Genomic DNA, 57,671 nt, shown 5'->3' on the forward strand with positions numbered 1-57,671 from the left:
CCTCTGCAAATAACCATTTTCATGGTTCGTGGCCAGCGCGAAGCTCATGGGCGATTCCTCTGAAAATCGCCACAGATTTCACAGATTGACCCCAATGATGCTCTCGGTGACAATCGGTGCAATCTGTGGCCGACTCCTCACTCCTCTGAAAATAACCATTTTCATGCTTCGTGGTGTGCGCGGAGCACATAAGCGATTCCTGCGGCCAATCTGTGGCTATTTTCGGAGGAATCCTATGCCGGGTGTAGAGGAAAAGGCCACGTGTTTGTCAAGGCGTCGCTGTGTGGGCGCCCGCTGGCCTAGGATGTGTTGAACCGAGCGAGCTCGGAGCAGCGGCGGCAGCCGCCGCCCGCCAGATGGTGGCCAGACGTGCGACGTGTGGGGGGCGTCATCCCCAATCGTTCGCGTCTGAAGGGGCGCCACCCGTTTCCCATCGGCTCGTTCTGTCCACTCGCTGGCCACCAACGGGCTGCTCTGGCGCGTCTGCAACGCGTCACGCTGGCTCGGTCTGCTGCTGCGGAGGTTACACGTCCGGCAAGATTGTCAGCGGCCGATGGCGCGGCCTCTGGATGCTGACCCACCATCATGATGATGTCATACAAATGCGCACAGAAAGTCGGAGACTGCCGCTTAGGAACTTCTGCTCCTGCTCTCCATCGGGCTTCATCGAACAATGGCCTTTCTTCGGAGGATTGGTATTACCTTGAGCAGTTTCAGGCGGGCCACTATCTTGATTCAGGGAGGACGATGAGTATGGATGCCATACTTGAAACTGTTGAACCGGAGACCGCCTAGAGGATTGTGGAGCAGGCCAAATTGCACGGGCTTTCTGTGAATGAGTACCCGAAAAGCCCGCTCGCAAACGAGACCGATTTCATTTCACGGCCATCTTGTACGACTTGACGTATACGACTTGATTTCACCGTTCAAGGTAATGGTCCATGCCAAGGGGCAAGCACAGCTTTGATTGTCGCCGTGATTTGAGCGCTTTGACGGACCAAATCAGTTTCGCACTTGACGACCTCGTTGTAGAATGAGAAGCCGTCCGAAAAATGGAGTTCGGAGCTGGCGACCTACTTCGAGCGGTTTGTGAATGAGTTTACCCTGGGGCGCGCGCTTCCAACGTGCATCAGCCTGTGGGATGCAGGGCCCTCAGGCTAAATGCAATTGAAAATCGCTCTAGTGAAAAGGTGCTCAAGGCATTCATGTCTGGCGCGCGAGGTCGGGTAATGGAGCAGTATGCACAACAGATGTCTGGGGTCTGAATGTCTGAAATTTATTTTGATGTAGAGACACTGCGGCTTTCACACGAAGTGCCGGGCGGATGGTCGAACATACGGGGTTTCGGCTTGGCCGTGGGTGTGACGTGGGATGAGCGCAACCAGTTTCGCGTATGGTATGAACAAGACGCCGTCCGATTGATCGAAGAGCTGGGGCGCTTTGACCGCATCATCACATTCAACGGCGAACGATTTGATTTTCAGGTGCTCTCGGCCTACGGCGACGTAAGCATGCTCTACGGGAAATCGCTCGACCTGTTGAGGGATTTGAAACAGAAATTAGGATTTCGCTTGAGGCTGGAATCGTTGGCACAAGCGACGCTGAATTGCAGCAAAAGCGGGGCCGGCGAAATGGCCGTCAGATGGTGGCGCGCTGGCCAGATAGACAGAGTCGTTGCCTACTGTCAGCAGGACGTGCAACTGCTCGTGGACGTCGTTCAATTTGCCCGCGCCAACGGCTATGTGAGAGTCCCGCCGCGATATATTGTGCGAGTTAATTGGTGAGTTGCGTCCCTTGCGGATGTAGTACAGGCCTGACGCCTGTGCCACATTTGCATTCTTCATGGCGTGCCATAGCCTAGGGAGGATTCTCCCAAAAATAGCCACAGAGGCCGCATGAGGGGACAAGGGGAGAGACGGCAAAGAAGGAGAAGGCTCTCAGTGGACTCTGTGACCTCGATGGCTTTTTTTTCATCCTTCATGGCGTGCTGTTGTGCATGGACGATTCCCCAGTGAGGCGATAGGACGCTCGTTCATCACATTTTCCTAACTCGTGTAAATTGCCTTCGGCTCTTGCTGCTCTGTCTGCTTGGCAATAAACTTGACCCTCATCCCACTTCATACAGAAGGAGACCTCAGCCATGATTGAATATCGTATTGAAACCGATTCGCTCGGTGAAGTCCGCGTGCCTGCCAATGTCTATTACGGCGCGCAGACACATCGCGCGAAAGAAAATTTCCCCATCAGTGAGTTGCGTTTTCAACGTCCATTTATCCGCGCCCTTGGATTGATCAAACGAGCCGCTGCCGAAGTCAATATGGAGCTGGGATTGCTGGATGAGAAGTTAGGCGCGGCGATCGTCCAGGCAGCGCAAGAAGTCGCTGACGGCAAGCACGACGACCAGTTCGTCGTGGATGTGTTTCAAACTGGTTCGGGCACGTCAACCAACATGAACGCCAACGAGGTCATCGCCAATCGCGCCATTGAAATCCTCGGCGGTGAGATGGGCACGAAGAAACCTGTTCATCCGAACGATCACGTCAACAAAGGCCAATCGAGCAATGATGTAATCCCTACTACGATCCACATTGCGGCGCTCGAATCCATTAAAAAAGAGTTGCTACCAGCGCTGGCGCATCTGCATGCGGCGCTCGATGCCAAAGCAAAGGAGTTCGATGATATTGTGAAAATCGGTCGAACGCATTTGCAAGACGCGGTGCCGGTTCGACTGGGACAGGAATTTAGCGGCTACGCCTCAATGGTGGCGCATGATATTCGCCGTGTGGAGAACATCTGCGAGCACCTGAGCGAGCTGGCGCTGGGCGGCACCGCCGTGGGAACCGGCTTGAACATGTTGCCAGAGTTTCCTGGTCGCGTCATCCAGCGCATATCGGCGTGGACCGGCATCCAGTTCAAGCAAGCTCCGAACCTGTTTGAAGCGCTTGGCTCCAAAGATGCAGCAGTTGAAGCTAGCAGCGCATTGAAGACCGTGGCATGCAGTTTGATGAAAATTGCTAATGACATTCGCTGGCTCGCGTCGGGTCCGCGGTGCGCGATTGGCGAAATCAATTTGCCGTCGTTGCAGCCGGGCAGCTCCATCATGCCGGGCAAAGTCAATCCGGTCATCCCCGAAGCTGTGCGCATGATCGCCGCGCAAGTCATCGGAAACGACCTGACAGTGAGCATCTGCGGGCAGGGCGGCGATTTTGAATTGAACGTGATGATGCCCGTGTTGGCTTACAATCTGCTTCAGTCTATTCAGTTGCTCGCCAACGGCTCGCGCGTCTTGGCGGATAAGTGTGTCAGCGGCATCACGGCCAATCGTGAGCGATGCGAAAGCCTCATTGAAGGGAGTCTGGCGATGGTCACGGCGCTGGCACCGAAGATCGGTTATGATGCCGCAGCAGCGATTGCCAAAGAGGCATATACCACCGGTCGCACCGTGCGCGAGATTGCCAGAGAGAGGAAGGTGCTGCCCGAAGCCGAATTGGAGCGCGTGCTGGATCCGCGTCGGCAGACGGAGCCGGGGATTCCAGATTAGCGAAATCCCGGATTGGCGAAATCCTATTGCCGCAGGACAGCCGAGATGACACATGAAACCGTGAAACGCAAACGGCCGGGCAACACTTACCTGTGGAGATGTCGCCGGGGTCGAGGAAGCAGCAACTGGAGAGTGAAACGGAATTCCATGACCCAGGCAACGGAAGTGAAAGCATGAATGCGATGCTGAACGGGCTACTTTTACTGGCATTGGGTATCTGGCTTGGCAGCATAATCTTTTTTTCATTTGTGGTGGCGCCCGTGTTGTTCCGCGTGCTCTCGCCGAGCGATGCGGGAAAAGTCGTTCGCGCCGTCTTTCCTGTGTATTACCTCATCGGGATGGTGTGTGGTGTCGTAGCCGTGCTAACGCTTTGGGGCTTGACGAGCGGGCCAGGATGGGCGCCAGCCACGCTGTGGCAAGTCGGTTTGTTGCTGGTGATGGTGCTCATCAATCTGTATGCTCGACAAAGTTTGATGCCGCGCATCAACGCAGCGCGTGATGCCGGTCAGATGCAGCAACAGCAGTTCGATCGCTTGCACCGGCAGTCGGTGATCCTGAACGGTGTTGTGCTCGTGTTGGGACTGATTGTGATGGCGTTGATCGGTGGCACAGCGACCCTGATTTGATGAGGAGGTTGATCATGAATCGTCGTCATTTCTTTCGCGCAATGGCTGCGCCGGCCCTGTGGCCGCTGGCCAGCAGAGTTCAGGCTAACACCCGCGATCCGAAGAAAGCGCCTCCTGAAGATAACTGGCCGGCGCCGGATGATCCACAGTATTGGCGCTGGATTCGTCAGCAATTTCTTATTCCGGCAGACGAAGCATTCTTCAATACGGGCACGTTGGGCGCTTGTCCGCGTCAAGTGCTCGATGCCGTGATCGAAGACATGCGATTGGTTGAGCAGACGCTGGCGCATTGGGATTATCGTCCAGAGAATCCGGATTGGTTCAGCGGCTATCGCCCGTTTGTGGAGTTGCGTGAAAAGTTGGCGCGACTCATTCATGCCAACGCACAGGAAATCGCGCTCACGCAGAACGCCACGATGGGCATGAATTTTCTGGCGCACGGATTGGCGTTGCAGCCGGGCGACGAAGTGCTCAGCACCGATCAAGAGCATCCCGGCGGACGCTGCGGCTGGGAGCTGCGTGCGCAACGACATGGGATCATCTATCGTCAATTGGAAATTCCCGTTCCGACGCCTGATCCGGAGACGGTGATCCGCATCTTTGCCGAAGCGATCACGCCGCGCACCCGCGTGATCACACTGCCTCACATCAGCTCGATGCTGGGCATCGTCATGCCGGTGGCAGAGATTTGCAAGCTGGCGCGTCCGCGCGGCATCTTCACCATTGTGGACGGCGCGCAGGCTGTCGGTCAGTTACATGTGAATGTGAAAGAGATTGGCTGTGATGCCTACTATTCGAGTCCGCATAAGTGGTTGTTGGCGCCGCCGGGCAATGGGTTCCTTTACATTCGCCAAGACAAGCTCAACGATGTCTGGACCACGCTGTGCTCCGGTGAGTGGAATAATTATCGCGATGGCGCATACCGGTTGATGCAGTACGGGACCGGCAATCGGTCATTGCTCAAAGGGCTGGAAGCGGCGATTGATTTTCACCAACGGATCGGCCCTGACCGTGTCCAGCAGCGCATCATCGGGTTGGCCAATCGGCTGCGCGACGGGTTGCGCAGCATCAAGGGCGTCAGCATCCTCTCTCCCATCCATCCGAAGTTGGCAGGCGCGATGGTGACCTATCGTGTGGAGGGACTCACCGGACCACAGTTGATGGATGAGTTGTGGAAGCGAAAAATCCGCGTGCGCTCGATGGGCGTGGAGAATGGCGTGCGACAGTCGGTCCACATCTATAACAGCCCGGAAGAGATTGATGCGACGTTGAAGATTGTGCGCGAATTGGTCAAAGCATAGCTTGCCATGATCACCGTATTAGCGGCCACAGGCTTCACCGGTCAACTCGTCGCTCGGGAAGTGAAGCGGCTCGGCCTGCCGCTGCGTCTGGCAGGGCGAAGCGCAGAGAAACTCAGTAGATTCGCGGCCGAGCTTGGTCACGGTGTTGAGACAGTTGTCGCTGATGTGAAGCAGCCGGAAACCTTGTTACCGATATTTGAAGGAACAGGCGTCCTGATAAACTGCGCCGGGCCGTTCACTGAACTTGGCGAGCCAGTGGTGGCGGCGGCTGTCCACCACGGCGTGCACTATCTGGATACAACCGGTGAGCAGGCCTTCATCAAGCTGGTCTTTGAGCGGTATAGCGAGCTTGCCAAGCAAAAAGGTATCGTAGTGGCCCCGGCCACTGCGTTTGAATATGCGTTGTCCGATGCGGCTGCTGCGTTGGCTGCTCGAGAACTGGAGCCGTGCGATGAGATTTCCATCGTGTATGCTGTATCTGGATTCGGCGCGAGCCGGGGAACCAAGAAATCGGTCTTACGGGTGTTGACCGATCAAGGCTATCTCTATCAAAACGGAGAATTGGTGCCCACGGCGCCAGGCCGTGAACAACGCACCGTGCATTTGCCAAGCGGCCGAAAGCTGACCGCCGTGTCGTTTCCCGGTGGAGAAGCGATTCTCGTGCCCCGACATGTCCGCACGCAGGCCGTCATTCCGATGATGGCGCTGGAAGCCACAACAACCGCTCTGCTGGGCATCGGGCTGCCGTTGCTTCGCGCGGCGATGAAGACACCAATGCAACGTTGGCTGCTCGGCCGTATCGAAGCGGGCGCCGTTGGACCGACTGACGAAGAACGGAAGAACAGCCGCTTCACAGTGGTGTGCGAAGCCAGTCGTGGTGAAGACCGGCACGCCGTGATTGTTCAAGGACGAGACCCCTACGGCCTGACGGCGACAATCGCCGTCGCTGCGGCTTCACACCTGCTCAGGCACGGAGCCGCAGAGACTGGCGCGCTCTCGCCAGCTATGATTGCTGGACCGGAACTGATCGTTGAGAGCACGCGCGCAGCCGGCGTGACCTGGCTTGGATGAAATCTCAGCTTGCTGGTCGAGTTGCTTGACAGACCTCAACTTCGTCTGTTAAGGTAACAAGGCCCGGTGGCGAGAATGTAAGTAAACGATGGTGAGGGAAATTATCAAGCAGAAGTCCTCGTTACCTATGTCTTCAAACACCGGCGTGCTCGGTTTGAGTCAGTCCTGATGAGGTCTTATTTGATGATGGCGCGCTGGCTTGTTGATGGATGCACGAATGTACGAGAATCGGTATTTTCATTCCTTGAAACGGGCAATCCCGCAAATCTTCAGTTTAGGAGGAGAAATGAAACAACGACTCACAACAGTGTTGATTGGTCTTTTGATGATGGCGATGCTTGTTGGCACGAACCTATCTTCCGCTCAAGGGACGCGGGCCGAAAGGGAGCCAAACAACAACAAACGTCAGGCTGAAGCCTTATCACAAGCCGTTGGGACAGAAACGATCACCGGTCGGGTCAGGATTGGTGACACCAGTTCGTTTGTTGAACAATTGGAGGTGGACTTTCAGTTGAATGATCCGCAAGAAGATTGGTTCTACTTTGATGTTGGTGGCAGCAAGCCGAATGTGGTTGAGTTGGGATACCAAGTTGGATGGACGCCGGCTCAGCCCGACGTGGATAGTTGGGTTCTCGGTGATGCTGTGGACTTGCTGTATACCGATGAACTCTGCGGTCATGATGCTGCTGCCTCATTAGACAACCCGGAGATCATGGACAATCGGTTGTTCTATCGTTATTCAAATCGTGCGGAAGAAGCCAATGGTGAGAATCCACGCTTGCCGGAGATGTCGCGATATTATGTCACGGTGTCCAACTATGACCCGACGCCGGCGCCGGAAGCTAACTATAGATTGGAAGTAACGGTTCCGGCGCGAGGCACAACGCGCAGTGTGCGCCACACGGCCAGCGGCTTTGGTCCGTGGTTTATCGTGCGGGCTGACAGCTTCCGAACGCCGCGCAACACACTGGAAGCCCTGACACGCATTACCCCACCGGAATACCCAGCCCGGTTGGATAGCATGACGTTTTTGCAGTTCAATGTCGCCAATGGTCCGATGGTTAATGACACGTTCCAAATTGTTGCTTACTTGGATCCCGACGGCGATGGCAATTTGGCCAATGCTCGACGAGTTGTGAACCGCCAAGCGCGCATCACGTCGTTGCCAACACAGATGAACCGGGGTAATTTCCTGACCTACGATATGAGGGCAGACAATGTCGTTGCAACCAGCGGCGACATTTACGTCGGCGTTCAAACAGACCGTCGGAGGAACCGCGTCCACATTCCATTCGACGGTGACCGTTTAGGGTTCTATCGCAGCCCGATCTCCCTCGATGGTGGTGACTATGCCTTTCTGCAGATCAATAGTGACCTGGTCGGTGGTCCACTGATTTCCAATGTCGGTATTGATGCGCAGTTGACAATCAACCCAACAGGTAAGGTATCCACCCCAAGTCCGGTAGTGGTACGACCGGCAAAGGTTAAGTTGATGGGCGAACTGAGAGACGTTTCACTCAGGCCGATTCCTGAGAATCTCAAATAGCACGCTCACTCGGCCGTTATTGGTTGTTGATTGTTTTGAAAGCCATTTGCTCCTGAGAAGTGAGGAGCAAGTGGCTTTTACTCAGCCGAGCCCACGAAACACATGAAAGGCACGAAAAGCAAGGCTTGGGAAAAATGAGAGACGCACTCCCTACTGGCTCCTCTCTAATTTCTTATTCCGTCTTTTCCTTGTCCCATTGCTCGTGTGTTTCGTGGGCTAAGCGGTTGCTTTCTTGTTACTTGGCGAATTTCACCGAGCAGCCGTATGGCTTGGTCTGCGGCATGCTGATTGGTTTGCCGGCCAGCAACTCGTCGAGTGCTTTGGCGACGTAGTTGACTTTGTTTTCGCCCTTGTTTCCTCGCGGGTCATCGTCAATCGCCCCTTGGTAGACGACTTTCCCCGACTTGTCAATGATGAACATGTGCGGGGTCGTCTTGGCTCCATAGAGCCGACCGACCGTCCCTTCGTGATCATCCAGGATCTGGTAGGGAAGCTGATAGTCCGCGATCCATTTCTGGTTGGTTTCCTTATTCATGTAGTGTGTCGTGTTGATAGCCAACCAGATGACGCCTTTGTCTTTGTACTTCTGGGCGAGGCTTTTCATCGTCCCGGCCTTGTAGTGGCGTTGAACGTAGGGACAATCCGGATTGATCCATTCGAGCACGACGATCTTCTTTCCGGAGAAGTCGGACAGACTCACCTTCTTCCCGGTTTGATCTTCCAAGCTAAAGGCCGGAGCGGCTGCGCCCACCGAAGCCGTCAGATTGCCGTCCTCGGCTCGCGTGAAATAGAGCCACGCTGCTCCTGCTACCACCAAAACTGCAATGCTCAAAGCTGTTACCTGTTTCATATTGCCTCTGCAAAGGAATTTTCAAAATTTTACCCTCGCAGCCGCACCGGCACGATGACGCCTTTTCGTACACCATCGGTATCGGTGTAGACTACGAGTGATTCTAAGACAGTTGATGACAGTCGTTGACCCGGCAAGATCGCCACTTTGAATGAAACTTGTGTTTGCGTGGCCTGTGTTTGGCAGGTCACGTCTTCAATGACGAGCGCCTCATCTGCTGTGGGATACCACTCCACGTGAAGGGGGGCTGACTTCCATTGAATTGAGAGAAGGAAAGACCCGGCTGTGCCGTTGGGCGGGATAGAGCCTGACGTTCTCACCATCAGCGGACTATCAGCGCCCGTGCTCTCTTGCGGAAGCCGCCTCTGCCAGCTTGCGAACAACTCGGCATTGGCCGGGGCCGCTGCTTTGCTGACCGGCAGCGTGAGACTTAGATTGGCCTTACCAGGGATGCAGACCTGCTCACAAGAGAGCCACTCGACTTTGGCTTGAATCCGAATGGTTGATCCAAGTGATACCGTCTTTGGCGCGAGCACCTTGGCTATGAACAGAACCGAATCAGAATAGCCGTAGCCAACGATGTTTCCTGGTTGATCGAACCTCGTCGGGATAGGCCATTGCAGTGGGCCGAGGACGAAACCTTGGGGAACTTTGAACTCAACCAACGTTGGCAAACCGGAATCGCCCGGATTCTTCCAATACACGTGCCAACCAGGCTTCATCCGGAGCAGCACACCCACTGTGAACGATTTTCCCGGTTGGATCGCCGCCACGTCGGCTAGCAATTCAGCCTGCACCGCGCCTTTGTCGGTTGAACCGCTACACGGAAGCGCCAAGAGGCAGAGCACAACGAATGTAATCCACAGTTTCATCGGATTTGAGGTCGGGATTCTAGTGATCAAAAGCGATTTGCGTCAAGAGAACGCGGCTGACTTCTAGCTTCTGGCTCCTGCCTCACACATGGACCTTCTCCAGACTATTGGTATCAGATGAAACTCCCGTTAAAACGTTAGGACAGCATCGGCATCAGACACGGCGGTTTCCAGAAATTCTTTGATCTCGCAAATTGCGTCAATTTCCGGGATGAGGTCCTGTTGGTGCAACCCGCAGATGAACATGGAGGAAGCACAGGCGAAGAACTGCACGTCGTCGCCGTGCTGTTTGGCGTCGCGAAGAAATGTGTGCAGCGTGTGGAAGTCGGCGGCCTGTAATCGAGCCAAAACGGCTTCTCCCAGGCCCTGATAGGCTTGTGAGAAATTGGTTTCGTTGATGTGGCTGTTGGTGACTTTCAGTAGCGCCTCATCACGAAAGAAGACGCGGACAGAGCGGTCGGGCACGGCTGTCAGCGCGCGGATCAATGTGGCCACCTGAACGAAGTTATTGAAGCTGCCTCGCGAGACGATGACGGCGACTTTTTTCAACTCGATCCTCCCTGTGTATGAAGTTGGCTCATCTGTTATCGGCCTTCGATCAGGCGGTTCAGCCGCTGATCGTTGCCGATGGCTCAGGCCTTGAAAATAGCAGATTGGTCGAGCAGACGCCAAGCGAAAGAATTAGTGAAACGCCTTGAATCATGACGGCAAGGTCTGGTATAAAAAGGCTTTCGATTAAGGAGGTTGTTCACGAGTGAGTTTGCTGGGTGCACTCCGGCGGAAACGACAACAGAATGAGCATGTGTTCAGTGTCGAGATTAGCCCGCCGATGAACTATCCGGGACTGGTCAAGACCAGCGAACTGTTGGAGGCGCTCAAGGCGCTAGACCTGGACGCACTGGCTATCACCAACAGCACCGGAGGCAGCTTCAGATTGAATCCGCTGGCCGTTGTGGAAGTCGTTCAGGCTTCCATGCGCGTCCCCATCATTGTGCATATCACGGCGCGGGATGAAGGCTCGTACCGAACGGTTTACACCCATGTGGACCAGATGGCGTTGCACGGCGTGGCGCATGTGTTGATCATTCGCGGTGATCCCAGTCCGGTCAATTCGCGCCAGACCGACGCCTACAAATTCACCACGGTGGAATTGGTCAAGCTGATGTATGACTACAGCCGCCAACAAAACTACGCGCTGGAAATCCTGGTGGCTGGACATCCGGAATGGCAGAGCACATTGACCAAGCACATGCGCTACCAAAAGCAGAAAATTGACAATGGCGCGCAGGGAATCATTGCCAACATCGTCACCGACGCCGACAGTTATTGCCGCTATGTGGATGCCGCGCTGGCTCATCAGGTGAATGTGCCCATCTTTCCATCGGTCATTCCATTAACCAGCCTGACGCGGTGTGAGTTTTTGCGCAAGACGTTACACGTGCCGGTTCCCTCGTCTGTTACTGAGCGATTAAGTCGCTTCACTGAGAAGGAGGACCTGCGCCGCGCCGGTGTAGAAATTTCTGGCCAGATTGCCCAAGAGCTGTTGCGACGCGGCGCGCCGGGCATCAATTTCAACGTCATTTTTCCTCAAGACGTGCAATCGGTCAAAGAATTGTTGCAGCAGGTGCGCGGCTACGCGAGCATCTGGGAGAAATATCAAATTGATGACCCGGAGGAAATTGAGTATTTCGGCGGCCTGCGAGAAGGCTATTTTAAGTGACGATGGCGTATCAGCAGTATGGATGTTGTGATATACTGGTGGCCCTTAACGCGCGAGGGGAGTGCATGATGGCCTCACGGCAAGGAGCAAACGTGGTGAAGCAGCGCACAGGATCACCTTTGAAATGATGGCGCGAGTGACGTCAATCGCAAGAGATTCAGAGCGGGATTGAGCTTATGTCGCAGCAAGACGAACGATCCTATTTGCCGGCGCCGGTTCATGACGAGCGTGAGCCGGTGACCAGATTTTACGCGGCTGATTGGTATCGCCATGCCACGACCGCGCAGCGCGATGTTCATCTGCTGGATTACTGGCGCATTCTGAAAAAGCGAAAGTGGATTGGACTAGGCGCGTTGCTGGTGGTGGTCACAGTGACGGCGATTCGCATGTATCAAGCGCAAGCGATTTATGTGGCCTCTGGCAAGGTGATCATCAATCAGCAGATGCCGATCCGTCTGGCCAACGATCAAGAAGGCACGATTGTGGCGGCTAATGACGCCCAGTATTTGGAAACGCAATTGAATGTGCTGCGGAGCAAGGCATTGGCGCGACGCGTGATTGATGAGCTGGCGCTGGCCCGGCGACCTGAATTTGCCGACCTGGCCGGCGTCGCTGATCCGACGCTGCGAGACAAGCTGATGCTGGATCGGTTCCTTGGCGGCCTGGATGTGAGCCTGCTGCGCAACACGCGAATTGTTCAGGTGAACTATGCTTCGCCTGACCCGCAACAAGCCGCGCTGGTGGTCAATACGCTGATGGAGCAGTTGATCAAATACACGATTGACGCGCGACTGGAATCAACCCGGCAGGCGCGGGCGTGGCTCAATGAGCGGCTCACCAAGCTCCAGCAAGACTTAGAGGAGCAGCGGGAAAAGCTGGTGCAATACGGCAAAGAGAATCAAATCGTCGAGGTCGGTGAGAATCAAACGATTGCCATTGAACGCTTGATGGATTTGAACCGTCGGTTGGTGGAAGCCGAAGCGGACCGCATTCAAGCAGAGGCGCTCTATAACCTGAGTAAGAAAGCCTCTGCTGATACGCTGCCGGTGGTGATGGCCGACCCGATGGTGCAAGTGCTCCGGCAACGCATCGCCGAGGATCAGCGACGATTGATCGAATTGGAAAAGCGGTTCACCAACGAATGGCCTGAAGTCAAAACCTTGAAGAGCCAGATCGAGGAATCGGAGCGTCAGTTGCAGGAAGCCAAGCAGCGCATCCTGGCCAAAGTGGAGGCCGACTATAAGACGGCGCTGGCTCGTGAGCAGAAATTGCGCGAGGAATTAGCCCGTCAGCGCGAAGAAACCGTGCGACAAAATGAGCAGGCCGCGCGGTTGTCTATTCAAAAGCAGCAGGTTGAGGCCAGCGCGCAAGTGTATGGTGGGTTGCTGCAAAAGCTGAACGATGTTGATCTGCTATCCACGCTGGAGACGACCAACATCCAGATTTTGGATCGCGCTCAGCCGCCGACCGTGCCGGCCCGTCCGCGCAAACTGTTTAATATCGGCGTGAGCGCACTGGTCGGATTGCTGGTGGGCATCCTCCTCTCGTTGTTTGTCGAGTATCTGGATAACACGGTGAAATCCACCGAAGATGTTGACCGATTGCTGGGGTTGCCGTCGCTTGGCGTGGTGCCGGCGTTGGAGAGTCTGGAAAGGAAGGGCCGCCTCTCGTTGCCTCGTTTGCATAGCAGCAGACAGTCTTCCGGTCCAATTTTGATTGTGGATGACCATCATCGGTTGAGTTTCGGCGAAGCCTTTCGCTCGCTGCGCACATCGGTGCTGCTGTCGAACGCAGAACGACCGCCGCGCACGATTCTGTTTACCAGCAGCAGTCCGGGCGAGGGCAAGACGACAACGGCGGTCAATATGGCATTGAGTCTGGCGCAAACCGGCGCTCGCGTCATTGTGGTGGATGGCGATTTGCGCAAGCCTGGGTTGCACAAAATGTTTCGCATGAAAAATCAACATGGCTTGTGCACCTACCTGACGCAGGCGGTTGATCTCGGCTCCGTCATCGAGCACAATCGGTTTGAAAATCTCTCGGTGATCCCTTCGGGGCCGATTCCGCCCAATCCGTCTGAGCTGCTCTCGTCCAGCAAGATGCGTGAAGCTATCACGCTGCTCAGTCAGCAGTATGATTTCGTCGTGATTGATTCGCCGCCGGTTTCCACGCCGGATGCGTTGATTCTCTCGACGATGGTGGATGGTGTCATCATGGTCATCCGCTGTGGACGAACGCCGCGCGATCTGGTGCACCGCGCGAAGCAGTCGCTTGATGACGTGAACGCGAAAATCTTTGGCGTGGTGCTCAATCGTGTGGATGTGAATCAGGACGGCTACTACCATTACTACCGCTACTACTACTACTACTCGGATCAGCAAGCTGAGGAAACACCGCCGGCGGTCACATAAAGACCGACGCAGCCGGGGGCGCGCGCGTATGATTGACATTCACTGTCACATCCTGCCAGGCATTGACGACGGAGCCAGGTCGTTCGATGAAGCAGTGGCGTTGGGTGAACTCCTGATCAAGGAAGGCGTCAGCACGGTGGTAGCGACGCCACACGTCTTTCATCTGCGCTACGCCACGCCAACGAGCGAACAGATGCTGAGCCGATTGACATGGTTGAATGAAGCGTTTGCTGGACGGCTGCGGGTGGTCTGCGGCGCTGAAGTATGCGCTGTGCCGGAAGCGCTCAGCGTGTTACGCCGTCCAGAGCTTTTGATCAACGGCGGGCCTTATATGCTGGTCGAGTTTCCCAGCGAGATCGTGCCGCATGGCGCAGAAAACTTGTTGTTTGAACTGATCGCATCAGGCGTGCGCCCGATCATCGCTCACCCTGAACGGAATCGTGTATTGGTGAATGATCCAGAGCGGTTGCGCACGTTTGTACACATGGGGTGCTATGCACAGTTGACTGCGCCCTACCTGCTTGCCAACAACAGCGCGCGGCGGCTGGCGTTGCGATGGATTGAGTCGGGCCTCATTCATTTCGTTGCGTCGGATTCACACCGCTCGGATTGGCGTGCGCCGCGCCTGGCTGCGCCATATCAGGTGGTGGAGAGAGAGTGCGGCGCGGCTGTCGCACACGCCCTGTTTGTCGCCAATCCGCAGGCCGTCATTCGGGGTGAGACGTTGCCGTTTGCGCCTGAGCTGCGCGTGTTCAACAAAACAAAATCAAGCTGGTGGCGATCGCTATGGGGAGGTTGAGAGGGAGCGTGTAGAGCAATCAGCGAGGAGCGTTTGTATGGCGAACGTGTGTGTTATTGGCGCCGGGCATGTTGGCTTGGTCTCGGCAGCCTGTTTTGCGAAGTTAGGTCATCAGGTCATCGCCGTGGATAAAAACGAAGAGCGGATTCGCCAACTGCATCAGGGGCGCAGTCCATTTTATGAGCCGGGGCTTGACGAGTTGCTTCATGAGGCCGTAGCCAAGCAGCGGCTCATGTTCTCGACCGATGTTGCTGACGGAGTCAACCGGAGCGAGATCATTTTTATTTGCGTGGGCACGCCGCCGATGGCGGATGGCGGAGCTGACTTGTCACAGGTGGAAGAGGTGGCTCGCATGGTCGCGCACACGATGACCGATTACAAGCTGATCGTGGAGAAGAGCACTGTGCCGGTCAAGACCTCTCAGTGGATCAAGCGGACGGTCGGCTTATTCAAGCGCAGTGGCGTTGAATTTGACGTGGCCAGCAACCCAGAATTCTTGCGCGAAGGCACGGCGATCAAGGATTTCATGGAGCCGGATCGCATCGTCATTGGCGTTGAGTCGGAGCGGGCCAAGGCGCTGATGCTCAAACTCTACGAAGGATTCAATTGCCCGGTACTGGTGACAGACATCAATACCGCCGAGATCATTAAGCATGCGTCCAATTCATTTCTGGCGATGAAAATTTCATTTATCAACATGATCGCCGATTTGTGTGAGCGCACGGGAGCGGATGTCCAGATGGTGGCCGAGGGGATGGGCTATGATCGGCGGATTGGTCGTTCGTTTCTCAATGCGGGCGCTGGCTATGGCGGGTCATGTTTTCCGAAGGATGTCAAAGCGTTCGCCAAAATCGCCGAAGATTTGGGATTGAACTTCGAGTTGTTAAAAGAAGTTGATCGCATCAACGAATCGCGCGTGGGCCGGCTCATGGAGCGCCTCAAAGAAGCGCTTTGGATGTGTCGCAACAAAACGATTGGCGTGCTCGGACTGGCGTTCAAGCCGGACACGGATGATATACGCGAATCGGTCAGCCTCAAAGTGATCCGGCAGCTCCTGGATCAAGGCGCGCGCTTGAAGTTGTATGATGCCAAAGCTGCTGAGAACATGAAGCGCGAATTTCCTCCTCAGCCGGACATCGTGCAATACGTTGATTCACCGTATGAGGCCGCTCGCGATGCCGAAGCGCTGCTGATCTTGACCGAGTGGGACGAATTCAAGCATCTGGATTTACCTCGTGTCAAAACGCTCATGCGCACGCCCATTATCGTGGATGGACGCAATGTGTTTGATCCGGCGCGGGTGCGCGAGCTGGGTTTTGAATATTACTGCATGGGGCGACAGAGTGTGCGAAATCATTTCTAACAAGCGTCAGTATTTCAGCCTTCAGGTATCAGGCTCATGGCTTGGCCTGTATCCGAGGTCGAGGCCTGATGTTTGAAATCTGATGTCTGAAGTCTGATGTGTGAAATCTGAGGTTTGGTCAGATGGCGACAGTATTGATTACGGGTGGAGCGGGATTTCTTGGATCGCATTTGTGCGATCGGTTTATCACAGCCGGCTGGGATGTGATTGCGATGGATAGCTTCTTGACAGGCACGCCGGATAATATCGAGCATCTGTTGGGGCATCCCAGTTTCCGCTTTATCAAGTACGATGTGACGCATTACGTCTATGTGGCGGGACCGGTTGACCTGGTGCTGCACTTTGCCTGTCCGGCCAGTCCGGCTGATTATTTGCGGTACAAAATTCACACGATGAAGGTAGATTCGTTGGGCACGCTGCACACGCTTGGACTTGCCAAAGCGAAAGGCGCGCGGTACGTGCTCGCCTCAACGTCCGAAGTCTACGGCGACCCGACGGTGCATCCGCAGCCGGAAAGCTACTGGGGCAACGTCAATCCCAACGGTCCCCGCTCCGTTTACGATGAGGCCAAGCGCTTCTCTGAAGCGTTGGCGATGGCCTATCATCACACACATGGGATTGATGTGCGGATTGCGCGTATCTTCAATGTCTACGGCGAGCGAATGCGCATGGAAGATGGGCGCGCCGTGCCGAACTTCATCGTGCAGGCGTTGCGTCAGGAGCCGATCACCGTCTACGGGGATGGCACGCAGACCCGCAGCTTTTGTTACGTCAGCGACCTGGTCGAAGGTGTCTACCGGTTAGCGACCTATCCGAATATCGCTGGAGAGGTGATCAACCTGGGCAATCCTGACGAGTACTCGCTGTTGCAGATGGCGCGGTATGTTAAGGAAATTGTCGGGGCTTCGTCGGAGATTGTCTTCAAGCCGTTGCCACAAGATGATCCCAAGCGGCGGCGGCCGGACATCACCAAAGCGCGCATGCTGCTCGGTTGGGAACCGCAAGTCCCATTAAAGGAAGGCATGCAGCGAACGGTCGCCTACTTCAGAAAGATGTTGGAGAAATACGGACAGGCATGAATACAGTTGCCGTTATTGGTTTGGGGTATGTTGGTCTTCCGTTGGCGCTGGCGTTCGCTGAAGAGAGGCTGCAGACCTACGGCTTAGACGTGGACGCTGAGCGGGTGGAGAGCTTGCGACGCGGTGTCTCCTACATTGGTGATGTGTCTGATGAGGAGCTACGGCGCGTGCGCTCCCACTTCACGCCGACGACCGATTCAACGATCCTCGGACAAGTGGACGCAGCGATCATTTGCGTGCCGACGCCGCTGCGTAAGACGAGGGACCCGGATATTTCGTACGTCATCACAGCCGCCGAGGAGGTGGCCAAGCATCTTCATCCGGGTATGCTCGTGGTGTTGGAAAGCACGACCTATCCGGGCACAACAGAAGAAGCGCTCAAGCCGTTGCTCGAAGCCACTGGGCTCAAAGTCGGAAAAGATTTCTTTCTGGCTTTTTCTCCTGAGCGAATTGATCCGGCCAATAAGCAGTTCACCGTGCGGAACACACCGAAGGTGGTCGGCGGCGTGACACCAGCTTGCACGGAGCGAGCCGTGAGTTTGTATCGGCGCGTTGTGAATCAGGTCGTGCCGGTGGCCTCGGCGACAACAGCCGAGCTGACCAAACTGCTGGAAAACACGTTCCGCGTCATCAATATCGGGTTGGTGAATGAAATGGCCATGTTGTGCCATCGCATGGGCGTTGATGTCTGGGAGGTAGTCGAAGCCGCTGCCACCAAGCCGTTTGGCTTCATGCCGTTTTATCCGGGGCCGGGCATTGGCGGCCACTGTATTCCGGTTGATCCGTTGTATCTGTCGTGGCGAGCCAAAGGGTACAATTTCACCACGCGCTTCATCGAGTTGGCCGATGAAGTCAATCGTCGCATGCCTGAATACGTGGTGACGTTGATCGCTGACGCCTTAAACAATGTTGGTAAGCCGATCCGCGGATCGAGGATTTTGTTGCTGGGGATGGCCTACAAGAAAGACGTCTCAGATGTGCGCGAGTCGCCGGCGTTGGAGGTGCTGGAGCTGCTCAGCCGCCGCGGCGCTCGGCTCAGTTACCATGATCCGTTTGTGCCCCAACTTGTTCAGCAGGGTCGGCCGTTGCGCTCTGTGGCCTTGACCGAGGCGGTGTTGGCCGAGAGCGATTGTGCTGTGGTGTTGACCGATCACAGCGCCTACGATTGGCCCTGGATCGTCAACCATTCAAACCTCGTCGTGGACACCCGCAATGCGACAAAGGCGCTGGGTGCTCACCCGAAAATTTATCGGTTATAAACGTTGATTGTTATGAGTGACGAATCATTTCGCCGGCAGGTCTTGTGGTATGCCATTCATACCAAGCCTCGGCAGGAAGATATAGCGCAATTGAGCTTGCAGTCGTTGGGGTTGACTACGTTTAATCCCAAGCTGAAGGAGAAGAAGCTGGTGCGCGGCGTTCAGCGGGAAGTGATCAAACCGCTGTTTTGCAGTTACATTTTCTGCAAGTTTCGCGTGCACGATTCCTTTCGCGCGGTCAAGTACGCGCGTGGCGTCCGTGATATTGTCGGCACAAAGGAAGAGCCGACGCCGGTGGACGACGAGATCATTGCGATTATTCGTCAGCGGATGGTGGACGGCTATGTGACCATTGAAGCGCCCAAATTGCAACCGGGCGACACCGTGGTGGTCGAGGAAGGGCCGCTCCAAGGCTTTGTCGGCATCTTTGAACGAGAGATGAACGACTCTGAACGCGTCGTCATTTTGTTGAACACGATCAAATTTCAAGCGCGCGTCGTGATGGAACGTAGCAAATTGAGAAAACTGTGAACAAGGTGGTACGTGGTCGGAGTGCTGGCAGACGCGAAAAAGGTGAAGATCAGCTTGGTCAAGCTCGATCTGACCTACAGTCGAGCCTGTGCCGTGCTGTCAAACTCGAACAAGGCGAAGATCAGCTTGTTCCGGTATAGTCCAAATCACGCAACGAGGAGCAACGCATGGCAACATATTTAGTCACCGGCGGCGCCGGCTTTATTGGTGGGCATCTGGTCGAAGAATTGGTTAGGCGCGGTGAGCAGGTTCGCGTGTTAGATAATCTCTGGGAAGGGAAGATGGAGAATCTGGCCGCGGTGGCCGACCGCATTGAATTTATGAAAGAGGACCTGCGCGACGAAGACGCAGTGCGCCGGGCTGTGCAGGGCGTGGATATTGTCTTTCATCAAGCGGCGTTGCATTCGGTTCCTCAGTCAGTTGAAGACCCGATTTCCAGCAACGAGGTCAATATCACCGGCACGTTGTTACTGCTCCGAGCTGCTCACCAGGCCGGCGTCAAGCGTGTGGTCTATGCTTCGTCCTCGTCCGTCTATGGCGACAGTGAAGAAGAAGTCCAGTCAGAAGCCCATCTGCCGACGCCCGTTTCGCCCTATGGCGTTACCAAGATTGCCAATGAGTATTATGCCCGCGTCTATACAAAAACCTATGGGTTGGAGACGGTGGGGCTGCGCTATTTCAACGTGTTCGGCCCGCGGCAAGACCCAGCGTCCGAGTATGCCGCTGTGATTCCTCGCTTCATCTTGCGAGCCTTGCAGGATGAGCCGCTGGAAATTCACGGCGATGGGTTACAGTCGCGGGATTTCACCTATGTCAGTAACGTGGTTGATATGAATTTGCTGGTTGCGACGGCTCCTGATGTGGCCGGCCAGTCGTTTAATGTCGGTTGCGGCCAGTCCTATCAAGTGCTCCAGATCAAGGGCTACTTGGAAAAAGTGCTGGGCAAGCCGCTGAAGTCTTATCATACGGCGCCGCGTCCGGGTGATGCGCGCTACACACGCGCCGATATGCGACGAGCAGAGCAACAGCTTGGATACCGGCCCAACGTCAGTTTTGAAGAAGGTCTTCGCCGAACGGTTGACTATTTTCGCCAACAGCTCGGTCTGTAGACGACAGCGCGCGCTGCTTTATGACGCTGCGTTCTTTATGACGACGAAGCAATATAGCACGCACTGGCAACCAGACGACGGCTGGCGCTGCTTCATTGCCCGTTTTCATTCTGATGGCGCAGCAATGGCAGCCGAACTAAGCATGGCATGAGCTGATTGCGCATGCCGATCACGACTTTTTGCGAAGGAGACTATTCATGCCGAAAGGATTTACCGTTTGGTTCACCGGGTTGCCGAGTTCCGGCAAAAGCACATTAGCCAGGATGCTCGAACCCGTCTTGCAACAACGAGGCTATCATGTCGAAGTGTTCGATGGCGATGAAGTTCGCCTGCGCCTCTCGAAAGGGCTTGGGTTTTCTAAAGAGGATCGCGACGAAAATATTCGGCGCATCGCCTACTGCGCGAATCTGGTCACACGCAGCGGCGGCGTGGCCATCACCTGCGCGATCTCACCGTATCGGGACATCCGTGAAGAAGCGCGTCGCGAAATCGGACGGTTCGTTGAGGTGTTCGTGTGCTGTCCGGTTGAAACCTGCATCGAACGCGACGTCAAAGGGCTTTACCGCAAGGCGCTGGCCGGCGAGATCAGCAATTTCACCGGCGTCTCCGATCCCTATGAAGAGCCACTGAACCCAGAGATTATTGTGGAAAGCCATCGCGAATCACAGCAACAGAGTTTGTCCAAGATTGTTCAGGGGCTGGAGTCATTGGGGTACATTCAGCCGGAAGGATTTGGCGGCCTGACCGAGGTGTTGATCCCGACGTATGTCTACCGGCAGATTGAGCAACGCCTGATCAACAACGGCTCGTCGGATGTCTCGCATTACGTCACCGAATTGTTGATGCAAAAATTGAATGAACCTGAAGGCCTGGTCATCAGCGGGCAGCAGCGTGAAGCGATCTTGAACCGACTGAGGGACCTGGGTTATCTGGATTGATACGACAAAGGAGAAAAAGCACTCATGATTCCAAAACCACACGGCGGCAAGTTAGTCAATCGCGTGTTGACAGGCGCCGGGCGCGAGCAGGCGCTTGCTCATGCGCCGCACCTGCCGCACCTGCCGATCAGCGATGAACTGGCGACCGACGTGCTCAACATCGCAACCGGCGTGTTCAGTCCGCTGGAAGGCTTCATGGGCGAAGAGGATTTCAACGGCGTCCTGCATTATAAACGGCTGAGCACGGGCGTGCCGTGGACAATTCCTATCGTGCTTGATCTAACGGCTGACGAAGTCAAGCGCCTGAGCAGCGAAGTGGCGCTCACCTGGCAAGGACAACCACTTGCTCTTTTCTATCCGGGCCGACCATTTCGCTACGACAAAGAGGTGTTAGCTCAACAGGTCTACGGGACGACCGATCGCCGGCATCCCGGCGTTGCGCGCACCGAAGAAATGAAAGAGTTTCTGGTCGGCGGCGCCATTGATCTGCTCCACGAGCCAGAAACGCCGTTCGCGCAATACAGCTTGAAGCCAATTGAAACGCGCGTGCTGTTTGAAGCCAAAGGCTGGCGAACGATCGTCGGTTTCCAGACGCGCAATGTGCCGCACCTGGGCCATGAATATGTGCAGAAGACTGCGATGACGTTCACCGACGGATTGTTCATCAATCCCGTCATCGGTCGCAAAAAACCGGGCGACTTCAAAGACGAAGTCATCTTGAAAACCTACGATGCGCTGATCAAGCATTACTACTTGAAAGAGCGAGCTGTCATGGCCATCCTGCGCACGGAGATGCGCTACGCCGGGCCGCGTGAGGCGATCTTCCATGCTATTTTGCGGAAGAACTTCGGCTGTACTTATTTCATCGTCGGACGCGATCATGCTGGCGTAGGAAATTTCTATCATCCGTATGCTGCGCAGGAAATTTTTGACGAGTTCCCTGATCTGGGCATTGTGCCGCTGTTCTTCACCGCATTTTATCATTGTCGGCGCTGCGGCAGCGTGGCCAACGAAAAGACCTGTCCGCATGGCCCGGAAGATCGGTTAGACTTCAGCGGGACGCAGTTTCGTGATCTGGTTACCAAGGGGACGATGCCGCCAAAGGAATTTGTTCGTCCGGAGGTCGCCAAGATCATCGTGGAGTTCCCAGACCCGTTTGTCACCTGAGGCGAACGTCACGGCGAATCACCGCCGCATGCCTCCTGCGTTTGAGGCCTGGGGCGGCTTCGCTCAATACGGGCCTAATACAAATTGGCTTGCGAAAGGCCACGTTTCACGAAGCATCCAGAGCAGTAGGACATGAACTTACTGAGCGGCCATCTCCGATTTTCAATCTTAAAAACCGTTCGATCTCCTGGTAATCGCGCAAGCACTGGTTGGACAGTTTCCGATTGCCGGGGAATCGTCCGTGTTCGATGGCACACCACAAAGGATGAAAAGTTCGTAGCAGCACCTTTGATGGGGCGATAGGCGGCGATGAATCACCTGACTACGAGTCTACTTTATAGGCAAGGGATGAATAAAGCCACCGAGGTCACAGAGACCACAGAGAGCCCTCTCCGTCTCTGCTCTCTGTGATCTTTGTGGTCTCTGTGGCCATTTTCCCGGAAGGACCGGGCTTTCGATGCATACCCGGTTGATCGGCTTTGGTGAGAATCGCCTGCCTCAAGCTGATCAGACTGGCGAGGCTTTCTCTCTATGGACGTCGAATCAATCCGCCATTTTTGCCTCTCGTTGCCCCATGCGACAGAAGACATTCAATGGGGAGATGATCTGTTGTTTCGTGTGGGCGGCAAGATATTCGCCATCATTGATCTGAATCCACAGACACCCACGCGGCTCTCGTTCAAGTGTACACCTGAGCAATATGCCGAGTTGATCGAACACGAAGGCATTATCCCGGCGCCCTATCTGGCTCGCTATCACTGGGTCGCGCTTGAGCACCTTGATATTTTGTCCTCGTCGGAACTCAAGCGATTCATTGAAAATTCCTATCGTTTGGTCTTTGATCGGCTTCCCCGCAAAGTCAAAGCACAACTTCAACCGATGCAGCCCGTGATGGATGTTGATGAGCCGGAGCGTCGCGGGCCGGCCCGCTGAATGCTGGTTCGATACATAGCGAACGCGTTGGGCTGAGACCATGCGTGCGTGCTGCGGTTGCAACTACAGATTCTTGGGGCTGTGCGGCCGCGAGGCCTGGGCAAAGACCATGCGTGCGTGCTGCGGTTGCAACCAAATCACGAGAAACTCCTCCGAGCGCAATTAACTTCACATTGATTGATGGGGTTTGCCCGCGGTTCATCATCACCTGTCACCCGCTGCTCGGTTACTTTCCTGGCGTGGCGTCGAACGGCAACAATCGCCAATTATGGTTTGGCTCGGCAGGAATAATACGATGATGCTTGACCCATTCAATGATGAGATGGCGAATCTCCTGACTCGATTTGTAGAGCACAGGCGCGTCCTTGTACATCCAGAAGCCGCCGCCGCCATTGACGCGATAGTTGTTGGTTGCCAGGCGAAACGTCTGCTCCGGCTCAACAGGTTTGCCCTGATAGGTTAAGTTGACAATGCGGTCGCCTACAGGACGCCGCAAGTCAATCTGATACTGAACGCCTTCAGCCATGTCAAAATTGAAGCCGGGAATCTGCCGATCAACAAGCTCCCATGGCTGAGCGCCATCGCGGTAGGGAAGGAAATACCGGGCTGAATGTTCCAGCGCCTCTTTTAACTGACGACCCGTGATGCGCAGAACGACCAGCGTGTTTTCGTAGATGTAGAGGCCTGCGATCTGCCGAACCGTGACCGGCCCGGCTGCAAACTGGATTGCAGGATTAAACATCGCCGCCATCGAAATATCGGCCTTGCCGACGTCCATCTGCACGCGATGAATTAAATCCATCAGCGCCGTATCTTTGAATCGTGCCTCGCGTCCGTCCAGGTTCACCCGCGTTTCGCCGATGGGTGTGTTCAACCAGGCTTGCGTCTCGTCGTGATAGGGTTTTGCCAGGGCAAGAATTTCAGGATCGGCGGCGACTCGTTCATCAATCGGAATCAAGTGACTACGCTTTGACAGAATCTTCCATCGTCCGTGCGCATCGCGTTCCAATTGCAGGTCGGCGCGCGCCACGTTTTCTCCCCACTGACCAGCGTTCGTCAGCAGTGTGTTGTTAATCACCGCTTCGGGCAATTTCCGATGCGTGTGCCCCATGAAGACGACATCAATGTCGGGCGTTGCTTGCACCATCTGGTAGACCTGATTGTCGCCTGCTGCGTCCTGCGGGAATACCTGTCCGGTGACCAGGTCACGATCAAGTCCCATGTGGACGAGGACGACCACCACGTCACACCGCTCCTGCCGACGCAACAGCGAGACCCATTTGCCGGCATCTTGAACGGGGCTGCGAAATTCCATGCCAGCGTAGTTCTCTGGATTTTCCCACGTCGGAATGGAGGGCGTCGTCAGGCCCAGGATGCCGACGCGCACGCCGCCAACTTCGCGGATCGTGTAAGGCGTGAACGGATTGCTCTGGTCCGATGTCCGATAGGTATTGGCTGAGAGCCAGGGAAAGTTGGCTTCTCGTCGCGCTTTGTCAATGACAGCGAGACCGAAATTGAACTCATGATTGCCAACGGCCATGGCATCGTATCCCATGTAACTCATCACCAACATCATCGGGTTGGGCGGCGTCGGATTGTGAACATGGTGGTAGTAAATCAACGGCGTGCCTTGAATCGTATCGCCACTGTCAACCAGTAACGTATTGGGCTGCTGACGGCGGACTTGCTTGACGATCGTGTAGACCTTGGCCAACCCGCGATGGGCCGGCCTGTCGGTGTAGTAATCAGTCGGGTAAATGTTACCGTGCAGATCGGTGGTGCTGAGGATCGTAATGGTAACGCGAGCAGCCAATGACCACGCCGTCGCGCCGAGGCCGCCGAGCGCCATCATCAAAATCAACATCCACACAGAACGTCGCCGCATCTTCATACTTGTTGCTCCTTGAGAATGTGGCACAGGCCTTCCCGCCTGTGCTCCAGTTTCATTCTTCGTGGCGTGCCATAGCCTATAGGCGATTTCTCGAATGAATCGGCATTCTAGCACGTTCAGACACGGCCATCGAGCCAGTTGGTTCACTTGACGGCGATGGGAACGGAGATTACCATCAGCGCCGATGTCACGGCGAAAGCTCCTGCTCATTGATGGCATGTCGAATGTCTTTCGCGCCTTTTATGCTATCCGCCGGTTGTCTCGTCAGGGGTTGCCGACGAATGCTGTCTTTGGCTTCACCACGATGCTGCGCAAGGTGCTCAATGAGGAGCAGCCAGATTATGTTGCTGTTGTCTTCGATTCGGCTGAGCCGACATTCCGCCATCAACTCTATGCCGATTATAAGGCCAATCGCGCTGCTATGCCCGATGAGCTGGCTGTGCAGATGCCCTATATCTTTCGCGTCTGTGAGGCGCTGCGTATTCCGATCATACGACAGCCTGGCTATGAAGCTGACGATCTGATCGGCACTATGGCGCGTCAGGCTGTCGAGCAGGGGTTAGATGTTGTCATTGTGTCCAACGACAAAGACCTGTGCCAGCTCGTCAATGATCATGTCATCGTCATCAAAGCCGATCAGCAGACGAAGACGGTGCTGGATGCTCGCGGCGTCGAAGAGCGGCTAGGCGTGCCGCCCTCTCAAGTGGTTGATGTGTTGGCCCTGTGGGGCGACTCCTCGGATAATGTCCCTGGCGCGCCGGGCATCGGCGAGAAAGGCAGCGTGCAGATCATCAAGCAATTCGGTTCGCTGGAGAAGGCATTGGCTGGATGGGAGCAGGTTGAGCGAAAATCCTATCGCGAATCGCTACGCGATCATCGAGACCTGATCCTTACGTCACGCGAGCTGGTCAGGATCAAGACGGATGTGCCCCTGGAGATAGACTGGGCGGCGCTCGAACGCCGTCCACCCGATCAAGCAAAAGCCTATGCATTATTCACCGAGCTGGATTTCACCTCGTTGCTCAAGGACCTGACCGACGAGCGCGTCGTGTCTGCTGCCGCGCCCGCGAAGGCCGAGGCGGGCGGCGCACCTGAACCGCCACTCCGCTACCATACAGTGACCGCACAGCCCGAAGTGCAACAGGCCTTTGAATCGCTCTGGTCGCATGATCGGTTCGCCTTCGTGGTGGATGTGACAGACGAAAAGTTACGCGGCATTGCTCTCTCATCACAGCCCTATGCAGCCGATTATATTGATCTGCGAGCTGGCCAGTACGCGCTCGACGGATTGCGCGCCGTCATGGAGAACGGATTATTGGCCAAAACTACATACGATTTGAAATCAGCGATCAAGTTGCTTCGCTCACATGGTATCACTATCGAGGGCGCCTGTGATGACGTGATGATCGCTGCCTGGCTTCTTGAGCCGAATCGGGGCAAGTATGAGCTGGCCGCGTTGGTTCACGATTATTTGCATCTGGATGTCTCAAGCGACGCTGGCTTCGACGCCTGTCGTCAAGCTGATACGATTTTGCGTTTGACGACTGAGCTGCGCGCTCGCTTGCAACAGCAACAACTGGAGTCAGTCTATCACGAGATTGAATTGCCGCTGATTGCGATCCTGGCTGAGATGGAGCTGGCCGGCGTCCGCATTGACTTGGATTTGCTGCGTGAGGTCTCAGTCGAGCTAGAGTCGAAACTGGCTCGTTTGTCAGAGAAAATCTACGAACAAGCTGGTCGCACCTTCAACATCAATTCACCGCAGCAACTGGGCGAGGTGTTGGAAGCGTTGAATATCCAGATCAAACGGAAAACGAAAAAGACCGGTCGTATTTCGACCAGCGCCGACGTATTGGCCGAAGTGGCGGCTGAGCATCCGATCGTGCAGTTGATACTGGACTATCGCGAGCTGGCCAAGCTCAAAGGGACTTACGTGGATGCCCTGCCCAAGTTGATTGATCCACGCACCGGTCGCGTTCATACGACATTTGATCAAACCGGCACATCAACGGGACGACTTTCATCTCGCAATCCAAATCTGCAAAACATCCCCGTGCGTTCCGCAATGGGCCGAGAAATTCGCAAGGCCTTTGTCGCCGCGCCGGGGCACGAACTTGTCGTGGCCGATTACTCACAGATTGATTTGCGCGTGCTGGCGCACATGAGCGGTGATGAGGCCATGACGCAGGCGTTTCGCCAGGGACGCGACATTCATGCGGAAGTCGCCCGCACCGTGTTTGGCGCCACGACCGAAGCCCAGGAGAAAGAACTGCGGCGCATGGCCAAGATCGTCAACTTCGCCATCGCGTATGGCATCGGCGCATTCGGGTTAGCGCAGCGGGTTGGCCTATCGCGGACGCAAGCCAGGCAGGTCATCGAAAATTACTACCGGATGTATCCGGGCGTGCGCCGCTATATGGATGAGACCACCGAGTTGGCCCGTCGGCAAGGCTTTGTCCGCAGCCTGTGTGGGCGCATTCGCCAGATTCCTCAGATCAGCGACCGAAATGCCAATGTGCGTCAGCGCGCCGAGCGCGAAGCCATCAACGCGCCCATTCAGGGCGGCAGCGCCGACATCTTCAAGCTCGGCATGATCCGTGTTCATCGCGCTCTCCAACGCGAGAAATTCAAAGCGCGCATGGTCCTTCAGGTGCATGATGAATTGTTATTGGAAGTTCCCGAACCTGAAGTGACGCCGGTGCTCGAACTGGTCAAACAAGAGATGGAACGGGCTTATCCGTTAAGTGTGCCACTCGTTGTTGACGTGGCGCACGGCCGTAATTGGTTAGAGGTCAAATGAACGGAGGCGCGTATGGCGCACGAGACCGGTCCCACCGTTGCTCAGAGCGAGCCGCTCACCAAAGGCGCAACCATCTTGGTGACCGGCGCGACCGGCTTTATTGGCCGCCGATTGTTAGCCGCGCTGCGTGAAAAGGATTATGAAGTGGCTATTTTGACGCGCGACCCTAAGCGCGCACGCTCACGATTTCCTCAAGCAAAGTGGGTGGATGATTGGAGCCTGAGAACAGGTTTGCATCCGGTGAGCATGGTGGAGCAGTGTCAGGCCATTGTGCATCTGGCCGGAGAGAACATTGTGGCTCGGTGGGATGAGGCCAAGAAACAGGCCATTCGCCAAAGCCGATTGGAGACAACCCAGACGCTGGTTTCAGCCATTGCGCAGGCGAAAACCAAGCCGGCCGTGTTCATATCGGCCTCCGCTGTGGGCATCTATGGTCATCGAGAGGAAGAAGAGCTGACCGAAGAATCGGCGCCAGGAGATGATTTTTGGGCTGAGGTCTGTCAGGCGTGGGAACAAGAAGCACGCGCCGCTGAGAACTATGGTGTGCGGGTAACGTGCTTGCGCATCGGCGTGGTGTTGGAGCGAGATGGCGGGCTGCTCGGTAGGATATTGCTTCCGTTCCGTTGCGGTCTGGGCGCCACGTTCGATGATGGCCAGCAATGGATGCCGTGGATTCATCGTGAGGACGTGGTTGGCCTGATCCTCCATGTGTTAGAGCGTCATGATGTCGCCGGCCCGATCAATGTCACGGCGCCCGTGCCGGTCCGCAATGGTGAATTTACCCGAATGCTCGGACAGGTGCTCGGTCGCCGCGCGCCATTGACGGTCTCTGCCGCTGTGCTCGAGCTTTTGTTTGGTGAATTTGCCGGCGTGCTCTTGGCCAGTCAATGCGTGTTGCCGGTGCGCGCTCAAGCTATTGGGTACGCATTTCAGTATGCTTCGTTGGAGCCAGCCTTACGCGCCTGCGTCAGTCGTTAACGCCAACCGTGATGAGATGTGCAGAAGGCTTAATCACCATGTCTGATGATTTTGCTGCGTGGTCGGTAGAAGCTCAACCGTGATGACATGACCCTCAGGCCAGTGGGCTTTTTCAGGGCGTTTGCTGACATAGCAGGAGCTTGATACGCCTCCTGTTGAACAGAATTGACATGCTATGGCGGCTGGCTATAATATGCCGCTCGTTTTAACGACACTGTCTAGGAGGCAAAAGAGCATGGCATATATCATCGCCGAGCCCTGCATCGGGACCAAAGACACAGCCTGCGTGGATGTCTGCCCTGTTGACTGCATTCATCCGACCAAAGATTCCCCCCAGTATGAAGAAGTTGATCAGTTGTATATTGATCCGGAGACCTGCATTGATTGCGCCGCTTGCCAGCCGGCCTGTCCGGTGGAGGCTATCTTCCCGCAAGATGAATTGCCGGATAAGTGGTCGAGCTACATCGAGAAGAACGCTGACTGGTTTGTCTTGGCCGCTGATGAATTTGAAGCCAAATGGAATGCGCCTGGCAAGAAAGGCTGATCGCCTGCGTGATTCGTGATTGGCCCATCTTTAGACTCACAAGCCGACGCGTGAGCCGACCCGCCGCTCCATTGAGGCTTTCGGATGTTAGGTCTTTTCCATCTGGTCCTGAGCATGTCATTTGAGCGTCACTCTATAAGGCCTCCTGCTTCAGTGTTCAGCCACCGGACGTGATTATCAAGCTATTCATCTGTGTCTTCACGCCGTTCAGCAAAGCGTTCAGAATAAACACTGATTCTGAGCGATGGAAACATCGCCGGGGTGTCAGCCGTTTTACTGGACGATGAAAAACGTCAGTGCTAGGATGTTGCTCTTATGAGTCTTGTTGAATCGGCCAGGGTGGCTGTTGATGCCATCTGGGCGCATAAGCTGCGCTCGTTTTTGACGCTGCTGGGTGTGATTATTGGCGTCGCGGCCGTCATCATTGTCGTGATGCTGGTCGAAGGGTTTAATGCCTATTTCAAAGATCAAGTAGCTAGTCTAGGCTCCAATGCCTTCATGGTCAGTCGGTTTGGATTTATCACCAGCGTTGAGGAATTCGTTCAAGCGACCAAACGCAACAAGGACATTACCTACGAAGACCTGCAAAGTATCTTATCCAATCCGCGCCGGCGTTTTGTGCTGGATGCTGCCGCTTCAAAATCCACGATTGGTCAGATTAAATACGGCTCTCAGACGCTGATGGATGTCAACATTCGTGGCGTCTCTCACAACATGGTAGACATTGACAACATCAACGTAGCTGAAGGGCGGTACATTTCGCGCGAAGAAGAGCAGCGGAGCCGGACGACGTGCTTCATTGGGGCTGATGTCGTCAAAGAGTTTTTTCCCGGCGTGGACCCATTGGGAAAAGAGATCAAGATTGAAGGATTGCCGTTTCGTGTGGTTGGCGTCGCAGAAGAAATCGGCACGATACTGGGCCAGCCGCAGGATAGCTTCGTCATTATTCCGGTGACGACCTTCGAGAAGCTCTACGGGCACGGCGGGACGATTTCCATTCGCGTGAGCGCCATCAGCCCCGATACGATCAACCAAGCTGTCGAAGAGGTTCGTGTTGTGTTGCGCAATCGCCGTCATCTGAAGTATCACGAACCGGATAATTTTGGCATTTTAACTTCGGAAGCGATCAATAATTTTTACGACAGCGTGTCGCGCTCGATACAGTTGGCGATCATCGGGGTTGCTTCGGTTGCGCTGCTTGTGGGTGGCATTGTGATTATGAACATCATGCTGGTCTCGGTTGCTGAGCGGACGCGGGAAATCGGCGTGCGCAAGTCGGTCGGAGCCCGGCGCAGCGACATCATCATGCAATTTTTATCTGAGTCCATTGCTCTCTCGCTGATGGGGGGCATTATTGGCATGGGGTTCGCTTACGTGATTGGTCGTCTGCTGGCGTGGCAATTGGATTTACCGATTGCGCTGCCATTGGCCTGGACCATTGCCGCATTAGTTGTCTCGGCTACTATTGGACTCTGTTCCGGGGTCTATCCGGCTTATCGCGCTGCCGGGCTGGATCCCGTTGAGTCATTGCGTTCTGAGTGAGCACGTATGCAAGCGTTTTGGGAAGATTTTCAAATGGCTTTGGCCATGGTGCGCAGCAATAAGTTGCGCGCGTTTTTGACCGTGCTCGGCGTGATGATCGGTGTGATCACCGTAATGTTGATGGTGGCGTTCATTGTTGGCATTCAGACGCAGGTTGAGCAATCGGTCGAAGCCTGGGGCACACATACAATCTTTGTGCACAAATTCAACCCCGGCCTGCGACTGACGCGAATGACCGCTGAGGAGCGACAACGGCCGCCGTTGACCTATGACGACGCACTCGCCATTGCTGATCAATGTTCGGCCGTGCGTATCGCCGTGCCACTGCTGCGACTGCCCCCACGCATGTCCACCGTCGTGCGTTATGGTAACCAGGAGCTATACTTGGTTGATGTGCAAGGCACGCTGCCCAGTTATGAGCGGGTGAGTAATATAGCCTTGCGTCAGGGCCGGTTCTTTACCGACTCGGAGAACCAACATCGGCAACAGGTCTGCATCATTGGTTCATTCATCGCTGATAAATTGTTTGCTGATGTTGATCCGCTGGGCAAGCAACTGCAGATCAACAATAAGGGATTCACGATTATCGGCGTCATGGAGAAACAGGATACGATGTTGTCCGGTGGAGAAGAGGGCGCCGGCGGGTTGAATAAGACCATTTATATTCCTTATCACACGCTGGCCAAGATGGCCCCGGAACAGGAGGAGAATTTCATCTTGGCCGAGGCGCACGCCGGACAGGTGGATAAAGCGATTGATCAAATTACCGAGCTACTGCGTCGGCGGCGCGGCGTGCCGGCTGACAAGCCGAACAACTTCGGTATCTCCACACCGGAATCCATTCAACAGGACGTCAACGAGATGACATTCGGCGTTTTCGTCCTCATGATTGCCATTGCCAGCGTGGCGCTCTTGGTGGGCGGTATTGGTGTGATGAATATCATGCTGGTGTCGGTGACCGAGCGAACCCGCGAAATTGGCATTCGCAAGGCGATTGGGGCGCGTCGCAGCAACATCACATGGCAATTTCTTACGGAAGCCATTGTATTGACGGGAATCGGCGGCCTGATTGGTATTGCCCTTGGGTGGGGGTTAAGTCTGTTGTTACAAGCACTGATGCCCACCTACGTTCCCCTGTGGGCGCCCCTGGCAGGCTTGATGGTGTCTGTCGGCGTCGGCCTCTTCTTCGGTTTATGGCCGGCGATCAAAGCGGCGCGCCTTGATCCTGTTGAAGCGCTCCGCTACGAGTAAAACCCCCTGCGGGGAAATCCGAAGCACGAAATCCGAAATCCGAAACAAATGCCAATGACCAAACTCCAAAAAATCTTGAGCACCAAATCCGAAGTCCCAAACCCGCGAGGCGGGAAATCCGAAGCACGAAATCCGAAATCCGAAACAAACAAATGCCAATGACCAAATCCTGAAAAATGCGAAGGACGAAGCCCCTGCGGGGAAATGCGAAGCACGAAATCCGAAATCCGAAACAAGCTCGAATCACCGAAAAAACCAATTCAAAACCCTATGATCTGGAGAGGCACACTGATGAGTTTGCTCCGATGAGACGAGAGTTTTGTCAAACGGCTTCCCAAGACATTGAGCACCATCGAGGATGTCAAACAGCTCGTTCGCGCATCTGATTCAGTTGGGGCGAACTATGTTGAAGCCAATGAGGCGTGAGCAGAAAGGATTTTGTCATGAGGATCAAAATATCTTGGAAGGATTCGCCCATGAGCTGACACACGCCACCAACGATGAAAATAGAATTCTTTCGTGAGGTTCGTGTGTTTCGTGGGCTATTTTCAGAGGAATCACCCATGAACTTACGTTCACCATGAAGCATGAAAATTTTTCGGGGAGAAAGCGCCGTCGCCGCTTCGCTCTGCCGGCGCACTCCAAGATAAAGTCAGGAATCACCTATGAACTTACGTTCACCACGAAGCATGAAAATTTTCGAGCGAATCGCCCATGAGCTCCGCGCTCGCCACGAAGCATGAAAATGGTTATTTTCAGAGGAGTTCTACATGCCGTCTGGACGACGCCCAGGAACGATGACCACAGGCAGGAATGCCTGTGCCACTTTTTCAGAGGAGGCAAAAGAATTACAACCATTTTGGGCACCATTGTGCAAAAGAGGGCGGGAGGTTAAGTTTTGAAGCCTTTCGCATTTTGAATTTTGGAATTTGAATTTGTTTCGGATTTCGTGCTTGGGATTTGGAATTTCCCTCGAAGAGGGTTTGGGATTTGGGATATTCTATGAACATTGCCATTTCAGCTCAAAACGTGCGGAAGTCGTTCGATTCGCTGGTCGCCGTCAACGACGTGAGTTTGGAGGTTCACGTTGGGGAGGTGTTCGGTCTGGTCGGTCCCAATGGGGCGGGCAAGACGACGTTGATCCGCATGATTATGGACATCATCCGACCTGATGCCGGCACGATTCACATTCTTGGACACCGTATCACCGATGAGGATAAAGCCCATATCGGCTATTTGCCGGAAGAGCGGGGATTATACGTCAAGCAGAAGGTCTTGCCTGTGTTGGAGTACTTTGCCTGCTTGAAGGGAGTGGATGGTCGGCAAGCGCGGATCAATGCGTTGCGCTGGTTGGAACGGCTGGATATGACGGCAGTGAAGGATAAGAAGATCAGCGAGCTCTCCAAAGGGAATCAACAGAAAATTCAGTTACTCTCGGCGCTAGTTGCGGACCCGGCTATTGTCATTCTGGATGAACCGTTTTCAGGGCTTGATCCGGTTAATGCGCGGTTGGTTAGCTCGATTATTCGTGAGCTCGCCATGGCAGGTAAAACAGTGCTGCTTTCGGCCCATCAAATGGGGTTTGTTGAAACGCTCTGTGAACGTGTCTTCATGATTCACAAAGGGCGTCGCGTGTTGTATGGTGAGCTGGACGAGATCAAACGGCGATACTCCGATCATGCCGTCTTGGTCAAGTCAACGGCTGATTATGATCAATGCCCATTGATTGAGCGGCATGTGCCGAGCAACGATGCAAGGAAAATATACCTGCGTGAGGGCGTCAGCGCGCGCGAGTTTCTGACGTGGTTGTTGCAGACCGGCGCCGAGGTTGAATCATTCGAGCAGGCGACAACACCGTTGGAGGACATTTTCATTCGGTTAGTTCAGGAAACCAAGTGATTGGAGCATCAGCCAAAGCGTCACCGAGGCGAGCACACGATGTGAGGTATGACGTTTGAGAGTCCCAGCTCGCGAATGGTGCAATCTAACTTTTCCTCCAGTGTTTGGAGGTGCGACGTATGACGTTTGAGAGTACCAGCTCACGATGTGATTGAGAGATTTGAGAGGCCAGCTATGAACAAGATATTCACCATTGCCCGACGCGAATTTCTCGTGACGATCACACGTCCGGGGTATATCGTCATGGTTATTGGCATGCCGTTGTTTTTTGTGGTGATCAGCGCGATCGGTTATTGGACAGGAACAGCCGCAGAGGCCAATTTGACCCGCGTTGATCATCCTATTGCCGTAGTTGATCGCGCCAATATCCTTGATCTGAGTTTGGCGGATACGTTGCCGCCTGAGCCGCCGCCGAGCAATCGGTTATTCGACAAGTATGTGCCGGACCCAACGGTTCAGTTCGTTGCTTACGAGAGCGTTGATCGGGCCTTGGACGATTTGAAACAGGAGCGTCTTTCGGCCTGTTATGTGATCGAAGCTGATTATTTAGCCAGCGGCCAGATCACCGCCTACGCGCTAGCCGGCGGCTTCTTGCAAGAGTCCGGCACACCGGGGCAGACGCAGCTTCATCGCTTGTTGCGAGCCAGCCTCGTTAAACCCCATTTGGCCGGTGATTCATTCGCCCGGGTGTTGTATCCGAGCCGACTCAATGAAATGAAGGTTAGCAAACAAGGCGAGATCAGACCGGCACGCGGTGCCTTTGAAGAGATGGCCGACCTGCTCGGCCCATTCGCTATGTTTATGCTGATGACGCTTGCGATTTTCTTCTCCTCCGGCTATTTGTTGCAAGGCATTGCTGAAGAGAAACAGAACCGCGTCATTGAAGTGCTTCTTTCATCGGCCAAGCCGACGCAGTTGTTAGCCGGTAAAATTCTTGGTCTGGGAGCCGCTGGCTTGCTACAAGTGACGTTTTATATCGCTCTGATTTTCGTGCCGGCCATGAGCTGGTTTGTCACGATGCAGATCAACACAGAAAAGCTGCTGCTTTCCGTGGTCTATTTCATCCTCGGTTACTTGTTGTTCGCCTGCTTACTGGCCGCCACCGGCGTGATCGGCAATACCGTTCAGGAGAGCAGTCAACTTTCGGCCATCTGGACGATGACGAGCATGATCCCGATGTTTTTGCTCGCGCCGATCAGCACTGAACCCAACGGCGTGTTAGCGCGCGTGTTTTCATTCTTCCCGCTGACCACGCCGGTGACCATGATGTTGCGTATCAGCGCCGGTGATGTGCCGGTTGTGGATATAGTAAGCTCAGTTGTGGTCCTTCTGGCCAGCATTTACTTGGCGGTCAAAGGCGCAGCCAAAGTATTCCGCGCCAGCTCGCTCATGTACGGCAAACGACCGAGCTTGCCTGAGATCATCCGCTGGCTGCGCGAAGCTTGACCGGCGCCATCTGGACCACGTCGCCGCATGCACGGCAGGCGACCGAGATCATCCGTTGGCTGCGTCAAACCTGAGAGGCATTAACTCTGAAACGCGGCGATCCCCACTTTTCCTAATACGTAGAGTCCCCAGCCAATAAAAACAGCCATTGCTGCTGTGCCCACTGATGTTTTCTTGGAAACCTTCGAGAAGCCAATAGACGCCAGAATCAAAAAGAAGATGGTGAAAATGTCTAAGCTGCCAGCGAGCGCATAAAGCGTTGGAGGCGTCTCTTCGACCGAGAGAAAGGCGGCCAGATTCGTGGCAAACGGATTTGTCGGATCAATCGTCTCAGGGGCCCGCACTAACAGGGTGATGATACCGACAATGCCGCTGCCGACCGATTGCGCCATCCACGACCAGGTGACCACGGAGAAAACTTTCTTGAAATTGGTCTCCGCCTGAAAGAGGAGCAGGATGACGTAGTAGAATCCGGCCACAATAGGCAGTAAGACCAACAACCCCAGGATGGCAGTGATATACCAGTATTGGTTGATCGTTTTGATCAGCTTCAGTTGCTCCTGCAATGCTTCTTCAGGAGGTGGAGCCGCGCCTTGCTTCTCAAACGCTTCGAGCATTTTCTCGCGGGTGATGCGTTCAAAGGCTTCGCTCGTCAGTACCTTGGTGTGCAATAGAAAGCCGACCCCAAGCGTGAACGCCAGTGTGATCAGCAGCGGAAACACCCACGTCGGCTTGCGGTTGACGTCCTCGAATGTTTCTCCCGGCGCAAGGAAGATGTTAGAGGCGCGAGAGACTTCACTCATTCGCGCAGTTTCTTCTTCAGACGTGTCGGCGTCGGCAGGGAACGGTGGTTCGACCATCGGTTGTTCGTTCATTAGTTCCTCATTTCTGTTTATTAGAGTTGCTTTGTGTCTGTGTTACAGTGCCGCTAGGATTATTCAACTCGTGACGGATCGTGTCAAGGCAATAACCATCAGCCTGTAGCGCGCCGGATATGCTGCCGTGAGCTTAATTGGCAGGTGCGACAGGCAAGCGCATCAACGTTTGAACAATCGCTCGATCTCTCGCGTGGTCATTTTGACGATGGCTGGGCGGCCGTGCGGGCAATTGGTTGGCACATCGGTTTTCAGCAATTCTTCAATCAGCCAGCGCATTTTCTCCTCGGTGAGCGGCGTGTTGATTTTGATGGCCGCGCGGCAACCAAGACTGGCTGCAATTCGATCGCGCAGATACTCAAGCGTGCCGCCGCGTCGTTCCTGCTCGGCCACTTCTAAAATTTCCCACACCAGCGCGCGGGCTTCGGTTAATGGCACGTCAACAGGTAAAGCGTTAATGGCGATGCTGCGGCCGGAAAGCTGGCTCAGGTGAAAGCCGCTTGCTTCCAGCTCATTGGCAATCGTCTCCAACGTCGCCGCTTGCGCCGGCGTCAGCTCCAGCACTTCAGGAATCAACAGCGGTTGGGCCTGGATCGTTCTGGACTCATACTCGCGCTTGAACTTTTCATAAAGGATGCGTTCGTGACAAGCGTGCTGGTCAATCAGCAAAAGCCCTTCATTGCTGACGGCGACGATGAAACTGTCACGCACCTGACCCAACGGGCGAACGCTGTAAGGCATGGCGTCAATGTGATCAGCCGGTTCCAGGGCTGGCGGTTGTAAGCACTGAGGACTAATGGTGAATGCTTGTTCAGCAGGCTGTAAGCGCTCGGCCGGCGCCGGCAAACCATCCGATGATGGGGACTCAGTAGCCGCTCTGGCGAGCGTTGAAACCCTCTGCGGCTTCGCTGCATGTGGCGAGAAACCGAAATTCATCGGTTGTTGCTTCGGCGGCGCTGGCGGCTGTGTCAGTGGCGCTTGCAAGCGAAATGCTTCGGTTGAGACGCGGCTCGTGGGCCTCTGCTCGGGGCGGCGCCGACTAAACGGCGGAGTTGGCAAGCTCGGTCGCCTCAATTCCATCACCGGCTTGGCGACAGTGATTGATTTTTGGATCGCCTCAACAATAGCGCTTTTGATCGCAGTAGGATGACGAAAACGCACTTCCGTTTTTGCAGGGTGCACATTCACATCAACATCGCATGGCGGCAACTGGATGAACAGGATAGCCGCCGGATACATGCCGGCTGGCAGAATCGCGCGCATACTTTCGCTGAGCGCGGCGCCGATGAGCCGATCTTTGACGAAACGTCCGTTGACGAAGAGGTATTGCGCTTCGCGGTTAGTGCGCGCTGAGTTGGGATTGGATATGAACCCATAGACGCGAAGCTCGCCGGCCGTGTGATCCAGCTCGATAAGCGTCTTCAGAAAATCAGCCCCGAAGAGTTGATAGGCGCGTTCTTTCAGTGTTGCCACTGCTGTGACATCAATGAGCGTGCGGCCCCCGTGCGTGAATGAGAATGCCAGATTCGGATAAGCGAGCGCGTAGTGTGTCACCAAGTTGGTCACATGAAACAGTTCGGTCGCATCCGATTTCAGAAATTTGCGTCGCGCCGGCACATTGAAGAAGAGTTGACGGACGACGATCTCCGTCCCCTGATGCCAGGCGCAATCGCGCACATCACGAATTTTGCCGCCATCAATTTCGATCTCTGTGCCAACAGCATCGTCGGCTGTTTTCGTGCGAAGCGTCACTTTGGAAACAGACGCGATCGAGGGTAACGCTTCGCCGCGAAAGCCGAGCGAGCGGATGTTTTCCAGGTCGTCGGCTGAAGCAAGTTTGCTGGTGGCATGTCGCTCAAAGGCGAGCAGCGCGTCGTCGCGGCTCATGCCCTCACCGTCATCGGTGACGCGAATCAGTTGTTTGCCGCCAACCTCAGCAGCAATCTCAACCTTGTGGCTTCCGGCGTCGAGCGCATTTTCCAGCAGCTCCTTGACCACCGAGGCCGGACGTTCGACCACTTCGCCGGCAGCGATGCGACTGGCAATCAGGTCCGGGAGAACACGTATCTTGGCCATGCGCCCAAGCATACTGTGAAAGCCATCATGGAGCAAGCAACGGACTCGCCCGGCGCAATGGTGACGTTGATCTGCGCAATCGGATTGCGCCTACAATGCGACTGCGAATTACAAAAGAGGTGGTATAACAATGGCCCTCATCTCGATAGACAAAGCGGCGGCTCAGATCGGCGTATCGCCCCAGACGATTGAGGCTTGGGCGAAGCAAGGTTTGTTGACGATTCACAGGTCGCCAGACCTATCCGAGCTATCACCAAGTGCAAGAGGCTTCTTGACAATGTAGCAACTCGTCGAGGCGGATCAATTGTATCAAGTCGCTGAGGGCCTGGGCTGGTTGCATCTGAGCGCTGAGCGATGGGACAGCTCTGAGGAATAATCGTGGCGGTGCGGCATTCATATCATCGAGGTGATGTGGTCCTCATTCAGTTTCCCTTCAGCAACGCCGCAGGACAGAAGGAACGGCCGGCAGTCGTTCTCAGCACGGAGATCTATCACAGTGACTGAGATGAGCTGCTTGTTGTGAGCCTCACGTCAATTCCACCGAAGACGCTACGATCCACTGACCATCAATTGCAGGACTGACACTGGCGGGGCTACACCAACCCTCTTGGGCGCGTTCTCATCTAGCGACGGTACATAGGAAGTTGATCAGCCGAAAACTGGGCAGCTTGACACCTCGTGATTTACAGGCCATCGAGGCTTGCTTGCGTGTCGCATCAGGGCTTTGAGGCTTTCATCAAGCTTCCCCTGGGCATTTTTTGTGCCTGCCCGTCCACGTTATCAATCGCATCAAGGCTTTAAGTCTTTTATCAAACTTCCCCTTGTCGCCCCCCGCAGTCTTCATTGGTTCTATAGCCTGGCGCGTGGCGATCTGCGCTATTGTTCGATCCGGCAGGGTCGTCGGCTGTTTTCGTGCGAAGCGTCACTTTGGAAACAGACGCGATCGAGGGTAACGCTTCGCCGCGAAAGCCGAGCGAGCGGATGTTTTCCAGGTCGTCGGCTGAAGCGAGTTTGCTGGTGGGATGTCGCTCAAAAGCGAGCAGCGCGTCGTCGCGGCTCATGCCCTCACCGTCATCGGTGACGCGAATCAAGAGAAGCAGTGTTGACATTCGTACACAACCGCGTATAGATTGACCACATGACGAAAGCAATGCGTACTACCAACCGCCAGCAGATCAACATCGTCTCGCCTGAGGAGACCATTCAGCTCATTGACCGCGTGAGCAAGAAGAGGTTTCGCGGCCGACTTGTTAGTGAAGCCGTGAACTACTATGTCGAAAAGGAGAACAAAACTAACCTCAGACGGCGGCTCAAAGAGGGAGCGACTCGTCGGGCTGAGCGAGACCTTAACCTTGCCAAAGAATGGTTTGCGTTTGAAGAGGACGCATGACAAAAAGGCCGAAGGTAACGTTTCCCCGGCGCGGTGAGGTGTGCCTGGTCAACTTCGATCCTACGATCGGCGCTGAGATTAAGAAGACCCGCCCAGCTTTAATCTCCAGAACAACATTGCAAACCGCTATAGCCCGATCACCATCGTAGCTGCCATCACGTCCCAATTCGAGGAACCACTCTATCCCACCGAGGTGCTCATCAAAGCAAAAGAAGGAGGATTAACCGCTGACTCCGTGGTGCTCCTGAACCAGGTTCGCTCCATAGACAAAGCGCGACTTGTGAAGCGCCTTGGCAGGCTCGATCCCAAAACGATGGTTCACGTAGACCGGGCAATTCAGATCAGCTTTGGCCTTGTGAATCTCTGAAGTTCCGAGCGTCTGTGGGTCATCTTATACCAATCGTGCAGAAAAAGAACACGTTCTTTGTAGGGGCGTCCCTGCATGGACGCCCCCTGACGTTTGGTGTTTTTATGTTGCGGCGACGCACGTTTGTAGGGGCGCCCCTGTTGTGGATGCCCGCTGAGATGGTAGCTAGATGTGCAACGTCCGGGAGCCGTCGTCCCCAATCCTTCGCGCCTTCAGCAGCGCCACCCGTTACCTTATCGGCTCGTTGATGCTGGCTCGTTGCTGGCCGCAAAGCGCGGCTCTGGCGCTTCTCGAACCCGCCACGACGGGGGTTGCGCTGCCGCTGGAGACGTTGCACATTGGCAATGTTGTCATGGGCCGGTTGCGCGGCTGAAGAGACAAAGAGGAGAAAAGAGCGGAGCATGAGTAGAAATACTAAATGCGCAGACAAAATCGGAGACTGTCACATGAGACGTTCTGCTGCTGCTCTCCATGTCGCTTGATGAAACATGGTCTTTCTCTGGAATATTGAATTATTCATCCCTCTTCTTGCCATCTCCGTGAAGCTATCGGCTCGTAGATGACAACAGCAATAAAGATGACGTCAGTGAGCTGTTGCCGCCGCCACCGTTACAAGTGCCAGTGAGCGGCCTTTCACAGTATTCCACGAGCGCCATGGTTGGGGCTGTTGGTGATCGTCAACTCGTCCTCCCGTTCTGGAGCGAGTCAAATGACCCTATGGCTTCGCTTTCAGGTTGTGAGCCTCTACCGTCTTCATAAGGGCGATTAGCTCCTTACCATAGCTCCGTTACTGCGCCGTTGACAATGGCGTGGCTTGACAGAAATCGGGCGCGTTGCTACATTCATCATCTCTTAACGCAGATGCTGCTTTCCGCAGAAGGTGGCCAAGCGTTGCCACTCGCGTGGTTGTAAGCGAGTTAGAAAAGGTCGTGTCAACACAGTTATGACCATTTGTCATGGTAGAGGAAATGGCCCACAGCAGAGGGCATCCAACGATAAGCTGTTCGATGAGCAGCGTGGGTGTTGGCAGCCGTCGAGAGAGTGTAGGCGCGTAGCTCAGGGGGAGAGCACTTCCTTGACGCGGAAGGGGTCAGCGGTTCAAATCCGCTCGCGCCTACCACAGTTTATCATCACGGCATTCTACGTGAGCTTGATGAAGTCCTCGAAAGCGATTGAGGCGCTTGCGTAGGATCTTACCTGGTGAAGTTGAAGCTGGAGTTCACAACATGAGTGTATGGGTTCGACTCCCGGACAGGGAAGCCGTCGAAGTCTCTGACGGGTCCTTGACGGCACAGGAGATCATTGCTCGCGTGGATGAGCGAATCGCTCGCCGTTCGCTGGTGGCCAAAGTCAACGGCAAATTGGTGGACCTTGTCTCTCGTCCTCCTGATGGAGCCACGGTCGAGCCGGTGTTGCCGGGCACGCCGGAAGCGTTGGAAGCCGCCCGTCACTCGCTGGCTCATCTGCTGGCCGCCGCTGTGATGGAGTTGTGGCCAGATGCCAAACGGACGATTGGCCCGCCGATTGAAAATGGGTTTTACTACGATTTCGATTTTGCGCAACCCATTAGCGAATCCGACTTGCCGCGGCTGGAAGCGAAGATGCGCGACATCTTGCGCACGTGGACGACGTTTGAGCGGATCGAGGTCACGCCAGAAGAGGCCGAGCGCGTGTTTGCGGATAACCCATACAAATTGGAATTGATTCGTGAACTGGCCAGCAGCGGCGAGACGATCACGCTGTATAAGTCAGGCGCCTTTGTTGATCTGTGCCGAGGCGGACATATTGACGATGCGCGTCAGATTGATCCTGAGTCGTTCACTTTGTCGCGGCTTGCCGGTTCGTACTGGCGCGGCGATGAAAAGAACAAAATGCTCACTCGCATTTATGGCCTCGCTTTCGCCAGCAAAGCCGAGCTGCAGCAGTACCTGAAGCAATTGGAAGAAGCCGAGCGGCGAGATCATCGAAAGTTGGGCCGCGAGCTTGAGCTGTTCATGTTTCATCCGTTTGCTCCGGCCTCGCCGTTCTTCTTCCCCAAGGGCGCAGTGGTTTACAACCTGTTGGTGGAGTACGTGCGCGAGCTGTACAAGAAGTATGGCTACCAAGAAGTGATCACGCCGCTGATTTATGAAGCTGGCCTGTGGAAGATTTCGGGGCATTATGAGCATTTCTGGGATGACATGTTTACCATCGAAGCTGATGAGCGGCAGTACGCGCCCAAGCCGATGAATTGTCCGAGCCACTGTTTGATGTATGCCGCTCATTTGCACTCGTATCGGGATTTGCCAATCCGCTATGCGGATTTTGCTCGGTTGCATCGTTATGAGCGCTCAGGCGTGACCGCAGGGTTGACGCGAGTGCGCTCATTTTCACAGGACGATGCTCACATCTTTTGTCGCCCGGATCAAATCCAGCAGGAGGTCCAGACGTTTTTGCAGATGTTAACTGAGACCTACACGATGCTGGGTTTTCAGGATGTTCAGATTTATCTTTCAACGCGGCCACCCAAGCGTGCTGGATCGGATGAGGTGTGGGATCGGGCTGAGCAGGTATTGGCCGATGTGCTTCAGGCCCTGAAGATCAACTACACGCTCGCGCCCGGCGAAGGGGCTTTTTATGGCCCTAAGGTGGATGCGCATGTCAAAGACGCTGTGGGGCGGCCGTGGCAGTTGGGCACGGTGCAACTGGACTTCAATTTGCCGGCGCAATTTCAGTTGGAGTACGTTACCGAAGCAGGCACAATTGAACGACCTGTGATGATCCATCGCGCGATGTTCGGTTCCATAGAGCGATTCTTAGGCGTTTACATTGAGCACTGTGCAGGCGCATTCCCGATGTGGTTAGCGCCGGTGCAGGTGATTGTGTTGACGATCACCGACAAGCAGAACGAGTATGCGCGGCACGTGCATCAACACTTGCTGGACGCCGGATTGCGGGCCGAACTTGACATTCGCCATGAGAAGATCGGCGCAAAGATTCGTCAGGCTCAACTGATGAAGATTCCGTTCATGTTGGTCGTGGGCGCGCGCGAGGCGGAGCGTGGCGACGTCGCCGTGCGTCAACGCCAGCGAGGCGACATAGGAACCATGCCGCTGCCGGCATTCATTGAGCACGCCTTACGCTTAACGCGGAGTCGCGCGTTGAACCTTGATATTCCGGGCTTGACGCCGGAGAGTCAAACCAACGTTGCCGGCTCGAAGGAGAAGTGAACTATTAACAGACGACCGTTTCGTTCCAAAGGCCACAAAGAGCAACCGCGATATCGGATCAATGAGCGGATTCGCGCTGATCAGGTTCGCCTGATAGATGAGCACGGCCGACAAGTCGGCATCGTGCCGTTGAAAGAGGCGCTGCGGCAGGCTGAAAGTAAAGGCCTCGATTTGGTGGAGATTGCTCCCCAGGCCAACCCTGTCGTGTGCCGCATCATTGATTATGGCAAGTTCCTATACGAACAGAAAAAGAAGGCGCAAGAGGCGCGCAAGAAACAGACGGTCATCACCGTCAAGGAGATCAAGTTCCGCCCCGGCACGGACGCTCATGACTACAATTTCAAGAAGAATAATGCCGAGCGCATCTTGAAAGGCGGCGATAAAGTCAAAGCCGTGGTTCACTTCCGCGGGCGCGAGATCGTCCATAAAGAATTGGGGCAGCAGTTACTGCAACGCCTCATTGATGAATTGGCGGACGTCAGCGTCGTGGAGAACCAGCCCCGGCTCGAAGGCTATAATTTGATCGCCGTGCTCGGCCCGAAGAAATAATCACCTGAGAGGAGAATGAATCATGCCCAAATTGAAGACCCATCGCGGCGCGCATAAGCGGTTCCGCTTAACCGCCAGCGGCCAAATTAAACGCGGGCATTCGCATGCTCGACATATCTTGACCAAGAAGACGGCCAAGCGTAAACGCCATTTAGATCAGGATACGGTGGTTGATCGAGCTGACCGCCAACGCATCATGGCGATGCTCCCTTATGGCCGAAGCTGAGCAAAGCAACAAGGAGAATGAGTTATGGCACGAGTTAAACGAGGACATCACCGCGTGCAACGACGCAAGAAACTACTACGATTAGCCAAAGGCTACTGGGGGGCCAAGAGCCGGCTCCATCGCTATGCCAAAGAAGCGGTCGAGCGCGGATTGAAATTCGCTTATGTCGGCCGCAAACAGAAGAAACGTGATTTTCGCAGTCTCTGGATTGTTCGCATCAATGCGGCTGCGCATCTGCACGGGCTCAATTACAGTCAGTTTATGCACGGCCTGAAGTTGGCCGATGTGCAATTAGATCGCAAGCTGCTGGCCGACCTCGCCGTCAACGATCAAGCCGCGTTCACCGAACTGGCCAACATGGCCAAGCAAGCCTTAGCGACACGGAGCGCCGCCTAGCATGGCTTGATCTGGTTGTCGGTTGTGATGGAGTGAGCCTTGTGTTGATCCGATGAGAGAGCGACCGACTATTGAGTCTCAATCTGGAGGAGGTCTCTGATGCCCGGCGCGGTCGAAGCGCTCAAACAGCAATTTGATGCCGATCTAGCCAGCGTCACAGATTTAGACGCGCTGACCGCTTTGCGTGATCGTTATCTGGGGCGCAAGAGCGGGCTGATTACCGCGCTGTTCAAACAGATGGGGCAGTTGCGCCCGGAAGAGAAGCCGGCCTTCGGTCAAGCGGTCAATCAGTTGAAACAAGCCGTCGAGGCGGCGCTTGAGGCGCGTCGCGCCGAGTTGCAGCAGCAGGCTGAGCAAGCCCAACTGGCTCAGGATCGGCTGGACATCACCTTGCCGGGCTGGCGTCAGCGCTGGGGGCATTTGCATCCGATCACTCAACTGCGGCAGCGCATCGAAGCCATCTTCGTCTCTATGGGATACACGGTCGAGGACGGCCCAGAAGTGGAAACCAGCTTCTACAACTTCGACGCGCTGAACATCCCGCCCGGCCATCCCGCGCGCGATTCGCAAGACACACTCTATCTGAGCCCGGACGTCGCATTACGCTCGCAGACATCCACCGTGCAGATTCGCACGATGCAACGTCGGCGCCCGCCGCTGCGCATCATCGCGCCCGGCAAGGTGTTCCGACGCGATACGCCCGACCCGACTCATAATCCGATGTTCTTTCAAGTGGAAGGACTCGCCGTGGATCGGATGATTCACATGGGTCATCTGCGCGGCACGTTGCAAGAGTTCGTTCGCCGATTGTTCGGTGCTGATCTTAAGACGCGATTTCGCCCAAGCTACTTTCCGTTTGTCGAACCGGGCGCTGAGCTCGACTATAGCTGCTTCGTCTGTCGCGGCGCAGGATGCCGCGTTTGCAAACAGACGGGATGGATTGAACTGGGCGGCTGTGGCATGGTGCATCCTCGCGTGTTGCAAGGCGTCGGCATTGACCCGGAAGAGTTCACCGGCTTCGCGTTTGGCTTAGGCATTGATCGGATGACAGCGTTGATTTACGGCCTTGACGACATCAGGCTCTTGTTTGAGAACGACGTTCGCTTCCTGGAACAGTTTGGAATATGAAGATCAGTGTTAACTGGCTGCGCCAGTTCGTTGATTGTGAGCTGTCGCCAGCCGATATGGCCGAGAAGCTCACTATGGTGGGATTGGCCGTGGACACACTTGAGCCGGTTGGCGATGATGTGTTGCTCGATTTCGACATCACGTCCAATCGGCCTGATGCGCTTTCTCATCTGGGCATCGCTCGTGAGTTGAGCGTCGTGTGTGGTCGCCCATTGAAGATGCCGCCCGTGACATTGGTCGAAGACGCTCAACCGACCGATGCCGTCACCTCAGTTGAGATTTTGGAGCCGGAACTGTGTCCTCGATATGTGGCCCGGCTGATCATGGATGTAAAGGTCGGCCCGTCACCGCGCTGGTTGGTTGATCGGCTGGAGAAACTGGGGCAGCGCAGCGTGAATAACATCGCCGACATCACCAATCTCATATTGCGTGAGTGTGGTCATCCGACACATGCCTTTGATTTCGAGAAGCTCGCTGGCCGCCGCATTATCGTGCGCCGAGCCTATCCTGGTGAATTGTTGGTGACGCTCGACGGCGTTAAGCGAACACTGCGCGATGATATGCTGGTCATTGCCGATGCCGAACGCGCAGTCGCCCTGGCCGGCATTATGGGCGGCGAAGAGAGCGAAATTTCATCCACGACAAGACATGTGTTGCTAGAGGCCGCCTATTTCCAGCCGACTTCGATTCGGCGCACAGCGCGCGCGCTGGGCATGGAGACGGATGCGTCCTACCAATTCGAGCGCGGTATGGACCCGGAGATGCCGCCGCGCGTGGCTGACCGCGTCGCCGCGCTGATTGCTCAACTGGCTGGCGGTCGGGTCTTGCGCGGGGCGATTGATGTCTATCCGCTCAAAAGGCCACATCAACCAATTCGGCTGCGACAGGAGCGACTTGAGCGCATCAGTGGGCTCCCTATTTCGCTAGACCAAGCTGAGCCAATCCTGCGCGGATTGGGCTTCGATGTGCAGCGTCTCAGCTCACACGAATTGGTGGCTACAGCGCCTTCCTGGCGCATTGACATTGATGGTGAAGATGATTTGGTCGAAGAGATCATTCGGCATGTCGGCTATGACCAGATTCGCCTGGAATTGCCGCCCTGGAGTGGAGGCGGTGAATATCTGGCCGGCGAGGATCGCCGTCGGGATATTCGCCTCATGCTGACAGCCGCGGGCTTCGATGAGGCCATCACATTTAGTTTCGTCAACGCGCGTTTGCAATCGCATTTCTCTTCCGAGCCGGCTGAGGTGATTCTCAATCCGATTGATGAGACGCGCGCCGTGTTGCGAACCACCTTGTTGCCGGGTTTGTTGGAATCGCTGTTACACAATTGGAATCACGGTGTGCGCAATGTTCGTTTGTTCGAGATAGGAAAATGCTTCGTCCGCATCGGCGATGGCCAGCAGCCGTTGGAGCGGGAGGCGCTGGCCGTGATTGCCACCGGCTTGCTCAACGAGCGAAGCTGGAACGATCACAAACAGATGTTCACCTTCTATCATTTGAAGGCCGTGGTCGAGTTGTTCGTTGAAAAGTTCCGGCTTGCGGCCGTGCAGTGGGCAGCCGCGACCCGGTCGTATCTGCATCCTGGGCAATCGGCTCGGTTGCTCGTGGACGGCGTGGAGATGGCTCAGTTTGGGCAGTTACATCCGCGTGTAGCAGCCGAGTTCAAGTTCAGACAGCCGGTCTATGTCGGCGAGTTTGATTTGGAGCGGTGGTTGAGCGTGCAGGGGCAGCCGATTCGTTATCAACCCTTGCCCAAGTACCCGGCCGTCGTGCGAGATGTCTCTTTCGTGTTGCCGGCGGGGCGAGCCTATGGCGAAGTCAAGGCAGCCATCGAAGGGTTGGGACTGCCTGAATTAGACTCTGTCCATCTGTTCGATGTATATGCCGGCCCACCGCTGCTGCCGGGCCAGCAATCGCTCTCCATTAGCCTGCGATTGCAGGCTCCTGATCGAACGTTAACGGATCACGAAATCCATCAGGTCATGCAACGGGTGATGAATTTGCTGCGAGATTCATTCATGGCGCAGATTCGCGAGTGAAACTGGAATTATTGTTGCCTGCGTAGAGTGATGGTAGTACAATACGGGCGCTACGACACAGATGAGGAGGCCCCATGGTGGTCGCAATGACAGGATTGGAAAAGTTCTCATATTTAGAAGACAAAATTTATCAGGTGATTGAACAGTATCAGGCGCTGAAAAAGGAGAAAGAGTCCTTGGAGCGAGAAGTCGCATCGCTCACGCAAAAGCTCGGCATCGCGTTGGCCGAGAAGGATCGGTTAGAGGTACAACTGGAACGACTCTATGTAGAGCGCGATGCGATGAAACTCAAAGTCGAAGCCATGCTGGATGCGCTGTCGGTGATCGAGCATGAAGTGGGTCAGGCAGTCAGGAGGTAACGTACTGTGGACGATTCGACAACCATTGGTGACGCTCCACCATCACCCCAGGCGATTACGGTGGAGATTTACAATCAGTCGTATAACATTCGCGGCAACGGCGACCGTGAGTATATCGCGCAGTTAGCCGAGTTTGTTGACCGCCGCATGCGCGATATTGCTGGCACGACCCATACAGTAGATTCGCTGAAAGTGGCTATCTTGGCGGCCCTCCACATTGCTGATGAACTGCATCAATTGAAAAAACGGCACGAGCAGATGGACGCTCAGATTTTGCAGAAGGCTATAGAATATAGTGACCTGATGGACCAGATTATCGGGGTCAAAGCCAATGAAGCAGCTTCTCCAGAGGATACCCAGCCGCATGGGTTGAACCAGTCTTAAGGTGTTTATTGCCGTTCGTAGCCCACGGTGAGCTGCGTTGTGCGCTTTTTCGACGGGTTTAGTCTGCCGGAATCCAGATTTTTCGTTGTGCACTGTTTTCGACGGGCTTAGTCTACTCCTACGAGAAAGTAGCACAGGCATTCCTGTTTGTGCTCCATTTTCATGCTTCGTGGCGTGCAATCGCATAGGGACGATTCCTGCGAAAATCGCCCACGAAACACACGAATCTCACGAAAGGATGTATTTTCATCCTTCGTGGCGTGCTGTTGCACAGGAGGCGATTCCCCCGGCACAATCTACAGGCAAACGGACAGGCTCGATATTGACCGGGTTTTGTCTCTGTACTAACATCTGCCTGGTGTGGGCTTCTGCGGAGTTCGTGATGATCGGGCGTTGTTTGAGCCAACGCCAAATTGACGGGAGGCCGACGCACAGAATGCTCTATTGCGGTAAGCTCGGCCAGCGTGCTGAGACACCAACAGGTAGAGGCTAGGCCACCCACCTGGAGAGATCCAGGTTCAGCAATGTCCATCACACGGCTTTGTGGAAGGCCCACTACATTTTCACCGCGTTGTGACTCATGCGTGTTCTATTGATCGGAGATGTCGTTGGACGGCCTGGACGTCGTGTGGTGCGAGAGCACGTGCCACTGCTGAAAACCGAAAACCACATAGACCTGATTGTCGCCAACGTTGAAAACGCGGCCAGCGGAGCCGGCTTGACACCTGCAACAGCCGAGGAACTCTTCGCAGCCGGTATTGACGTGATGACATCGGGCAATCACATCTTCGACAGGAAAGAAGTGCTCAACTTGATGGAGCATGAACCGCGCCTGCTCAGGCCGGCCAACTACGCGCCTCAGGTGCCGGGGCGCGGTATATGGACGGGCACGACGGTTGGCGGGCATCGCGTGTGTGTCATCAATTTGCAAGGCCGTATCTTTATGGCGCCCAGTGATTGTCCCTTCCGCACCGTGGATCGGTTGCTCGAACAGATCGAGCCACAAATTGTCCTCGTGGATATGCACGCCGAAGCCACCTCGGAGAAGATCGCCATGGGCTGGTATCTGGATGGCCGTGTCAGCGCCGTCTTTGGGACACACACTCATGTGCAGACGGCTGATGAGACAATCTTGCCGGGCGGCACGGCCTATATCACTGACTTGGGCATGACCGGCCCCTACGATGGCATCATCGGCATGCAACGTGACCTGGTGCTCGATCGTTTTTTGCGTGGCATGCCAGCGCGTTTTGAGCCAGCCGTTCATGATGTGCGGTTATGCGGCGCCATTGTTGAGATCAGCGACGAGACCTATCGCGCCGTCGCCATCGAGCGGATCATGCTTCGAGCATGACCGGTCAACCGGAACGCAACAGCGTTAAAAGCTGCTGCAGTTCGTCCGGCAAGTCGGCCTGAAATTCCAATAATTCATTGGTGCGCGGATGATAAAAACGAAGCCGGGCCGCATGCAAGAAATATCGTCCAAGCCGATCAACGGCCTGCCGGATTATAGGATTTTTGATCTTCGTCTTATAACCTGCCCCATACACGTCATCGCCGACGATGGGATGGCGAATGTAGGCCATGTGAACGCGAATCTGATGCGTGCGGCCGGTCTTGATCTGCACTTGCACGAGCGCCACATCAGCAAATGCTTCGACCACACGATAGTGCGTCAACGCGTGGCGGCCTTTGCTTTCGGGACGCACGGCCATTTTGATACGCTCAATGGGGTGACGACCGATCGGCGCTTCGATTTTGCCTTGAGCCGGCGATGGAACACCATAGACAAGACCGAGATATATTTTCTCCACCTCGCGATGTCGCCATTGGTTAGCCAACTTCAGGTGCGCTTCATCATTTTTGGCAACAACGAGCAGACCAGATGTTTGTTTATCCAACCGATGAACGATGCCGGGACGAGCCACGCCGGATACGCTCGAAAGCTGTTGGCAGTGATAAGCAAGCGCATTGGCCAGCGTTCCTGAACGAACACCGGCGCCGGGATGAACAACCAGACCTGCCGGTTTATTGATGAGAAGCAGGTCATCGTCTTCATAGATGATGTTGAGATTAAGATTCTCCGGTAAGAATTGGCTTGGCTCCGGTGGCGGAATGTCAACTTCTAGCTTGTCTCCTGGCTTGAGTTTGTAGCTTGGCCTCACCGGTTGACCGTTGACCAGCACGTTGGCGCTCTCAATCAGGCGTTGAATCCGCGAACGACTCAGCCCTGTCAGTGCGCTAGTCAGAACTTGATCAACGCGTTGGCCAATCTGCTGGTCATTAGGGATCAGGTTGTAACGCGGCGATTTCATGCTAGCCAAATAATCATAATGGTCTGCGAGGGAGAATAACAGTGGTTCCGTCCGTTGCCATCATGCGTTGGATTCGGCTTCTTGCATGCAATCGGGGCTCCCTTTGACAGTAACCTTGGTGTTGCGCCCGATGATGTTTTCCACTAGATTACGCCATCCAATAACAATGGAGGCGAGCGCTCATGATTACGATCCTGGCTGGCGGTACAGGCGCAGCCAAATTCATTCGCGGCCTTGTCGAATGTGTGCCGCAAGAAGAGATCACGATCATCGGCAACACGGGCGATGATGTGATCGTGTGGGGGCTTCATGTGTCGCCTGACCTGGACACGATCATGTATCTGCTCACCGGTTTGCTCGATGAAGAGCGTGGCTGGGGCATTCGAGATGATTCGTTTGCCTGTTTGCAGGCGATGCAGCAGTTTGATGAGATCACCTGGTTTCAACTCGGCGACCGCGATTTGGCGACGCACATCGAGCGAACATGCCTGCTGCGGCAAGGTCTGACGTTGAGCGAAGTGACAAGCCGGCTGTGTCAGGCGCTCGGCGTCAAAGCTAGGATTTTGCCAATGTCTGAGGAGCGCGTCGAAACACGGATACACACGCCGAATGGAATTTTGTCATTTCAAGAATTTTTCGTCCGCGATCGTTGGGCTGCTAATGTGACTGCTGTTGACTATCATGGCAGCGAGCAAGCGCATCCGGCGCCAGGCGTGCTGGAAGCGATCTATGCCACTGATGCCATCATCATCGCGCCGAGCAATCCGATCACGAGCATTGGGCCGATTCTCGCCGTCAATGGCATTCGGCAAGCGCTCTTTGAAACACTGGTTCCTGTCGTGGCAATCAGTCCTATTGTTGGAGGCCGAGCCGTGAGCGGCCCGGCAGGCAAATTGATGGCGGCGTTCGATTATGACGTGTCGGCTATCGGCGTTGCCCGGATGTATCGGGACTTTCTCGATGCGCTCGTTATTGATGAGCAGGATGCCGATCTGACGCCGACTATTGAACGGCTGGGCGCGCGCGTTGTCTGCGCCAATACAATCATGCAGACGCTAAGCGACAAAGTCAGTTTAGCGCGGACTGTTCTGGCTTGTTTGAATGAGCTTGATAGCGCTCGGACGCATCCTTAGAGCTTTTGGGACAATGTTCCAATGTGAGTGTGGCCCACATGGACACAATCATGATCTACGAGGCTGAGCGAGGCGCATTGAAACGAGATAGAAAGGCATATCTGAATCACTGGTGGATTAGTTGATTCAGGTCTCATCGGAGGATTGATGTGTGATTGCTGCCGTTGTGCCGGTCAAAGATTTTGCCACTGCCAAGCAGCGATTGGAGGCTGTCTTGCCGCCAGCCGTGCGGCGTCGGTTGGCCGAGGTGATGCTGAAAGATGTGCTGGCCGAGGTGACAACTGCTTCTGGGCTGGATCGCGTGTTTGTCGTGACGCGGGATGAGCAAGCCGTGGCAATAGCGACGGAGCGCGGCGCATCTCTTATTGTTGATCCAGATAATCACGGTGAGACGGAAGCCGTAGCGTTGGCGACACACGCGCTGATGCAACACGGCATTCATGCTATGCTTGTTCTGCCGGCAGACATTCCGCTGATCACGAGGGAAGATGTTGAGCAGGTCATTCATGCAGGGCGTGAGGCTGACGTTGTGCTTGTGCCGGCGCATGACGGACGAGGCACTAATGCCGTGCTGCTCTCGCCGCCGGATGTTCTGCCATTAAGATTTGGCAACGACAGCTTTCATCCACACCTGCAATCAGCCCGCGATAGCGGCTTGCGCACGAGCATCCTTCATTTGCCTCGCATTGCGTTGGATATTGATACGCCAGCCGACTTGATCTCGCTTGGCAGATGGCCGCTGCGAACCCGCGCGCAGGCGTTACTCAGAGAGATGCCATGGAATCCACAATCCAGATAATCGGGATTGAAGGCTTGCCGGAGATTCGGCCCGGCGACGATGTGGCCGAACAGGTGCTACGCGCTGCGGCGCAGGCTGGCTTGACGTTTCAACAGGGCGACGTGCTCGTCATTGCGCAGAAAATCATCTCCAAAGCCGAAGGGCGATTGGTCTCTCTCAACGACATTGAGCCGTCCGAGTTTGCGCGCGCGATTGCCACCACAATGAACAAGGATGCACGCATCGTCGAAATTGTGCTGCGAGAATCCAAGCGGATTGTTCGCATGGATCGCAACGTCATGATCGTCGAGACGCATCACGGTTTTGTCTGCGCCAATGCCGGCGTTGATCAGTCGAACGTGGCCGGTGGCTGGGTTTCGTTGCTTCCGCGTGATCCTGATGGCTCGGCTGCGCGCATCCGGCAACAGCTCGCGCAGGCAGTAGGCATTGATCTCGCTGTCATCATCTCGGATACGTTTGGCCGTCCGTGGCGCCAAGGGCTCGTCGAGGTTGCTATTGGCGTGGCGGGACTGCACCCCCTGATGGATTATCGCGGCCTGCAAGACTCTTATGGTTATATCTTACAGGCAAGTGTCGTCGCCATCGCTGATGAGTTAGCAGCGGCGGCCGGCCTCGTCTTTGGTAAAACCAATGGCATCCCTGCGGCGGTAATTCGTGGATACCGATTTACGCCGGCGCTCGGTTCAGCCAAGACGTTACTTCGCCCGGCCGATAGGGATTTGTTTCGTTGAGCGCCTTTGCTCAGTGTTCGACTCATGTCCGCTCTGCGTCAACTGCGTGATCTCGTGCTTTGTTTCGTTGAGCGCCTTCGCTCAGTATTCCAACTGACCGTGATAAAACATGTCAGCGACTTTGAAGCGAATGTTCAACGAGTAGCGGCTGGATAGTTCTGTCACGAATCGAATCTCTTTATCAGCAGAAGTCACGAACGGTTTGTCGTTGAGCATTCGCGGAAAGACGAACTGAGCGCCGATGCCATCGCCGCGCGGGCGATGATAGTCAGCGAGCCAGACCTTTTCGCCGTTGTTTTTGAGCAGATAGGTATTGTTGTGCAGCCGCGAGGCTACGAGATTGTTCATCACCTGCAGCACTTCGCCCTGGAGGCGACCGTCGTTACTGTCAAAATCTACAGCGATGACGATGTGTTCAGGAAACGCGCGATTGACGAATTGATCCAGTTTCTCTGCTAGCGCCGCATTGGATTCGGCGTGCTTTTGCAACAGCGCCAGCCGCGCAATAGCTTGACGGACCGGCTTGGCGCTCAACCAGCGGATGCGGAAATTGACTTTCAGCTCAGTTTCACCAGCCGTATTTCTGCCGATGTCAGTGAATCGTTCCGGCATCTCGGTGAACGTGTAGGTATACGCCCACGGCGAGTTAGAGAGGAGTTTTTTGGCGTCTTTCTCCGACCAATCGGTATGGGGTTTTTCTTTGTAGAACTGCGCGCCAGTAACTAGTCCCGGCAGCAGCATCAACAGGAAAGCAATTTGAGTCGTTCGTTTCATACGTCACCGCCTTGTGAGTTTGGTTTCGGGGCCGCAGGCATTATACCGCTTCTGTTTTGCCGATGGATAGGATATTTCGGCTCATCTCACTCACGGAGCCCGGATTGATCTACCTCCACGCAGACCGGCGTTTTGTTGATCTCTTGGCGCTGCACCGGATTGAATCCGGCAGAGCGCGCCAATTGACGCGAACAAATATGAGAGGGAACTTCCCCTATCCTTTTGTGCGTTTCATGAATCTATAGCATGTAAGGCAGTGACGTTTGGCCGGAGGTGAGATGGCCGAAATAGCAAGGGAGAATCTGCCGGATGAGGTGTTAGTCATGGCGGCTGTTGTCGGCGACATCGGCGCATTTGACACGTTGGCGCAGCGGTATCGGCCGGCCGTCGTGCGTGTGGCGCAAGGTATTGTCGGAGCAGAATGGGCGGAAGACGTGGCGCAAGAAGCGCTACTGGCGGCGTTCAAGGCGTTGCCTGAATTGGAGGAGCCGCGCAAGTTCGCTGCCTGGTTACACACGATCACCCGGCACAAGGCGTTTCGGTTCAGTCAGCGCGAGCGCTATATGAGTCAACATCGCGTCGAACTCGATCAGCGGTTGTTACAGCACCTCGCGTCGTTGAGCCGGCCGATGCTGAATCAGCCATCGGAACGAGAGACTGAACTGAAGCAGGCGATTGAGCGATTACCGCCGGTCTATGCCCTCGTCATCACGTTGCGGTACTATGACCGGATGCCGGTCAAACGCATTGCCGAGTTTTTGAACTTGCCGCTGACAACCGTCAAATGGCGGCTGCATCAGGCCAAGCAATGGTTGAAACAATTCATGCAGCATTCCGCAGAAGCTGTTCATGTCGCCAGTGGCGACGCCCAGAAACGATGAAAAACGCCACAGGCAGGAATGCCTGCGCCACTTTTTTCGGAGGAGATTATGGAAAAAGAGCACGAACAGGAAATTCGCAAACTGGTTAATGTATTGAGACGAACGGCTCGCATGGCCACTCAAGCGATGTGGTGTTGGAGCGCCAGTGAACAGTCCCAAACGCATGCGGCTCAGTATGGCGCACAACAGTACAACCGCATCTTTCATCGTTTGAAAGAGCTGGACCCATCCGTCAGTACGATCTTCGGGCCACTGGATGAACACGCGCCGCTGGAAGTAGTAGGCATGGCCTGTCGTCAATTGGCGGCCTACTATGAAGACGAGCTGGAAGAAGCGGCTGCCAAGGAGGGCCGCCACTATCGTCGTCGTGACTGGGGCTCGTTCTACGAAACGGCTTACGAAGCTGGCCCATTCAAAATCTTCTTCGGACGCACGTTCAAAGACCTGGAAGAGCTGGGCAGAATGATTCGCGAGTGCATGCCGCCATGGATGCGCGGCGAAGAATGTCAGACCAAGAGCGAAGAGTCGAAGTCGGCGGCCAGCAGTGGCACAACGACAGAGACGAAAGGCATGAGTTGAGTCAAATGCGCCAGCGGCCGGTTGTCACCACTGTTCCGTGTCTGAGTGGGCTTGCCAGTGACGACTCGTGCGCGGCGCGCCGAGCAGATAATCAATCCCAAGCCACAGACTGCGACTGTGGTGAAAGAACGCCAACGGGAATAGAACAGCGATGAGCAGCAGCGGAACGATCATGGCTTCGCTCGATGGAGTCATGAATAAGAACAAAACAAGATAAGCTGCGATAATCGCTATTTCTGTGGCAATCACGTTCACGTAAATGGCGCCGATGAAATAGCCCTGCTCGCGTTCGAACAGATAGCCGCACGTCAAGCAACGTGGCCACATTTGAAACGGTGACCGATAAAGCGGCGATTGGCCGCAGGCCGGGCATTGTAGCTTGAGGCTATGTCGCACGATCTGTCCAATTCGTTGTCGGCGCATCGGGCTTATTATGGTTGAGTGCGGCAAGCCGTTCAAGGCGAGGGTTCATCTTGGGCAGAGACTCTAAGCAACATGACAAAAGTTCGGGGCATTTTTCGAGTGCTGCGACACGTCGCAGCTTTGGCCGGAAAGCGGTGACACGTCACCGCACGCCAAAACGTCCCGTCCCCCCAAAACCTCCCAGAACGTTTGTCCGGCTACTTAGCGAAGCTCGTATTGATCGCGTTGGTTGGCTCGGCGATGCAGCGCTCAAGCTGCTCTCGCCGACAACGGCTCAGCGAAGTTCGATCAGCTCCATCGCGCGTGTGACTTCGGGATTGCGCATGAACCAGCGCCAGACATTTTCAGTGCGCAGGTTCTCTGCGCTCAGCAGCGTGATACCGAGGTCAATGCCGATGACATCGGGATTGACCCAGCCGGTGGTTGGATTGAACGCGTCGGTGAAACCGTAGCGACCGTAGATGCGGTCGCCGAACCGCTCGTGCATGGTCAGCAGCGCCGGCAGGCAAATATCCGGCGCGAACATCAGTGAGCCGCCGGCAGCGCAGGGCACGACCGTGCCGTCAATACGTCCGTCGCGCGGTAAGCCGGTTGGCGGCGGCCCGCCCCACGCGCAGTAACGGTGTTGCCCCTGTTGCAGGCAGTCCGAGGCGGTGATGCCCCATACGTTCTCTGAGTAGCTATTGGGAAACTCGCGCGCCAACCGAATGCAGAACTCGCGATGGGCGCGCGTGGCTGTCACCGAATTGGCGAACCAATCAATCTGTTGGCCCCTGGCTTCGCGCCGATGGCGAAAATCTATCCAAGCGTGTGAATACTGATGGATAAACAATGGCGCGGCGCCGTAGATGTAGGTATAGCCTCGATAGGTAATCGGATTGCGTACCCAGGCATACCAAGCGTCGGCGGGAATCGGATGGGTCGGCGAGCCGATGGCCAGCAGATACAGGATCATGTGTTCGCTGTAGACCGACCAGCGTGCGCTGAGAAAGCCCGATTCGGGTTTCCAGCCATGCGAGAAAATCGCCGGATCACCGTTCAACATCCAAGGAAAATCAACGCGCTCGTAAATCAGCGTGGCGAGCCGAACAATCTCAGGGTCAGCCTGGAAATACTGTCGCGCCGTCAGCACGCCCGCTAGCAGCAACGCCGTATCAATTGAAGAAACTTCACTGTCCCACTGTCGGGCGCCGGTTGTAGCGTCCATCCAGTGGTAGAACCAGCCATTTTGATGGAAGGCGCGGTTGGCCAAAAATCGCAGCGTTGCGCGCACACGCTCGCGCGCCTGTTCAGCATCAACCCATTGACGTTCTGCGGCGATGCAGTAAGCCGTCAGCCCGAATCCCGTTGAAGCGATGCTCGCCACGTTATGACGGAGCGTGCCGTCCGTTTTGGCGCGGTCGCGTATCAGGCCCGTCTCTGGCGCTTGGTGCTCCCAGAAGAAAAGAAATGAGCGACGCGATAAGTCTTCCAGGAATGCGTCCTCATGCTCCGACAATTGGAATGAAGTGGACACGCTCGTTGACGACGATTTGCTCAGGCGGCAGGCTGTAGGCACAAACCCCATC

At 55.2% G+C, this 57,671-nt stretch carries 49 protein-coding genes, 1 tRNA gene, 1 other RNA gene and 3 pseudogenes (1 of these 54 running past the window's edge); 43 read left to right on the forward strand and 11 right to left on the reverse strand.

Going from position 1 to position 57,671, the window contains the following annotated elements; genetic code table 11:
• Positions 1-1,265: 1,265 nt before the first annotated feature.
• The 6 genes from NZ823_00300 to NZ823_00325 all read left to right on the forward strand — a co-directional run bounded on the left by NZ823_00300 (position 1,266) and on the right by NZ823_00325 (position 8,085).
• On the forward strand, positions 1,266-1,784 hold the full coding sequence (locus NZ823_00300) for a ribonuclease H-like domain-containing protein (protein MCS6803570.1): 519 nt from the start codon (positions 1,266-1,268) through the stop codon (positions 1,782-1,784).
• A 356-nt stretch (positions 1,785-2,140) separates the two neighbouring features.
• Positions 2,141-3,541 (forward strand): class II fumarate hydratase, encoded by a 1,401-nt coding sequence (locus tag NZ823_00305; protein ID MCS6803571.1) that lies wholly within the window; start codon positions 2,141-2,143, stop codon positions 3,539-3,541.
• A 173-nt stretch (positions 3,542-3,714) separates the two neighbouring features.
• The gene (locus tag NZ823_00310) at positions 3,715-4,167 is read left to right on the forward strand and encodes a DUF4149 domain-containing protein (GenBank protein ID MCS6803572.1); all 453 of its coding nucleotides are present in this window, start codon (positions 3,715-3,717) and stop codon (positions 4,165-4,167) included.
• Positions 4,168-4,181: 14 nt separating this feature from the next.
• The gene (locus tag NZ823_00315; protein ID MCS6803573.1) at positions 4,182-5,468 is read left to right on the forward strand and encodes an aminotransferase class V-fold PLP-dependent enzyme; all 1,287 of its coding nucleotides are present in this window, start codon (positions 4,182-4,184) and stop codon (positions 5,466-5,468) included.
• Between the two features lie 6 nt (positions 5,469-5,474).
• Positions 5,475-6,539 carry a saccharopine dehydrogenase NADP-binding domain-containing protein gene (locus tag NZ823_00320; GenBank protein MCS6803574.1) on the forward strand — a complete coding sequence of 355 codons (1,065 nt, stop codon included), beginning with the start codon at positions 5,475-5,477 and terminating at the stop codon, positions 6,537-6,539.
• A 286-nt stretch (positions 6,540-6,825) separates the two neighbouring features.
• Entirely contained in the window at positions 6,826-8,085 is a 1,260-nt protein-coding gene (locus NZ823_00325; protein MCS6803575.1) for a hypothetical protein, read from the forward strand.
• 235 nt (positions 8,086-8,320) lie between these two features.
• Here the strand turns inward: NZ823_00325 and NZ823_00330 are convergent, their stop codons facing one another.
• The 3 genes from NZ823_00330 to NZ823_00340 all read right to left on the reverse strand — a co-directional run bounded on the left by NZ823_00330 (position 8,321) and on the right by NZ823_00340 (position 10,356).
• Entirely contained in the window at positions 8,321-8,935 is a 615-nt protein-coding gene (locus tag NZ823_00330) for a thioredoxin family protein (GenBank protein MCS6803576.1), read from the reverse strand.
• 29 nt (positions 8,936-8,964) lie between these two features.
• Entirely contained in the window at positions 8,965-9,807 is an 843-nt protein-coding gene (locus tag NZ823_00335; protein MCS6803577.1) for a protein-disulfide reductase DsbD family protein, read from the reverse strand.
• Between the two features lie 129 nt (positions 9,808-9,936).
• Entirely contained in the window at positions 9,937-10,356 is a 420-nt protein-coding gene (locus tag NZ823_00340; GenBank protein ID MCS6803578.1) for a DsrE/DsrF/DrsH-like family protein, read from the reverse strand.
• A 205-nt stretch (positions 10,357-10,561) separates the two neighbouring features.
• Here NZ823_00340 and NZ823_00345 point away from each other — a divergent pair, with 205 nt between their 5' ends.
• From NZ823_00345 to NZ823_00395, 11 genes and pseudogenes are all read left to right on the forward strand, one after another.
• Positions 10,562-11,527, forward strand: a complete 966-nt coding sequence (locus NZ823_00345) for a methylenetetrahydrofolate reductase (protein MCS6803579.1) — start codon at positions 10,562-10,564, stop codon at positions 11,525-11,527.
• 176 nt (positions 11,528-11,703) lie between these two features.
• Entirely contained in the window at positions 11,704-13,938 is a 2,235-nt protein-coding gene (locus NZ823_00350) for a polysaccharide biosynthesis tyrosine autokinase (protein ID MCS6803580.1), read from the forward strand.
• A gap of 28 nt (positions 13,939-13,966) precedes the next feature.
• Positions 13,967-14,737, forward strand: coding sequence for a protein tyrosine phosphatase (locus NZ823_00355; GenBank protein ID MCS6803581.1), 771 nt, complete (start codon positions 13,967-13,969; stop codon positions 14,735-14,737).
• 37 nt (positions 14,738-14,774) lie between these two features.
• The gene (locus NZ823_00360; protein ID MCS6803582.1) at positions 14,775-16,100 is read left to right on the forward strand and encodes a UDP-glucose/GDP-mannose dehydrogenase family protein; all 1,326 of its coding nucleotides are present in this window, start codon (positions 14,775-14,777) and stop codon (positions 16,098-16,100) included.
• Positions 16,101-16,222: 122 nt separating this feature from the next.
• On the forward strand, positions 16,223-17,179 hold the full coding sequence (locus NZ823_00365; protein MCS6803583.1) for an SDR family oxidoreductase: 957 nt from the start codon (positions 16,223-16,225) through the stop codon (positions 17,177-17,179).
• Positions 17,176-18,438, forward strand: a complete 1,263-nt coding sequence (locus tag NZ823_00370) for a nucleotide sugar dehydrogenase (protein ID MCS6803584.1) — start codon at positions 17,176-17,178, stop codon at positions 18,436-18,438. The genes NZ823_00365 and NZ823_00370 overlap by 4 nt, the downstream gene beginning before the upstream one ends.
• 12 nt (positions 18,439-18,450) lie before the next feature.
• A complete protein-coding gene (locus tag NZ823_00375; GenBank protein ID MCS6803585.1) occupies positions 18,451-18,969 on the forward strand; it encodes a hypothetical protein in 519 nt (172 codons plus the stop codon).
• Between the two features lie 167 nt (positions 18,970-19,136).
• On the forward strand, positions 19,137-20,078 hold the full coding sequence (locus NZ823_00380) for an SDR family oxidoreductase (GenBank protein MCS6803586.1): 942 nt from the start codon (positions 19,137-19,139) through the stop codon (positions 20,076-20,078).
• A gap of 155 nt (positions 20,079-20,233) precedes the next feature.
• Positions 20,234-20,797 (forward strand): annotated as a pseudogene (cysC, locus tag NZ823_00385) (adenylyl-sulfate kinase).
• Between the two features lie 243 nt (positions 20,798-21,040).
• Positions 21,041-22,183 carry a sulfate adenylyltransferase gene (gene sat, locus NZ823_00390; GenBank protein ID MCS6803587.1) on the forward strand — a complete coding sequence of 381 codons (1,143 nt, stop codon included), beginning with the start codon at positions 21,041-21,043 and terminating at the stop codon, positions 22,181-22,183.
• Between the two features lie 531 nt (positions 22,184-22,714).
• Complete coding sequence (locus NZ823_00395; protein MCS6803588.1) at positions 22,715-23,116, forward strand: MmcQ/YjbR family DNA-binding protein; 402 nt, start codon at positions 22,715-22,717, stop codon at positions 23,114-23,116.
• A gap of 226 nt (positions 23,117-23,342) precedes the next feature.
• Here NZ823_00395 and NZ823_00400 read toward each other — a convergent pair whose 3' ends face one another.
• Positions 23,343-25,007: a 5'-nucleotidase C-terminal domain-containing protein gene (locus NZ823_00400; GenBank protein MCS6803589.1), complete on the reverse strand. Its 1,665-nt coding sequence runs from the start codon at positions 25,005-25,007 to the stop codon at positions 23,343-23,345.
• 184 nt (positions 25,008-25,191) lie between these two features.
• Here NZ823_00400 and polA point away from each other — a divergent pair, with 184 nt between their 5' ends.
• From polA to NZ823_00435, 7 genes are all read left to right on the forward strand, one after another.
• Positions 25,192-27,807 carry a DNA polymerase I gene (gene polA / locus NZ823_00405; GenBank protein ID MCS6803590.1) on the forward strand — a complete coding sequence of 872 codons (2,616 nt, stop codon included), beginning with the start codon at positions 25,192-25,194 and terminating at the stop codon, positions 27,805-27,807.
• Positions 27,808-27,819: 12 nt separating this feature from the next.
• Positions 27,820-28,785 (forward strand): TIGR01777 family oxidoreductase, encoded by a 966-nt coding sequence (locus NZ823_00410; protein MCS6803591.1) that lies wholly within the window; start codon positions 27,820-27,822, stop codon positions 28,783-28,785.
• A gap of 235 nt (positions 28,786-29,020) precedes the next feature.
• Positions 29,021-29,329: a ferredoxin family protein gene (locus NZ823_00415; protein MCS6803592.1), complete on the forward strand. Its 309-nt coding sequence runs from the start codon at positions 29,021-29,023 to the stop codon at positions 29,327-29,329.
• Between the two features lie 315 nt (positions 29,330-29,644).
• On the forward strand, positions 29,645-30,871 hold the full coding sequence (locus NZ823_00420; GenBank protein ID MCS6803593.1) for an ABC transporter permease: 1,227 nt from the start codon (positions 29,645-29,647) through the stop codon (positions 30,869-30,871).
• Between the two features lie 6 nt (positions 30,872-30,877).
• Entirely contained in the window at positions 30,878-32,122 is a 1,245-nt protein-coding gene (locus NZ823_00425) for an ABC transporter permease (GenBank protein ID MCS6803594.1), read from the forward strand.
• A gap of 1,002 nt (positions 32,123-33,124) precedes the next feature.
• Positions 33,125-34,021, forward strand: a complete 897-nt coding sequence (locus NZ823_00430; GenBank protein MCS6803595.1) for an ATP-binding cassette domain-containing protein — start codon at positions 33,125-33,127, stop codon at positions 34,019-34,021.
• Between the two features lie 174 nt (positions 34,022-34,195).
• Positions 34,196-35,467: an ABC transporter permease gene (locus NZ823_00435; protein MCS6803596.1), complete on the forward strand. Its 1,272-nt coding sequence runs from the start codon at positions 34,196-34,198 to the stop codon at positions 35,465-35,467.
• Between the two features lie 80 nt (positions 35,468-35,547).
• Here the strand turns inward: NZ823_00435 and NZ823_00440 are convergent, their stop codons facing one another.
• From NZ823_00440 to NZ823_00450, 3 genes and pseudogenes are all read right to left on the reverse strand, one after another.
• Complete coding sequence (locus NZ823_00440) at positions 35,548-36,342, reverse strand: YIP1 family protein (GenBank protein MCS6803597.1); 795 nt, start codon at positions 36,340-36,342, stop codon at positions 35,548-35,550.
• Positions 36,343-36,504: 162 nt separating this feature from the next.
• Positions 36,505-38,418 (reverse strand): DNA mismatch repair endonuclease MutL, encoded by a 1,914-nt coding sequence (gene mutL, locus NZ823_00445; GenBank protein ID MCS6803598.1) that lies wholly within the window; start codon positions 38,416-38,418, stop codon positions 36,505-36,507.
• A 908-nt stretch (positions 38,419-39,326) separates the two neighbouring features.
• Positions 39,327-39,509, reverse strand: a pseudogene (locus NZ823_00450) (DNA mismatch repair protein MutL).
• A 59-nt stretch (positions 39,510-39,568) separates the two neighbouring features.
• Here NZ823_00450 and NZ823_00455 point away from each other — a divergent pair.
• The 14 genes and pseudogenes from NZ823_00455 to NZ823_00520 all read left to right on the forward strand — a co-directional run bounded on the left by NZ823_00455 (position 39,569) and on the right by NZ823_00520 (position 49,822).
• Positions 39,569-39,808: a hypothetical protein gene (locus NZ823_00455; GenBank protein ID MCS6803599.1), complete on the forward strand. Its 240-nt coding sequence runs from the start codon at positions 39,569-39,571 to the stop codon at positions 39,806-39,808.
• Positions 39,805-40,175, forward strand: a pseudogene (locus tag NZ823_00460) (type II toxin-antitoxin system PemK/MazF family toxin). The gene NZ823_00455 and the pseudogene NZ823_00460 overlap by 4 nt, the downstream one beginning before the upstream one ends.
• Positions 40,176-40,344: 169 nt before the next feature.
• On the forward strand, positions 40,345-40,548 hold the full coding sequence (locus tag NZ823_00465) for a hypothetical protein (protein ID MCS6803600.1): 204 nt from the start codon (positions 40,345-40,347) through the stop codon (positions 40,546-40,548).
• A 672-nt stretch (positions 40,549-41,220) separates the two neighbouring features.
• Positions 41,221-41,295: transfer RNA gene (locus NZ823_00470), tRNA-Val, on the forward strand.
• Positions 41,296-41,401: 106 nt separating this feature from the next.
• Positions 41,402-43,384 (forward strand): threonine--tRNA ligase, encoded by a 1,983-nt coding sequence (gene thrS, locus NZ823_00475; GenBank protein ID MCS6803601.1) that lies wholly within the window; start codon positions 41,402-41,404, stop codon positions 43,382-43,384.
• Between the two features lie 57 nt (positions 43,385-43,441).
• A complete protein-coding gene (infC, locus tag NZ823_00480; GenBank protein MCS6803602.1) occupies positions 43,442-43,933 on the forward strand; it encodes a translation initiation factor IF-3 in 492 nt (163 codons plus the stop codon).
• A 22-nt stretch (positions 43,934-43,955) separates the two neighbouring features.
• Positions 43,956-44,159: a 50S ribosomal protein L35 gene (gene rpmI, locus NZ823_00485; GenBank protein MCS6803603.1), complete on the forward strand. Its 204-nt coding sequence runs from the start codon at positions 43,956-43,958 to the stop codon at positions 44,157-44,159.
• Positions 44,160-44,183: 24 nt separating this feature from the next.
• Positions 44,184-44,555, forward strand: a complete 372-nt coding sequence (rplT, locus tag NZ823_00490) for a 50S ribosomal protein L20 (GenBank protein ID MCS6803604.1) — start codon at positions 44,184-44,186, stop codon at positions 44,553-44,555.
• A gap of 99 nt (positions 44,556-44,654) precedes the next feature.
• Entirely contained in the window at positions 44,655-45,683 is a 1,029-nt protein-coding gene (gene pheS / locus NZ823_00495) for a phenylalanine--tRNA ligase subunit alpha (GenBank protein ID MCS6803605.1), read from the forward strand.
• A complete protein-coding gene (gene pheT, locus NZ823_00500; protein MCS6803606.1) occupies positions 45,680-47,725 on the forward strand; it encodes a phenylalanine--tRNA ligase subunit beta in 2,046 nt (681 codons plus the stop codon). Before pheS ends, pheT begins: the two co-directional genes overlap by 4 nt.
• Positions 47,726-47,799: 74 nt before the next feature.
• Positions 47,800-48,084, forward strand: a complete 285-nt coding sequence (locus tag NZ823_00505) for a hypothetical protein (protein MCS6803607.1) — start codon at positions 47,800-47,802, stop codon at positions 48,082-48,084.
• A 6-nt stretch (positions 48,085-48,090) separates the two neighbouring features.
• Positions 48,091-48,468 carry a cell division protein ZapA gene (locus tag NZ823_00510; GenBank protein ID MCS6803608.1) on the forward strand — a complete coding sequence of 126 codons (378 nt, stop codon included), beginning with the start codon at positions 48,091-48,093 and terminating at the stop codon, positions 48,466-48,468.
• A gap of 362 nt (positions 48,469-48,830) precedes the next feature.
• Positions 48,831-49,022: non-coding RNA, 6S RNA (gene ssrS / locus NZ823_00515), on the forward strand.
• A 26-nt stretch (positions 49,023-49,048) separates the two neighbouring features.
• Positions 49,049-49,822 carry a TIGR00282 family metallophosphoesterase gene (locus tag NZ823_00520; protein MCS6803609.1) on the forward strand — a complete coding sequence of 258 codons (774 nt, stop codon included), beginning with the start codon at positions 49,049-49,051 and terminating at the stop codon, positions 49,820-49,822.
• A gap of 4 nt (positions 49,823-49,826) precedes the next feature.
• Here the strand turns inward: NZ823_00520 and NZ823_00525 are convergent, their stop codons facing one another.
• On the reverse strand, positions 49,827-50,783 hold the full coding sequence (locus tag NZ823_00525; protein ID MCS6803610.1) for an RluA family pseudouridine synthase: 957 nt from the start codon (positions 50,781-50,783) through the stop codon (positions 49,827-49,829).
• A 182-nt stretch (positions 50,784-50,965) separates the two neighbouring features.
• Between NZ823_00525 and cofD the strand changes: the two genes are divergently transcribed.
• From cofD to cofE, 3 genes are all read left to right on the forward strand, one after another.
• Positions 50,966-51,916 (forward strand): 2-phospho-L-lactate transferase, encoded by a 951-nt coding sequence (gene cofD / locus NZ823_00530; GenBank protein ID MCS6803611.1) that lies wholly within the window; start codon positions 50,966-50,968, stop codon positions 51,914-51,916.
• A 151-nt stretch (positions 51,917-52,067) separates the two neighbouring features.
• On the forward strand, positions 52,068-52,715 hold the full coding sequence (cofC, locus tag NZ823_00535; GenBank protein MCS6803612.1) for a 2-phospho-L-lactate guanylyltransferase: 648 nt from the start codon (positions 52,068-52,070) through the stop codon (positions 52,713-52,715).
• The gene (cofE, locus tag NZ823_00540) at positions 52,694-53,446 is read left to right on the forward strand and encodes a coenzyme F420-0:L-glutamate ligase (protein MCS6803613.1); all 753 of its coding nucleotides are present in this window, start codon (positions 52,694-52,696) and stop codon (positions 53,444-53,446) included. Before cofC ends, cofE begins: the two co-directional genes overlap by 22 nt.
• Before the next feature lie 81 nt (positions 53,447-53,527).
• On the opposite strand, the gene NZ823_00545 is transcribed toward cofE, so the two are convergent.
• Positions 53,528-54,220, reverse strand: a complete 693-nt coding sequence (locus NZ823_00545) for a hypothetical protein (GenBank protein ID MCS6803614.1) — start codon at positions 54,218-54,220, stop codon at positions 53,528-53,530.
• Positions 54,221-54,498: 278 nt separating this feature from the next.
• Between NZ823_00545 and NZ823_00550 the strand changes: the two genes are divergently transcribed.
• Positions 54,499-55,101, forward strand: a complete 603-nt coding sequence (locus NZ823_00550) for a sigma-70 family RNA polymerase sigma factor (GenBank protein MCS6803615.1) — start codon at positions 54,499-54,501, stop codon at positions 55,099-55,101.
• A gap of 48 nt (positions 55,102-55,149) precedes the next feature.
• Positions 55,150-55,680, forward strand: coding sequence for a hypothetical protein (locus NZ823_00555; GenBank protein MCS6803616.1), 531 nt, complete (start codon positions 55,150-55,152; stop codon positions 55,678-55,680).
• A 24-nt stretch (positions 55,681-55,704) separates the two neighbouring features.
• Here NZ823_00555 and NZ823_00560 read toward each other — a convergent pair whose 3' ends face one another.
• Positions 55,705-56,103 carry a DUF983 domain-containing protein gene (locus tag NZ823_00560; protein MCS6803617.1) on the reverse strand — a complete coding sequence of 133 codons (399 nt, stop codon included), beginning with the start codon at positions 56,101-56,103 and terminating at the stop codon, positions 55,705-55,707.
• 274 nt (positions 56,104-56,377) lie between these two features.
• A protein-coding gene (locus NZ823_00565) for a hypothetical protein (GenBank protein MCS6803618.1) crosses the window boundary here: on the reverse strand, positions 56,378-57,671 show its 3' portion. 50 nt of this gene lie beyond the right edge of the window; the window shows 1,294 of its 1,344 coding nt (coding positions 51-1,344); its start codon lies off the right edge, out of view — the gene reads right to left on this strand; it ends in the stop codon at positions 56,378-56,380.

It is taken from the genome of Blastocatellia bacterium, assembly GCA_025054955.1.
Classification (GTDB): Bacteria; Acidobacteriota; Blastocatellia; order HR10; family J050; genus JANWZE01.

What these genes read in the sequence shown, in the direction of transcription:
- NZ823_00300 (MCS6803570.1), top strand. Translation starts at nt 1,266, where the DNA reads ATGTCTGAAATTTATTTTGATGTAGAGACACTGCGGCTTTCACACGAA.
- NZ823_00305 (MCS6803571.1), top strand. Translation starts at nt 2,141, where the DNA reads ATGATTGAATATCGTATTGAAACCGATTCGCTCGGTGAAGTCCGCGTG.
- NZ823_00310 (MCS6803572.1), top strand. Translation starts at nt 3,715, where the DNA reads ATGAATGCGATGCTGAACGGGCTACTTTTACTGGCATTGGGTATCTGG.
- NZ823_00315 (MCS6803573.1), top strand. Translation starts at nt 4,182, where the DNA reads ATGAATCGTCGTCATTTCTTTCGCGCAATGGCTGCGCCGGCCCTGTGG.
- NZ823_00320 (MCS6803574.1), top strand. Translation starts at nt 5,475, where the DNA reads ATGATCACCGTATTAGCGGCCACAGGCTTCACCGGTCAACTCGTCGCT.
- NZ823_00325 (MCS6803575.1), top strand. Translation starts at nt 6,826, where the DNA reads ATGAAACAACGACTCACAACAGTGTTGATTGGTCTTTTGATGATGGCG.
- NZ823_00330 (MCS6803576.1), bottom strand. Translation starts at nt 8,935, where the DNA reads ATGAAACAGGTAACAGCTTTGAGCATTGCAGTTTTGGTGGTAGCAGGA.
- NZ823_00335 (MCS6803577.1), bottom strand. Translation starts at nt 9,807, where the DNA reads ATGAAACTGTGGATTACATTCGTTGTGCTCTGCCTCTTGGCGCTTCCG.
- NZ823_00350 (MCS6803580.1), top strand. Translation starts at nt 11,704, where the DNA reads ATGTCGCAGCAAGACGAACGATCCTATTTGCCGGCGCCGGTTCATGAC.
- NZ823_00355 (MCS6803581.1), top strand. Translation starts at nt 13,967, where the DNA reads ATGATTGACATTCACTGTCACATCCTGCCAGGCATTGACGACGGAGCC.
- NZ823_00360 (MCS6803582.1), top strand. Translation starts at nt 14,775, where the DNA reads ATGGCGAACGTGTGTGTTATTGGCGCCGGGCATGTTGGCTTGGTCTCG.
- NZ823_00365 (MCS6803583.1), top strand. Translation starts at nt 16,223, where the DNA reads ATGGCGACAGTATTGATTACGGGTGGAGCGGGATTTCTTGGATCGCAT.
- NZ823_00370 (MCS6803584.1), top strand. Translation starts at nt 17,176, where the DNA reads ATGAATACAGTTGCCGTTATTGGTTTGGGGTATGTTGGTCTTCCGTTG.
- NZ823_00375 (MCS6803585.1), top strand. Translation starts at nt 18,451, where the DNA reads ATGAGTGACGAATCATTTCGCCGGCAGGTCTTGTGGTATGCCATTCAT.
- NZ823_00380 (MCS6803586.1), top strand. Translation starts at nt 19,137, where the DNA reads ATGGCAACATATTTAGTCACCGGCGGCGCCGGCTTTATTGGTGGGCAT.
- sat (MCS6803587.1), top strand. Translation starts at nt 21,041, where the DNA reads ATGATTCCAAAACCACACGGCGGCAAGTTAGTCAATCGCGTGTTGACA.
- NZ823_00395 (MCS6803588.1), top strand. Translation starts at nt 22,715, where the DNA reads ATGGACGTCGAATCAATCCGCCATTTTTGCCTCTCGTTGCCCCATGCG.
- NZ823_00400 (MCS6803589.1), bottom strand. Translation starts at nt 25,007, where the DNA reads ATGAAGATGCGGCGACGTTCTGTGTGGATGTTGATTTTGATGATGGCG.
- polA (MCS6803590.1), top strand. Translation starts at nt 25,192, where the DNA reads ATGTCACGGCGAAAGCTCCTGCTCATTGATGGCATGTCGAATGTCTTT.
- NZ823_00410 (MCS6803591.1), top strand. Translation starts at nt 27,820, where the DNA reads ATGGCGCACGAGACCGGTCCCACCGTTGCTCAGAGCGAGCCGCTCACC.
- NZ823_00415 (MCS6803592.1), top strand. Translation starts at nt 29,021, where the DNA reads ATGGCATATATCATCGCCGAGCCCTGCATCGGGACCAAAGACACAGCC.
- NZ823_00420 (MCS6803593.1), top strand. Translation starts at nt 29,645, where the DNA reads ATGAGTCTTGTTGAATCGGCCAGGGTGGCTGTTGATGCCATCTGGGCG.
- NZ823_00425 (MCS6803594.1), top strand. Translation starts at nt 30,878, where the DNA reads ATGCAAGCGTTTTGGGAAGATTTTCAAATGGCTTTGGCCATGGTGCGC.
- NZ823_00430 (MCS6803595.1), top strand. Translation starts at nt 33,125, where the DNA reads ATGAACATTGCCATTTCAGCTCAAAACGTGCGGAAGTCGTTCGATTCG.
- NZ823_00435 (MCS6803596.1), top strand. Translation starts at nt 34,196, where the DNA reads ATGAACAAGATATTCACCATTGCCCGACGCGAATTTCTCGTGACGATC.
- NZ823_00440 (MCS6803597.1), bottom strand. Translation starts at nt 36,342, where the DNA reads ATGAACGAACAACCGATGGTCGAACCACCGTTCCCTGCCGACGCCGAC.
- mutL (MCS6803598.1), bottom strand. Translation starts at nt 38,418, where the DNA reads ATGGCCAAGATACGTGTTCTCCCGGACCTGATTGCCAGTCGCATCGCT.
- NZ823_00455 (MCS6803599.1), top strand. Translation starts at nt 39,569, where the DNA reads ATGCGTACTACCAACCGCCAGCAGATCAACATCGTCTCGCCTGAGGAG.
- NZ823_00465 (MCS6803600.1), top strand. Translation starts at nt 40,345, where the DNA reads ATGTGCAACGTCCGGGAGCCGTCGTCCCCAATCCTTCGCGCCTTCAGC.
- thrS (MCS6803601.1), top strand. Translation starts at nt 41,402, where the DNA reads ATGAGTGTATGGGTTCGACTCCCGGACAGGGAAGCCGTCGAAGTCTCT.
- rpmI (MCS6803603.1), top strand. Translation starts at nt 43,956, where the DNA reads ATGCCCAAATTGAAGACCCATCGCGGCGCGCATAAGCGGTTCCGCTTA.
- rplT (MCS6803604.1), top strand. Translation starts at nt 44,184, where the DNA reads ATGGCACGAGTTAAACGAGGACATCACCGCGTGCAACGACGCAAGAAA.
- pheS (MCS6803605.1), top strand. Translation starts at nt 44,655, where the DNA reads ATGCCCGGCGCGGTCGAAGCGCTCAAACAGCAATTTGATGCCGATCTA.
- pheT (MCS6803606.1), top strand. Translation starts at nt 45,680, where the DNA reads ATGAAGATCAGTGTTAACTGGCTGCGCCAGTTCGTTGATTGTGAGCTG.
- NZ823_00505 (MCS6803607.1), top strand. Translation starts at nt 47,800, where the DNA reads ATGGTGGTCGCAATGACAGGATTGGAAAAGTTCTCATATTTAGAAGAC.
- NZ823_00520 (MCS6803609.1), top strand. Translation starts at nt 49,049, where the DNA reads ATGCGTGTTCTATTGATCGGAGATGTCGTTGGACGGCCTGGACGTCGT.
- NZ823_00525 (MCS6803610.1), bottom strand. Translation starts at nt 50,783, where the DNA reads ATGAAATCGCCGCGTTACAACCTGATCCCTAATGACCAGCAGATTGGC.
- cofD (MCS6803611.1), top strand. Translation starts at nt 50,966, where the DNA reads ATGATTACGATCCTGGCTGGCGGTACAGGCGCAGCCAAATTCATTCGC.
- cofE (MCS6803613.1), top strand. Translation starts at nt 52,694, where the DNA reads ATGGAATCCACAATCCAGATAATCGGGATTGAAGGCTTGCCGGAGATT.
- NZ823_00545 (MCS6803614.1), bottom strand. Translation starts at nt 54,220, where the DNA reads ATGAAACGAACGACTCAAATTGCTTTCCTGTTGATGCTGCTGCCGGGA.
- NZ823_00550 (MCS6803615.1), top strand. Translation starts at nt 54,499, where the DNA reads ATGGCCGAAATAGCAAGGGAGAATCTGCCGGATGAGGTGTTAGTCATG.
- NZ823_00555 (MCS6803616.1), top strand. Translation starts at nt 55,150, where the DNA reads ATGGAAAAAGAGCACGAACAGGAAATTCGCAAACTGGTTAATGTATTG.
- NZ823_00560 (MCS6803617.1), bottom strand. Translation starts at nt 56,103, where the DNA reads ATGCGCCGACAACGAATTGGACAGATCGTGCGACATAGCCTCAAGCTA.